Consider the following 57,026-nt stretch of genomic DNA (forward strand, 5'->3'; position numbering starts at 1 on the left):
CAAGGGCAAGTGCAGAGTACATGAACAAACAGAAGGGCAAACCAACTGTCCGGAGGAAACGCATGTTTGGCTCCTATGGCCTGGCGCACCTTGCAGTAGAGGCGCGGCAACAGCACTGGCGGTCGGCTTTTTTTGATAACGAGCTTGATAAAAATCATGCTCCCATAAAAAAATGAAATTGCAAAGTTGTTTATTTGCACTCTGACATTCCCATAGGAAATAAAATATGATTGCGGCGCGCCTGCAACAGGCCTGCCATGGCGCCCGCTATTCCCTCTCATGCGCCAGGTTTTTACTTGTGCGCGCCCAAGATGGCCGATAATGACGTTTTACCGTATTGAAGATGACCGTGCCGCATCCCGCCTCTCCCCCACTTGCTGACCAGATCGAAGACTTGCTGCCGCAAACGCAATGCACCAAATGCGGCTACAACGGTTGCCGCCCGTATGCGGAAGCGATTGCCGCCGGCAGCGCCGACATCAACCAGTGCCCACCAGGCGGCGCACAGGGCATCGTGCGCCTGGCTGGCTTGCTGGGCAAAAAAGTCATTCCGCTCAATCCCGTCAACGGCCTCGAACGTCCGCGATCTGTCGCCTATATCGACGAATCGCTGTGTATCGGCTGTACCCTGTGCATCCAGGCCTGCCCCGTTGACGCCATCGTCGGCGCGGCCAAGCAAATGCATACAGTGGTCAGCGATCTGTGCACGGGCTGCGACCTGTGCGTGGCGCCCTGCCCCGTCGACTGCATCGTCATGTACCCGGTCAGCGGCGACGCCACGGGCTGGGACGCCTGGAGCCAGATGGACGCGGACGACGCGCGCGCGCGCCACGATTTCCGCACGCAGCGCCTGCGCCGCGAAACCGAGGAAAACGAAGCGCGCCTGGCCGCCAAGGCCGTCGCCAAGATGCGCGAAGTAACGCAGGAAGTGCCCGTCACACAAGACGAACAGGCGGAAAAGGAACGCAAGCGCGCCATCATCGCCGCCGCCATGGAGCGCGCGCGCGCCAAGGCCGCCGCCACCAGCACGGATACTGCCCAGCCAGCCCCACCCGCCCCGAAAAAAGACGCATGAACGCCGCCAAACGCCTGGAAATCTTTACGCGCTTTCGCGCCGCCAACCCTTCCCCGAAAACGGAACTCGAATACACGACGCCGTTCGAGCTGCTGATCGCCGTGCTGCTGTCGGCGCAGGCGACGGACGTGTCCGTCAACAAGGCGACCCGCTTGCTGTATCCGGTCGCCAATACGCCGGCCAAGATGCTGGCGCTGGGCGTGGACGAGCTGGCCAGCTACATCCGCACCATCGGCCTGTTCCGCACCAAGGCGAAGAACGTCATCGCCACCTGCCAGATCCTGCTCGATCAGCACGGCGGCGAAGTACCGCGCGACCGCGCCTCGCTGGAAGCCTTGCCCGGCGTAGGCCGCAAAACGGCGAATGTGGTCATGAACACGGCGTTTGGCGAACCGACCATGGCAGTCGACACGCACATCTTCCGCGTCTCGAACCGCACCGGCATCGCGCCGGGCAAGAATGTCGATATCGTCGAGCAAAAACTGCTCAAATTCGTGCCCAAGGAATTCCTGCACGACGCGCACCACTGGCTCATCCTGCACGGCCGCTACACGTGCACGGCGCGCAAGCCGCAATGCTGGAACTGCATGATCGCCGACCTGTGCGATTACAAGGACAAGTCGCCGATGCCGGCCGTGGTGTAAAGCAACGGCCCGAGTGGGCCGATGTCGTTGTTGCGTAGGTCGGGTTAGCCCACAGGACGTAACCCGACACATTGTTGCTGCCTGGGGTGTTGTCGGATTACGGCCCTTCGGGCCTAATCCGACCTACAGCAAGACCATATTGTCGCGGTGAATCAGCTCATGGCCTTCCATGTAGCCAAGGATGGACTCGATCTCGGTGGACGGCTTGCGCATGATGCGGCGCGCTTCGCCGCTCGTGTAGTTGGACAGGCCGCGCGCCACGGGCACGCCGTCGGCATCGACGCAGGTGATGACGGCGCCGCGGCCAAACTCACCGTTCACGCCCGTCACGCCGATCGGCAGCAGGGACTTGCCTTCCTGGCGCAGCTTTTGCACGGCGCCCGCGTCCAGCACGACGGCGCCGGCCGTATGCAGATGATCGGCCATCCACTGCTTGCGCGCCGTCAATTGCCCTGTTTGCGCCAGTAACTGCGTGCCGATCGCCTCGCCCTGGGCCAGGCGGCTGAGCACGTCGCTGTCGCGGCCCCAGGCGATGATGGTGTGGGCGCCGGACTTGGCGGCGCGCTTGGCGGCGAGGATTTTCGTCAGCATGCCGCCACGTCCCAGGCTGCTGCCGGCGCCGCCGGCCATCGCTTCCAGGGCCGGATCGCCGGCGATGCCTTGCGTAATCAGGTAAGCGTTCGGGTCCTTGCGCGGGTCGGCCGAGAACAGGCCGTGCTGGTCCGTCAGGATGACCAGCGCATCGGCCTCGATCAGGTTGGCCACCAGAGCGCCCAGGGTGTCGTTGTCGCCGAACTTGATTTCGTCCGTAACGACGGTGTCGTTTTCATTAATGATCGGCACCACGCCCAGGCGCAGCAAGGTCGTCAGGGTCGAGCGGGCATTCAGGTAGCGTTCGCGGTCGGCCAGGTCGGCGTGCGTCAGCAGCACTTGCGCCGTGCCGAGGCTATGGGCGCGGAAACTGCTTTCATAGATTTGCGCCAGGCCCATCTGACCGACGGCGGCGCACGCCTGCAATTCGTGGATATCGGTGGGGCGCCGCTCGAAACCGAGGCGCAGCATGCCTTCGGCGATGGCACCGGAGCTGACGAGCACGACTTCCTTGCCCAGGGCGCGCAAGCCGGAAATCTGCGCGGCCCAGCGCGCGATGGCGGCATGGTCGAGTCCGCGGCCATCGTTGGTGACCAGCGAGGAGCCGACTTTGATGATGATGCGGGTAGCTTTTTGAATCACGGAATCCATGGGGCGGCGCTCTTCACTTAATAGACGTCAGCGCGCAGGACGCAGCAGCAGCAAGGCCAGCCCCGCCGTCAGCTCGATTGCGCACATGAACAACACAAAACCCTGGGGCATGCCGAAGCTGATGGCCGCGAACAACCGGCCGGCGGGCTGCGCCAGGACCAACATTGCAGTGATATCGCCGAGGACAGGCGGTTCGCCCTGCCTTGCCGCGAACAGCGCCAGCAGCGCGGTAGCGCCCCAGACACCGACATGAGTAGCGTAGAACTGGCTGTAGCCATTGACGCCATTGAGGAAGATGCCCATGCTGGCCGCCATTGTATCGGCGAACAGCAGACAGGCGACCGCGCTCAGCCCGTAAGCATACGCGATCAGATGCAATACACGGCGCTGCCACGCTTGCTTGCGCGCTGGCGCGGCGGCGGCCGTCTGTACCGACATCAGGACAAGGCGCTTAGTCGAGGATCTTGAAACGCGGATCATCCGGGTCGATCGACGAGATACCGCGTGCTTCTTCGGTCATCTGCGTCTCTTCGGCACGGCTTTCGCTGTGTTTCTTCTCTTCCAGATGCTGGTAAATCGCATTCACCAGTTCCGGGCAACCCTGATGGTTCAGCGCGGAGATCTCGAAGACGGGACCTTTCCAGGCGAAACGCTTGAGGAAGTCCTTGACGATCTTCTTGCGCTCTTCTTCCGGCACCATGTCGAGCTTGTTCAACACCAGCCAGCGCGGCTTGTCGACCAGCGACTCGTCATACTTCTTCAATTCCTTGACCAGCGCCTTGGCTTCCTTGACAGGATCGACGTTGGTTTCAAACGGCGCCAGGTCGACGATGTGCAACAGCAGACCCGTGCGCTGCAAGTGGCGCAGGAATTGATGGCCCAGGCCCGCGCCTTCGGAAGCGCCTTCGATCAAGCCGGGAATGTCGGCGATCACAAAGCTCTTCTCGTGCGACACGCGCACCACGCCCAAGTTCGGGTGCAGGGTAGTAAATGGGTAATCGGCAATTTTCGGACGCGCGTTCGAGACGGCCGAAATGAAGGTCGACTTGCCGGCGTTCGGCATGCCCAGCAGGCCAACGTCGGCCAGGACTTTCAGTTCCAGGCGCAGTTCGCGGCGTTCGCCTTCCTTGCCCTCGCCTTTTTGGCGCGGTGCGCGGTTGGTCGAGGACTTGAAGTGGATATTGCCCCAGCCGCCTTCGCCGCCCTTGGCCAGCATTTCGGTCTGGCCGTGTTCGGTCAGATCGGCCAGGATTTCGCCGCTCGCGTTGTCGATGATCAAGGTGCCGACCGGCATGCGCAGGTGGATATCATCGGCGCCCTTGCCATAGCAATCTGCGCCACGGCCAGGCTCGCCATTGCGAGCCTTGTGCATTTTGGAGAAGCGGAAATCGACGAGCGTGTTGATATTGCGGTCGGCGACTGCCCAGATGGTACCGCCCTTGCCGCCATCGCCGCCATCGGGACCGCCGAAAGGCCGGAATTTTTCACGGCAGAAAGAGGCGCAGCCGTTGCCGCCATCGCCCGCGATGACTTCGATTTTTGCTTCGTCGATAAACTTCATAATTTTGCCGCCATAAAACTAAAAAGGCTCTACCTTGGGCAGAGCCTTTCGATTGAAGGCTTGCGCCTTACATCATGCGATCATTGCGGAGCGAACTGGCGCCCCGCGCTGAATTACGCTGGTACTGCTGCGTTAGGTACAACGGTCACGAATTGCTTCGAGCCAGCACCTTTGACAACGAACTTCACTTTGCCCGCGATCAGCGCGAACAAGGTGTGGTCTTTGCCCATGCCTACGCCTTCGCCAGCGCGCACCGGGGTGCCGCGTTGACGAATGATGATGCCGCCAGCATTGATAGCTTGGCCGCCGTAGACTTTAACGCCCAGACGTTTTGATTCTGAATCACGGCCGTTTCGCGTTGTGCCGCCGCCTTTTTTATGTGCCATTTAAGACTCCTTGATAGCTGATTAATTCAAACAGCGGCGATTAGCCGTTGATCGAAACGATTTGGATTTCGGTAAAATTCTGGCGATGGCCTTGATGCTTTTGGTAGTGCTTACGACGACGCATCTTGAAAATTTTGACCTTATCATGGCGACCATGCGCCACAACCGTAACCAGTACCGTTGCACCTTCGACCAATGGAGCACCAAACTTGATGCTATCGCCCGCGCCTACTGCGAGAACTTGATCGATGGTGATTTCGGAACCAATGTCTGCCGGTATCTGTTCTACTTTAAGTTTTTCGCCAGCGACAACTTTGTATTGTTTGCCACCGGTTTTTATGACCGCGTACATGATTTGAAACCTCATCAAATGTTGAAAGAATTTGTCCCACTGCCATGAAAAGCAAGCCGTGCACAACAGGGGGAACCAGCGATTATACACGGACTGAGAAATTGCGTCAAAAACTATTCACAAAGGCCGGTGATCGTGGTATGTCGACAACCTGACCATCATGTCAGGCTCGCGCCAGGCGGACAGGAAAACGCGCGCCAGTGCCAACAAGATCAATCAATTGCTCTACAGCCATAGGCAAACGTCACGCACGCGCAAGCCTTGTCGTATAATCGCGGCACCCACAATCTAATGCAGGTTCGCCTTGTCTGACGCTAACAAACACGTTAACCAAAACACCATCGTGCAAACGATTGCCGCCGATATGGACGCAGTCAATACGGTGATCCGCCAAAAGTTGCACTCCGATGTAATTCTGATCAACCAGATCGCTGAATACATCATCAGCGCAGGCGGCAAACGCATCCGTCCCGTGCTGATCTTGCTGGTGGCCAATGCCCACGCCTATCGCGGCACGGCGCACCATGAACTGGCCGCCGTGGTCGAATTCATCCACACCGCCACCCTGCTGCACGATGACGTCGTCGACGAATCGTCGATGCGCCGCGGACGCCAGACGGCCAATGCCCTGTTCGGCAATGCCGCTTCGGTGCTGGTGGGCGACTTCCTGCACTCGCGCTCGTTCCAGCTGATGGTCTCGCTGAATAATATGCGCGTCATGCAAATCCTCTCCGACGCCACCAACGTGATCGCCGAAGGCGAAGTGCTGCAGTTGCTGAACATGCACGATCCGGACGTGACGCAAGACAGCTACCTGAACGTCATCCGCTCGAAGACGGCCAAGCTGTTCGAAGCGTCGGCGCAACTGGGTGCCCTGATCGCCGGCGCCAGCGAAGACGATATCGAAGCGGCTGCCGAATACGGCCGCTCGCTGGGCACGGCTTTCCAGCTGATCGACGACGTGCTCGACTATGCAGGCGACGCCACCGAAATCGGCAAGAACGTGGGCGACGACTTGCGCGAAGGCAAACCGACCATGCCGCTGATCTGGCTGATGGAAAACGGTACGCCAGAACAACGCGAACTGGTGCGCAGCTGCATCGAGCAAGGCGACGAACAGCATTTCGACGCCATCCTCGCCGCCATCACCAGCAGCGGCGCCCTCGACTACACGCGCAAGCAGGCGGAAATCGCCGGCCAGCGCGCCGCCGATGCCATCGCCGGCTGGCCGGACAGCGCCTACAAGCAATCCATGCTGCAACTGTGCTCGTTTGCCGTGGACCGCAATCACTGATCGCGTTTCACGACAAGTAATGAAAAACGGCGCCACTGGCGCCGTTTTCTTTATGCCTTGCTCTCGTGCTCCATCGCCGCGCCCGCCAATGCCTGCACGATGGCTGGCGCCGCTTCCAGCCGCTCGCTGTAGCGGCTGCCCAGGTAATCGCGGCGGTCGCGCACCAGCAAGGTGAATTTATACAGTTCCTCCATGACGTCGACCAGGCGCTCGTAGTACGGCGACGGCTTCATGCGGCCGTCATCGTCGAATTCCTGGTATGCCTTGGCGACGGACGACTGGTTCGGGATCGTCACCATGCGCATCCAGCGTCCCAGCACGCGCAAGCCGTTGACGGCATTGAACGATTGCGAACCACCCGACACTTGCATCACGGCCAGGGTGCGGCCCTGTGTCGGCCGCACGCTGCCCGTTTCCAGCGGCAACCAGTCGATCTGCGATTTGAACACGCCCGTGACGGCGCCATGGCGTTCGGGGCTGCACCACACCTGCCCTTCCGACCAAAGCGACAGCGCGCGCAATTCCTGCACTTTCGGATGTTCGGGCGACACGCTGTCGACCATGGGCAAGCCGTGCGGATCGAACACGCGCGTGTCGGCGCCGAAGTGGCGCAGGATACGCTCCGCTTCCAGGGTCAGCAGCTTGCTGTACGAGCGCTCGCGCAAGGAACCGTACAGCAGCAGGATGCGCGGCGCATGCGTGGACACCTGCGCCGGCGCCAATTTATCCAGGCTGGGCAAGTCCAGGTGCGCGGCGCTGATGTTCGGTAAATCCTCCATGTCAGACCACCGGCTTGCCGTCGGCGCCCACCACGGCCTGGCCGTCTTCCTTGACGAATGCCCCTTGCTGCGGCAGCGGCAGGATGTCCAGCACTTTTTCCGATGGCCGGCACAGGCGCACGCCCAGTTCCGTGACGACGATGGGGCGGTTGATCAAAATAGGATGGGCTTGCATGGCATCGAGCAGGGCCGCATCGCTCAGTTCAGGATTGGCCAGGCCCAGCTCGTCGTACAGGGCGCCCTTGTCGCGCATCACGGCGCGCACGGTCAGGCCGGCACGGGCGATCAGGTCGACCAGTTCCTCGCGCGAAGGCGGATGCTTGACGTAGTCGATGATGATGGGCTCGACGCCCGTGTTGCGGATCAAGGCCAGGGTATTGCGCGAGGTGCCGCAGGCAGTGTTGTGATAGATCGTGATCGTCATGTCGTGATGTCCTTCAGCAATTAGGTTCACTGACGCAGCAAGGCGCGCCAGCGCAGCAGTTCTCGGTCAAGAAGGCCAGCAAGCCGTTCATGCCCGCATAGTTGGCCGCGTAGATGATGGAGCGGCCCGCCTTGCTCGCCGTCACCAGATTGGCATGCGCCAGCTCCTTCAGGTGAAACGACAGCGACGAGGGCGCTATCGCCAGCGCTTCGGCGATTTTCGTCGCCGCCATGCCTTGCGGCCCCGCTTGCACCAGCAGGCGGAATACGGCCAGCCGCGATTCCTGTGCCAGCGCAGCCAGAGCCACGATGGCGGCAGCATTCGTCAGCGATGTCGCTTCGCTCGCTATTGTCTCTGTATTTTCCATATTTCAATGATAGTCGAATTATTGAATCATTTCAAGCGACACGCCTTGGCTACGTATCTTACGTAACCTGGCGCACCGACTGTCGTGATCGATCGGTCTACCTTGATGAAAAAATCACTGTGATCGGCATCCCCATGACACGCTCGACACCCCTGAAAATCCTCGGCTGGAGCCTGGCCGCCCTGCTGGCCCTGATCGTCATCGCGGCCATCTTCGTGCTGACCTTCGACTGGAACCGCGCCCGCCCCTACATCAACGAAAAAGTGTCGGAAAGCACGGGCCGCAGCTTCGTCATCGGCGGCGACCTGCAAGTCACATGGCAGCGAGGGTTGACGACGGAGCCAGGCTGGCGCCGCTACGTGCCACGCCCCCACATCAGTGCCCAGGACGTGCGCATAAGCAACCCGGACTGGGCGACGGCAGGCCCGCAACTGGCCAGCGCGCGCCGCATCGACGTGGCCATCCATCCGCTGCCCCTGTTGCAGCACAGGCTGGTGCTGACGGACCTGGCGCTCGACTCTCCCAATATTGCCCTGCAGCGGCGCGCCGATGGCAGCAACAGCTGGACCTTGAAGGACAACGGCCCGTCGGCATGGGACGTGGAAATCCAGCGCATGGCCTTCGGCGACGGCGCCATCCGCTACCTCGACGAGGGCATCGCGCTCGACGTGCGCGCCAAGGTCAGCTCGACGGCGCCCGACGCCATGCCCGGTGACGCGCCAGGCAGCGCGCCCGTGCAGAGATACGGCATCGCCTTCACCCTGGGCGGCACCTACCGCAAGGCGCCCGTGACGGGCGGCGGCAAGGCGGGCGCCGTGCTGTCATTGACCGACAACAACACCGTGTATCCCGTGCAGGCGCATGCCGTGCTGGGCAAGAACAAGGCCAGCATCGACGGCACCTTGAAGGACCCGCGCTCGCTGTCCGGCATCGACCTGCAGCTGAGCCTGGCCGGCGCCAGCATGGCCGACCTGTATCCGCTGACGGGCGTGCTGCTGCCGGAAACGCCGGACTACGCCACCAGGGGCCGCCTGCTGGGCAAGAAGGACGGCGCCAGCTGGACCTGGACCTATCAAAACTTCAAGGGCACGGTGGGTAGGAGCGACCTGGCCGGCACCCTGCAGTACTTGCCGCGCCAGCCGCGTCCCTTGCTGCGCGGCGAAGTGACGTCGCAGCAGCTGCGCCTGGAAGACCTGGGCCCCAGCATCGGCGCCGACAGCAATGCGCAGAAACAGGCGCGCGGCAAGGCGCCCGTGCAACCCGAGAATAAAACCTTGCCCGTGGAACAGTTCAACACGGCCAAATGGAATGCGCTCGACGCCGACGTGAAGTTTACGGGCAAGAAACTGGTGCGCACGCATGACATTCCATTCAACGACGTCGTTGCCAACATTCACCTGAAAGACAAGGTGCTGAGTTTGACGCCGCTCAACTTCGGCATGGCCGGTGGCGACATCACCTCGAACATCACGCTCGATGGCCGTCAAAAGACCATCGCCGCGCAAGCCAAGGTGGCGGCGCGCCATCTCAAAATTCGCGAACTGTTTCCCAAGCTGCAATCGATGCAAGCGAGTTTCGGCGAAGTGTATGGCGACGCGGCGCTGACGGGCCATGGCAACTCCGTCTCGGCCATGCTGGCCAGCGCGAACGGCGAACTGGCGGCCACCGTCAGCGAAGGCTCCGTCAGCCAGTTCATGCTGGAACTGGCAGGGCTGAACCTGGCCAATGCCGTCTTCGTGAAAATCTTTGGTGACAAGCAAGTCCACCTGAACTGCCTGGCCAGCGACTTCGCCGTCACGAATGGCCAGGCAAACGTGCGCCGCTTCGTGCTCGACACGGACACGGCCGTCGTGAATGTCACGGGCAACGTCAACCTGGCAAACGAAACCCTGAACCTCGACGTGCGCCCCCGTACCAAGGGCGCCCGCATCATCACCCTGCGCACGCCGCTGTATGCGAAAGGCACGTTCAAGAATCCGGACGTAGGCCCGCAAAAAGGCCCGCTGGCCCTGAAAGCGGGCGCCGCCGTGGCCCTGGCCACCATCGTCACGCCGCTGGCCGCCCTGCTGCCGCTGGTCAACGTCGACAAAGCCCCCGACACGGACTGCGCCGCCGTCATGGCGCAAGCGAACGCCACCCGCAAGGCGCCGACGTCGCCGGCGACAAATGCACCGGCGAAAAAAGTCAGCGAAGCGGATATCAAAAAGGCCCAGCAGGAAAAGAAATAAGCTTTGACGCAGCCGCTTGAAACCCGCCCCGCCATCTGCTGTAATACCAGTATGCGGGGTGTGGCTCAGCCTGGTAGAGCGCTGCGTTCGGGACGCAGAGGCCGGAGGTTCGAATCCTCTCACCCCGACCAGTCCTTTATTCCTTGCTGCGCCTGCATCAACTGCTGCCACCTTGACCCACGCGTTGGCGTGTTGCCGGGAAGTATGATATTAATTGAACAATTGATTAATTGAACACTTCCATCGCGCAAGGGTACGGTCTTATGTCTTTCCTGATAGTTCTGGCTGCACTGGCCTTCCTCATGCTGGCCGCCTACCGCGGCTACAGCGTGATCCTGTTTGCCCCCGTCGCCGCGCTCGGTGCCGTGCTGCTGACCGATGCGTCTGCCGTACCGGCCGTGTTCAGCGGCATCTTCATGGAAAAGATGGTGGGCTTCATCAAACTGTATTTCCCCGTCTTTTTGCTCGGCGCCGTGTTCGGTAAACTCATCGAGCTATCCGGCTTTTCCCAGTCCATCGTCGTGGCCGCCATCCGCTACATCGGCAGTGCGCGCGCGAATGCCGTCATCGTCGCAGTCTGTGCGGCCCTGACCTATGGCGGCGTGTCGCTGTTCGTGGTGGTGTTCGCCGTCTATCCGTTCGCGGCCGAGCTGTATCGCCAGAGCAATATCCCCAAACGGCTGATGCCGGGCGCCATTGCCCTGGGCGCGTTCTCGTTCACCATGGATACCCTGCCCGGCACGCCGCAAATCCAGAACATCATTCCCACCACCTTCTTCAACACGACCGGCTGGGCCGCGCCATGGCTGGGCACCATCGGTGCCGTGCTGACGGTGATCATGGGGCTGGCTTTCCTGGAATGGCGCCGCCGTTCCGTCATGGCGACGGGCGAAGGCTATGGAGTGGAAGCGGAACAGGCCAGGACCGGCGGTGGCGACCTGCCCCATCCGCTGCTGTCGGTGGCGCCCTTGGTGCTGGTGGGCGTGGCCAACTTTGCGCTGACCAAGCTGATTCCCCACTGGTATGGCGACAGCTATGTGCTCACCGCCGAGGCCCTGCCCGGCTTGCATGCGCCCGTGTCGACGTCGATAGGCGCCGTGACCGGTATCTGGGCCGTGGAAGGTGCCTTGTTGCTGGGCATCTTGCTCGTGTGCATTACCGCCTTCGGGCGCATTCGCGCCGCCTTTGCCGAAGGCACCAAGGCGGCCGTGGGCGGCGCGCTGCTGGCGGCCATGAATACGGCGTCCGAATATGGCTTCGGCGGCGTCATCGCGGCCCTGCCCGGTTTCCTTGCCGTCAGCAACACCTTGCGCAGCGTGCCCGATCCCCTCGTCAACGCAGCCGTGTCCGTAACGACCCTGGCCGGCATCACGGGCTCGGCATCGGGCGGCATGAGCATCGCGCTGGCGGCCATGTCGGACAGTTTCATCCAGGCGGCGCAGCAGGCGCACATTCCGCTCGAAGTCATGCACCGCGTGGTGGCCATGGCCAGCGGCGGCATGGATACCTTGCCGCACAATGGCGCCGTGATCACCCTGCTGGCCGTCACGGGCCTCACGCACCGCCAGTCCTACCGCGACATTTTCGGCATCACCGTCATCAAGACGGTGGCCGTGTTCCTCGTCATTGCCATCTATTACCTGACGGGGCTGGTCTGAGGGTTGGGGCAAGCTACAGCCGCGGCGACGATGCCGGCTTGGCCACCGCTTGCGCCGGCTTGAACAGGTGGCTGATGCCCATGGTCAGCAGCGGGCCGGCCAGCGCCAGGTAGGAACTGTCGACACCGTACGGATTGCCCGCCAGGAACCAGCCGATGGTGGCGATCACGGAGACGATCACGCCAACGAAGGCGCCGCGCGGCGTGCCGAACTTCGGCGCATAGAAGGCCATCAGCACCAGCACGGCCAGGGTGGCGCGCAAGGCCTTGCCGAGGAAGGCGATCATCAGCAGCTTTTCCGCATACAGCGCCAGCACCAGCGGCAGCAAGCCGGCCACGACGATGGCGATGCGCAGGAACATCAGCGATTTCGCGTCGTTCTTCGCCTTGTTGTACCAGGGATCATAAAAATCCTTCATGGCCAGGGTGGCCGATGCCAGGGTGGTGGCGGAAATGCCGCCGAACAGGGCGCCGGCCAGGCCGACGATCATGATGCTGGCGGAAAACGCCGGCATGTGGGCGATCAGGGTCGGAAACGCGTCGATCGACTTCATGCCCGGATACAGCACGGCGCTGCACATGCCGATCAGGGCCGCCATCAGGCCGAACGGGATCATCAGCGACGACACGTAATAGCAGGCGCGCTTGGCCACGGCCGGGTTGTCCGTGCTGACGAGGGCCTGGATCACGTATTGCGTGGCGAAGATGGAACCGATGCCGCCGATCATCCAGGCGATGATCTGGCCCCAGCCGATCTCGACCCAGTTGAACATCTTGGCCGGCAGCTGCGCCTGCAGCGCGCCGATGCCGCCCGTCGCTTCCAGCGCATACGCCAGCGCCAGGATCACGCCCAGGTACTTGACGATGGAGTGGGCGAAATTGGTGTACACCACCGAGCGCATGCCGCCCAGGCTGACATACATCACGGTGATGGCCCCCACCAGCAAAATGGCCACGGTTTTATTGATGTGCAGCACGGCCGCCAGCACGGCACCGCCGCTCGCGTACAGGGCCACGGCAACGATGCTCAGCGCGACGATGGTGAGGATCGATGCCGCATAGCGCACGGGTTCGCCATACGTTTGCGCCAGGATGCCGGAAATCGTCGACTGCCCGCTTTCCTTGTATTTTTTGACCAGCACGATGGCCAGCAGCAAGAAGCCCAGCGACAGCGCCACCAGATTCCAGGCGGCGGAAATGCCCAGTTCATAGCCCTTCTGGGCCGTGCCGATGCTGACGGAACTGCCGATGAATTCCGACAGCAGCAGCGCGCCGATCAGGAAGGCGGGATAGTTGCGCCCGCCCGCCGTCATGCCCTCGGCGCTGTTGGCATGCTTGCGCACGCTATACGTAATGTACGACATGAGGGCAAAATAGCCCACCGTGACCGCAGCGATAATGATCAATCTGTTTTCCATCCGTCTACTCCAAGTCTGCTTTTCTTATTATTATTTTTCAAGAAAGCTTCCCCTGCCGCATGCCGGACCAGCCGGTCGCGGTGCTCAGGGGAAAACCACATTCCTGCCGTACCGATACGCTACAGCAAGCCTCACACTAAAAAATTCCGCAACTGCTCTGTAAACAAGTCCGCCGCCTCGATGTTCGAGATATGCGAGGCAGGCAGGCTTGCCAGGCGGGCGCCCGCAATCTGCTGCTGCAGCCAGCGCCCGTCGTCGATGGTGGTGACGGGATCGTGCTTGCCCGCGATGACCAGGGTCGGCACGGCGATCGTGCCGACGCCGGCGTGCAAGTCCGCCCGGGCCAGCATGTCGCAGCAGGCCGCGTAGCCGCCGGCATCCTGGCCGCGCAAGATGCCGGCCAGGCGCGCCACCGTGCCTGCTTCGCGTTCGATAAACTGCGGCGTGAACCAGCGCGCGGCAGCGCTCCCGGCCACCGCGGCCATGCCGTCGCGGCGCACTTGCTCCGCCCGCAACTGCCACGGCGCGGCGCCGCCGATGCGCGCCGCCGTATTCGCCAGCACGAGCCGCGTCAGGCGCTGCGGCTGGTGTATGCCCAGCCACTGACCCGTCAAGCCGCCCATGGAAATGCCGCAGAAGGCGGCGCGGGCGATATCGAGGTGGTCGAGCAGCGCCACCACGTCCAGGCCCAGCCGCTCGATGCCGAACGGCGCGCCGCCGCTGGCCGACTGGCCATGGCCGCGCGTGTCGTAGCGCACGACAAAAAAGTCGCCGGCCAGAGCGGCCGCTTGCGCATCCCACATCGACAGGTCGGTGCCGAGGGAATTCGACAGGACCAGGCAAGGCTTGCTGCGCTCGCCATCCGTGCGGAAATGCATGCGGCTAGCGTCCACGCGGAACGTATGCATGACAGTGTCGTTGCCTATCATTGCATCTCTCCTCAGGCATCGCCGTCGCGCACCGACGAGGGATGGCGGCACAGCGGCATCACGTCGATCTGCATGTAGGGGAATAGCGGCAGCGAGGTCAGCAAATCATGCAGCTCGTCGATGCTATCGACGTCGAAGACGCTGACGTTGGAGTACTGCCCGGCGATGCGCCACAGGTGGCGCCACTTGCCCTCGTGCTGCAGGCGCTGGGCCAGTGCCTTTTCCGTTTGCTTGAGCTGCGCCGCCTGTTCGGCCGGCATGCTCAATGGCAGGTTCACGTTCATGCGTACATGGAATAACATGATTTCTCCTTATTGACGCTGCATGGAATGCAGCTTGTCCATATCGATCTCGACGCCCAGGCCCGGGCCCGTCGGCACCTGCAGCATGAAGTCGCGGTACACGAGCGGCTCGCGCAAGACTTCCTGCGTCAGCAGCAGTGGGCCGAACAGCTCCGTGCCCCAGGCCAGTTCGGCAAACGTGGCGCAGACGTGGGCCGTGGCGGCCGTGCCGACGCCGCCTTCGAGCATGGTGCCGCCGTACAGGCCCACGCCGGCCAGGCGCGCCACGGTGGCCACTTCCAGCGCGGGCAGCAAGCCGCCCGACTGCGTGATTTTTACGGCATACACGTCGGCCGCGTCGGCCTGGGCCAGCGCCAGCGCATCGGCGGGACCGTGCAAGGCTTCGTCGGCCATGATGGCCACGTCGAAGCGCTGCTTCAGGCGCGCCAGCGCGGCGCGGTTGCCCGCCTTCACGGGTTGCTCGATCAGGTCGATGCCGCCCGCTTCCAGCGCAGCGATGCCGCGCACGGCATCCGTCTCGCTCCAGGCCTGGTTGACATCGACGCGCACGCTGGCCCGTTCGCCCAGCGCCCGCTTGATCTCCAGCACGTGGGCCACGTCATCCATCACGTCACGCAGGCCGATCTTCAGCTTGAAGATGCGGTGGCGGCGCAAGTCCAGCATTTTTTCCCCTTCGGCGATATCGCGCGCGGTGTCGCCGCTGGCCAGCACCCAGGCTACGGGCAGCGCATCGCGCACCCGGCCGCCCAGCAATTCCGACAGCGGCACGTTCAGGCGGCGCGCCTGCGCGTCCAGCAGCGCCGTCTCGATCGCGCACTTGGCGAAGCGGTTGCCCTGGATGACCTTGCGCACCTTGGCCATCGCCTTGGCGACCTCGCTCGCTTCCATGCCCACCAGCAGCGGCGCGATATAGGTATCGATATTCGTCTTGATGCTTTCCGGGCTTTCGCCGCCATAGCCCAAGCCGCCGATGGTGGTCGCTTCGCCCCAGCCGGTGATGCCGTCGGCGCAACGCAGCCGCACCAGCACCAGCGTCTGCGTATGCATGGTCGCGACGGACATCCGGTGCGGGCGGATGGTTGGCACATCGACCAGGTAGGTCTCGATATTTTGAATCATATTTATTCCGTATAATTCTGTGGAGTGGTGACACGATATGCCCCGAATCTCCCCACGTCCAACACCGAGTTGGTATCAAACCTATACCTGAAAGGTATGAAGATGGAATTACGGCACTTGCGCTACTTCGTTGCGGTCGCGGAGGAAAGGAACTTCACGCGGGCCGCCGCGCGCCTGCACATCGCGCAGCCGCCGCTGAGCCGGCAGATGCAGCAGCTGGAAGAAATCCTGGGCGTGACGCTGATCGAAAAGGGCTCGCGTCCCTTGCGGCTGACGGAGGCGGGCGAGTTTTTCCTCGCCCATGCGCGGCCCCTGCTCGACCAGGTGCGCGACCTGCAGGCGATGACGCAGCGCGTGGGCAAACTGGAACGCACCCTGTCGATCGGCTTTGTCGCCTCGACCCTGTATGGGGAATTGCCCGACATCGTGCACCGTTTTTGCGAGCGCCATCCCGAGGTCGACGTGAGCCTGCATGAAATGACGACGGTGCAGCAACTCAAGGCCCTGAAGGAAGGCCGCATCGACGTGGGTTTCGGGCGCCTGAAAAGCGAAGACCCCAGCATCCGCCGCATCCTGCTGCGCGAAGAGCGGCTGGTGGTGGCCCTGCCGCCCGGCCACCGACTGGCCATGGGGGAAGGCGGATTGCGCCTGACTGACCTGATCCACGAAACCCTGCTCGTATATCCGAAAGCACCCCGCCCCAGCTTTGCCGACCAGGTGCTGGGCATGTTCAGCGAAGGCAATGTCACGCCCGGCCCCGTCACGGAAGTGCGCGAGCTGCAGATTTCCATGGGACTGGTGGCGGCCGGCCAGGGCATTTCCATCGTGCCGGAAAGCGTGCAAGCCATGCATCACCGGAACGTCGTGTACCGCAAGCTGGACGACAAGCATGCGTTCTCGCCCATTTTATTCAGCATGCGGCATATGGACCGCTCGCCGGAACTGGACAGCCTCCTCGCCGCCGTGTACTCGATCTACGATGAACACGGCATCGCGCACGTCAAGGAAAGCCTGTAGCAGCTAGAGGGCGGCGTCGACCAGCAATTCGGGACGCAGCGCGCGGATGCGCAGCTCCGTAAAATAGCCGCCCGCCTCGTTGTAGCGCAGATAGTGGCGGCCGCAGTCCAGGCAGCGGGCCACCTGGCTCAGATTCGCGGGATAGTAGCGCGGCGCGATGGGCGCGTCCGCGCTGTCGTAGTGCGTGCCGCGCGGATGGTATTCGGCAAACGTCGGCTCCTCGTACGGATCTTCACGCAGGGTGCCGATTTCTTCGAAGCGGTCCAGCTGCAGCGAAGTGGGAAGACGCTGCCATGCGTCCAGCGGGACGGTGCAGCAACTGCATTTTCTTGTCACCAGCGCCGACGTGGCGGCCAGTGCGGACAGGGCGGGAAAGTCGATGAATAACATGCGTCAACCAGTACAAGGGGGCGGCCCATGGCAACGAGCCTGGCCGCGCCCCTTATTCTAGCGCAGACGCATCCTGCCGATACGCGCGCCACATTTCGCCAGGAGCAGTTCCAGCAGCATCAGCATGCCGCCAGAAACGAACAGCAGCGGCATCAGCGCGCACATGGCGGCCACCACCAGCCAGGCCAGCGCGGAAGGCGAGGTCCAGGCGCCTGGCAGCAGCCGGGGCAAGCCCAGCGAACCTGGCAGGCGCCGCTTGAAAAACATCACCCAGCCCGATACCAGCGAGAACAGCACGCTGGCGCCGAACAGGAGTAACAGCGCCTGATTCCACCAGCCGAATTCGCCCCGATGGAACGGGATGCCGATGGCGGTGGCCTTGCCGAACGCCGTCTGCGCCTCCCACCCCGCGTAATACAGGGGCTTGCCGCTGTAGGCATCGAATTGCAGGTCGAAGCGCAAGGTGGGCTGACTGCGGTCGGCCATGGTGGCGCGCCACACATCGTCCTGGCTGGCCGGCGCCGTCAGCTGCACGGCGATGGCGGGCGCGTGGCTGCGCGCCACCTGCCAGGCGCCCTGCCAGTCGAGCGGAGCACCTTCCTCGCGCGAATGCAGACCACGCGGCACGGGCGGCGGAGCCTGGCCGCTGACGTCGCGCAGCGCGCGGATGCGCCCGCCCGCCTGCTGACTCCACGTCAGCCCCGTCGTCAGGATCACCACGCTGACGACGCCGAGTACCACGCCGAGAAAAGCATGCCACTGGCGCCAGCCGTTGCGCCCCCGCGCGCCCCGCTTCGGCAAGCCCGATTGCGCGCCGCGCGGCCACCACAGCACCACGCCAGTCACCAGCATGACCATCAGCCAGCTGGCGGCCAGCTCGATCATCCAGCGCCAGCCATCATTTTGCAGCAGCCGCGAATGCAGCTTTTTCGCCCAGTTGCCGAAGCGCTCACTGCTGGCCAGGCTGCCCAGTACGCGCGCGTCATACGGATTCACGTAGAAGATGATGGCTTGCGCGGGCAGGCCGAACTTCGGCCTGGCTGGCGTGGCCGGCGCGGCATGTGCGCCATGGCCTGCATGTTCATCCTGCGCGCCGCCGGGCGGCGCGAACGCCACCTGCACCGCGTCGTCCTGTTGAAACGGCGGCACCACGTGCTGCACCGTCCAGCCACGTGGCGCCGTCCGCTCCGCGGCCGCCACGGCGGCGTCCAGCGGCAGCAAGGACGCTTGCGGCGCCACGTGATCGAGGTGCTGGTACAGCCTTGCCTCGATCTGCGGCGTAAACACATACAAAATGCCCGTCAGGGTGGCCACCAGCGCAAACGGCGAGGCGATCAGCGCAGCCCAGAAGTGGATGCGCCAGTACAGGCTTTTACGGCGAGCGATGAGAAAGGTGTGATCGTCCATGGCCATCCTCACAGTGCGTTGAAGGTATAACCCAGGCCCAGCATCACGCTGCGCGGCGCACCGGGCGTGTACTGATTCTGGCTGTTCGGCGCATAGCTGCCCACGCCGGCGTAACTGCTGCTGGCCGAATCGGCATAGCGTTTATCGGCCACATTGCGCACCTGCGCCCACGCTTCCAGGCCCCGCGCAAGCTGGTAGCTGGCGCGCAGGTTCAGCAGCGCGTGGCCCTGGTACTCCACCGTGTTGGCGTTGTTCATCCAGTAGCGGCCCTGGTGCACGGCTTCGAGTGCGATACGCGCGCCGGCCACGGGCTGGTAGCCGATCTCGATCGAGGTGATGTCGCGCGGCGCCTGCGGCATGGTGCGGCCGCTGTAATCGAGGGTACTGGAGAGCTGGTAGCGCAGGTAGCGGTGGCGCGCGATGGCCGTGGCGAAGCGCGCGTCGAACGGGCCGCTGTCGTAATTCAGGCCCAACTCCAGGCCCTCGCTGCGCGTGCGTCCCGCATTGCGGTTTTCGCTGTTGCCCGGCGAGAGCGTATAGCTGACGATGGTGTCGCGCCCGTCGAGGCGGTACAGGGCCGTGTCGAGTTTCAATCGTCCCTGCAGGAAGGCCCAGCGCAAGCCCAGTTCATAGTTGTTGTAGACGGACGGCTGCAGGTCGGCGATGCCCGTCTTGCCATACAGCTGGCTCACCTCGGGTGGCGTAAAACCCTGGCTGACGTTCGCATACGCGCTGCCCGCATGGCCGATGGCGTAGGTGGCGCCCAGCTTCGGGCTGACGTGCGAAAAGCGGCGCGACTCGTCGGGCGCGCCATAATTGACGCTGCCGCCCGGTGCCAGCCTGTTGTGGTAGTCGTAGCGGATGGCGTCCGAGCGTCCGCCCAGCACCACGCGCGTGCCCGCCAGCGGAGAAAATTCCCATTGCGCGAAGACGGCCGTGTTCAGAATGTCCGTCCGGTAGTCGCGCACGCCCTGCGGATTGGACGCATTGGACAGCGTGTAGCGCAGGTAGCGGCCCGTGGCGGCATCGCGCACGATGGACAGGTTATCGCTGACAAAGGGATTGTCGCTCTTGTCCACGTAGACGCCGGCAATCAGGCGCGAACGCAGCCACGCGAATTCCTGCTGGTGCTTCACGTCCAGCCCCAGCGAATCGACGTGGTTGTTGTTGATGACGCCCTTGCACAGCATGCCTGCGCAGCTGCCGATCGAGTACGCGGGAATCTGCCCATGGTCATTTTTGCGCGTAAACACGGTGACGGTGCTGGTGCCATGGGCCGTCGTCGCGCCCTCCCACGCCAGATTCATGCGCGTGGTCTTGTCCTTGCGGTAGGTGAACGTGTTCAGGCTCTTGCCGCGATGGCTGCGGTAATCGTTCTCGAACAGGCTGCCCGTCATGGCCGCATCGAGATCCGTGTGGACGAGGGTGGCGCGCAGCTGCGAGGTGGGGCTGAGCGCATAGTCGGCGCGCAGCGAAAACGAATCCTTGTCGCCATAGCTGTACTCTTGCCAGTTGTCGCGCGAACGGCGCGAGCTGTAATGGGAAAAGCGCAGTCCCAGCGGGCCCCAGGTATCGCTGGCGGACGTGTCGTAGCGGGTGAAGCCGGCCACGCTGTCGCGTCGCACGCCCACCTTGGCCGTGGGCGTGGCGCTGGCGCCGGCCGTGAGGAAATTGACGGCGCCGCCGACGGCATTGCTGCCATACAGCGACGACGCGGCGCCCTTCACCACTTCCACGCCGCTGGCCCCCGCCATGTTCATCTCGTTGAGCGAGTTGTGATTGAAGACGCCCAGCGGACGGATGGGGATGCCGTCTTCCAGGTACTGGTAGACGGCATTCGTGCCGATGGGCTGGCGGATGCTCATGCTGTGCTGCTCGTTGCCCAGGTCATTCCAGTACACGCCGGCGATGCGGTTGAGGATATCGCCCATGGTCTTGGGTTTGTCGCGTTCCAGCGTTTTGGCATTGACGACGCCGATGGCCTGTGGCGTCTCGGACAGCCACGCCTGCGCGCGCGAGCCGGAAACGACGACGGTGTCGATGGCTTGGTCGGCGTGGCCAAGTTGCTGCGCCTGTGCGCACGGATATGCCAGGGCGATGGCGACGGCCAGCACCAATGATTTCTTGTTCATGTGATTCTCGTATAAGTGTGCGGATGCTGCGCGTCACACCGCAAGGTGGACAGCGCCAGCATTGAAAAAGCAAAGCAACTTAGGCGAGATTTGGCGGCGCGCGCGACTGCGCGGTGGACCAGATGAATAGTGGGGATGGGGACTGGTAGTACAGGGCCGGGAAAATCGCCGTGCCGATGGCGACGGGCAGCGGCAGCATGGGGCTGGCCGGCGGCAGGCCGACGGAACCCGCATGCGTGGAACAGAAGGCGCAATGCTCCATCTGCATGGCCTTGCCGCCGGATTTTTCATCGGCGGCGCCATCATCGGCCTGGACAAGCTGGACAAAACGGATGCCGGCCACCGAGCAGATTTCCGCCCAGCCGGAGCCCGCTTCCTGCTTGGCGTTGGCGACGGCCTGGGAAATCGATGGCGCGAGCGCCGCCAGCAGGATCGCAAAGCAGGCGATCCAGGCGGCAAAGCGGCGCGTGAACAAGGTCATTCCCATGGCCGCATTTTACCAGCGGCCGCCGGGACTGGGTAGCGCAAAGCGGCTCAGGCGGCCGGGCAGGCGGCGTTGCCGCTGTCAAAAGTGCGCACCACGCTCGCCGTATCGGCGGCGATGCGGGCGACGGCGCGCCGGTGCCCCAGCACCAGTTCATCGTAGCCGGCGCCCACCTTTTCATTGGCGATCGTGCGGCAGGTGACCACCTTGTTGCTGGCCAGCTGGCGCACGCTCCACACGGCGTCGATCAGCGCATACTGGCCCATCACGGACTCGAAACGCTGCACATTGGTGCTGATGCGGTACACGGGCAGGTTATCGGGATGCGGCGTGCGGAACACGTCGATGGCGCCCAGGTCGTTCGTCACGGCCGTCGACAGGGCCTGGCCGATCTCGCCGGCCAGCGGCCCCGCCCAGCGCTGCTGCTCCAGCAATTCGATGCGTCCCGATGGCGCCGTCACGACAAACTGGTTGCGGCTCACCTGCTGCGGCACGCTGACGGCCAGCACCTCGACATAGTATTTCACGGGCTTGGCCGGCTGCGCGTCGGCGCCGCCGCTGAGCGTATAGAAATGCTCGGGCTGGGGCGTGGAGCAGGCACCCAGCAGGATGGCTGTCATCAAAAGCGCAAAAATTGGCTGCTTCATTTTTTCTCATCTCCTTTTTTACCGCGGATCAGGGACTCGGGATGACGTTCCAGGTAATCCGACAGCGCGTTCAGCGATTGCAGGGTTTGCGTCAGCTGCTGCAATGCCTGGCGCACGTCCGACTGCAGCGGCGAATCCTGTTGCAGCACCTGTTCGGCCGTGCCAAAGGTCTGTTTCGCCGCCGTCAGGGTATCGCGCATTTCCGGCACCACCTGGCCATCGAGCTGCTTGAACAGGGTATTGGCCTGCTTGATGGTGGCATTCAGGTTATTGCCGATTTCCGCATACGGCACCTGATCGAGCTTGCGGGCGATGCTGGCGATCTGCGTCTGCAGTTCGTCGAGGGTATTCGGCACGGTCGGCACTTCCAGCGGATACTTGTTCAGCTCCAGCGCCACCTTCGGCGCTTTCGGGAAGAAGTCCAGCGCGATGTACAGCTGGCTGGTCAGCAGGTTACCCGTGCGCAGCTGGGCGCGCAAGCCACGGCTGACCATGCGTTCGAGCAGCTGGTGGCCGGCCGAGCCTTCCGCATCGTCGACGGCCGTCTTGAAGCGCATGCCCAGGCGGGCCGGGTACAGGTTGACGGTGACAGGCATGCGGAAGTTCTTCTTCACCGGGTCGAACTCGATGCCCACCGAACGCACCTCGCCCAGCACGATGCCGCGGAAGTCCACCGTGGCGCCGGGCTGCAAGCCGCGCAGGGACTGGTCGAAATAGAATACGGTGGTAATGGCTTCACCATCGGGCTCGCGCATGGCGCTGGCCTCGTCGGCCGCCAGGCGGTAATTGGTGCCGGCCGGCGCCGGTTCTTCGGGCTTGCGGCCATTTTCCGCCTCGAAGGCGATGCCGCCCACCAGCATGGCGGCCAGCGACTGCGTATTCAGCTTGAAGCCGTTGGAATCGAGGCGCACGTCGACGCCGCTGGCATGCCACCAGCGCGCATTCTTGCCGACGAACTGGTCATACGGCGCGTTCACGAAGACCGACATGGTGATGCCGTTGCCATCCTTGTCCAGCGCGAAGCTGACCACCTTGCCCACGCGCAGGCGGTGGAAGAACAGGGGCGAGCCCACGTCGACGGAACCGAGACTGTCCGCATGCAGGGTATACAGCTTGCCCTTCTGGTCGCCGGCCACGGCGGGCGGATTTTCCATGCCGGCGAAGTTCTCCTTTTTGGCTTCCGACTTGCCCGTGTCGACGCCGATGTAGGCGCCCGACAGCAAGGTACCCAGCCCCGTCACGCCGCTGGCGCCGATCTGCGGACGCACCACCCAGAAGCGCGAATCGGCGGTGGCGAAGCGGCGCGCCTCCTTGCTCATGTCGATCGTCACCAGCACCTTGCTCAAGTCCTCGCCCAGGGTGATGGCGCGCACCTGGCCGATATCGACATCCTTGTACTTGACCTTGGTCTTGCCCGGCTCCAGGCCTTCGGCGCTATTGAAGCTGACCGTCACCGTGGGTCCCTGGTCAAGGATGGACTTGGCGGCCAGGCCGGCGCCGATCAGCGCGGCCAGCAACGGAATGAGCCAGACCAGCGACGGCAGCCAGCGGCTGCCCTGTTCCACATCGGGTTCCGGCAATGGACGGCCACCTGTTTCGGCAAGGCCGCCCGCTTCGTTGTCAGACATGCTGTTCTCCAATCACTGTATTGTTTCCGGTATTTGCCACCACCACGGGTTCTTCCTCGCCAGGCACCTGCCCATCGACGGGGTCCCAGATCAGGCGCGGGTCGAACTGCATCGCCGCCAGCATGGTCAGCACCACCACGGCGCCAAAGGCCAGCGCGCCGGGACCGGCCGTGATCACGGCCAGCGACTTGAAGCGCACCAGTGCCACCGTCAAGGTAACGACAAAGATGTCGAGCATGGACCAGCGGCCGATGAATTCGACCATGCGGTACAAGATGGTGCGCTGGCGCGGCCGCCAGCGCGAACGCCGCTGCGCGGTGAAGGCCAGCAGCGCCAGCACGCCCAGCTTGAGCATGGGCACGACCACACTGGCGATGAAAATGATGATGGCCAGGCCCTTCGAGCCGCTGGTCCAGAACAGCACCACGCCGCTCATGATGGTGTCGTTTTGTGCGCCAAACAGGGAATACGTCACCATCACAGGCAGCAGATTGGCAGGAATGTAGAGAATCATGGCGGCGATCAGCAAGGCCCAGGTGCGGTTGATGCTGTCCGGCTTGCGCACGTGCAGGGCAGTGCCGCAGCGCACGCAGGCCAGGTGCCTGCCCTTGCCCAGCGGCGGCGCCACCAGGCCGCAGGCGTGGCAGGGCAGCACCTTCTCGCCCGGCGCGAAGGCCTTGTAGCGGATGCCGGGCAGCGCTTGCCGGGTCAGGTCGTCGCCCAGGTTCCACAGGGCCTTCGGGTCGAACGAGACGACGATGGCCAGCATCAGGGTCAGCGCGCCAAACGCGAACAAGCCCGGTTGCGGCAGCACCGTGGCCAGGCTGGTCATCTTGACGACGGTGATCAGGATGCCGATCATCAGCACCTCCGTCATGCCCCATTCGCGCGCCGTCTGCACGGCGCGCAGCACGCGGTTGAAGCCCGGCACCTTGACGCCGCCGCGCAGGCCCAGCGCCACATACAGCAGCGAACCGAGTTCGATGGCGGGAAAGAGTATGGTAAACAAAAAGACCATCGTCGCCACGATGTGCATCTGCTCGGACCACAGCACGCGGATGGAACCGAGCAAGGTGGCGCTGGAAGTGAGGCCATTGACGTCGAGTTCGACGATGGGGAAAAACTGCGCGATCAGGAAGACCAGGGCGGCGCCCAAGGTCAGCGCCACCACCTTGGTCAATTCGGCCGAGGCACCCCGCGCGTGGGCGCCCCGATACAGCACCGAGCGGCAGCGGATGCAGCGCGCCTTTTCGCGGGGACGCAGCGGACGTTTGCGGTACAGCACGCCGCAGTCATGACAGCTAATCAGGTCGTATCGGTGCACAGTGTGAAGTTTGCCGGCGCAGCAAAGCGCGACTATCCCATGTCAATGCCAGCCATCATGACAGAGTTGGCATTTTCCTGCACTACGGCATTATTCTTTTGCACGCCCCGCAACAGCGCCTCCACGGCGCGGCCGATTTGCAGCACTGTATCGTCCGCGCCGGCCAGGCCGCAGATGCCCAGCCCCACGGGCAGGTCGCCATCGGCATGGCACGGCAGCGACAGCGCGCAGCCGTCGAGGAAATTGATCACGCTGGCGTTGCGCAGCACCAGGCCATTCGTGGCAAAGAAGGTGGCGTCGTCCGCCTCCAGCGTTGCGACGTGCGGCGCGAGAACCGCCACGCTGGGCATCAGCCAGGCGTCGAACGGCGCCAGGCGCTGCCGGGCGATGGCGATCAGGCGCGCGCGCGCATCGAGCAGGTCGATGTAGTCGGCCGCGCCCAGTTGCTGGCCGCGGCGGATGCGCGCCGCCACGCGCTGGTCATACTGCGCCCCCTTTTCACCCAACAGTGCGCGATGCCAGTGCCACGCTTCCGCCGCCACCAGGCCACCGCCGCCATTGATCGTCGGCAGTTCCAGCAATTCGGGGAAACCGAACTGCTCTACCTGCGCGCCGGCTTGCCGCAGCTTGTCCAGCGCGGCGTCGAAAGCCTGTTGCACCTGCGGCTCGACATCAGCGCCTACGTAATCGGTGGTAAAGCCGAAGCGCAAGCCTTTCAGTGCCGGCGCCTGCGCGCCGATGTCATGGCCCGACAGCGCTGCATACAATATGGCGCAGCAATCGACGCTGTGGGCGATGGGCCCGGCCGAATCGAGGGAACGCGACAAAGGCAGCGTGCCCGCCAGCGACACGGAAGCGGCCGTCGGCTTGAAGCCCGTCAGGCCGCAAAAGGCGGACGGGATGCGGATCGAACCGCCCGTGTCCGTGCCCAGCGCGCCGGCCGCCATCGCCAACGCCACCGTCACGGCGCCGCCCGAAGTGGAGCCGCCCGCCACGCGCGCGCGGTCGTGCGGGTTGCGCGGCGTGCCGTAGTGGGGATTCAAGCCCAGGCCGGAAAACGCGAATTCGCTCATGTTGGTGTGGCCCAGCAGGATGGCGCCGGCCGCGCGCAGGCGCGCCACGGCCCCAGCATCGGCTGCGGCGGGTGGCGCGTCGGCCAGCGCCAGCGAGGCGGCGCTGCTGACCTGGCCCCTGACGTCGAACAAGTCCTTGATCGAGATGGGCACACCGGCCAGCGGCGAGGCAACGATACCGGCCGCGCGCGCCGCATCGCTGGCCCGCGCTTCCATCAGCGCCTGTTCGCCATCGAGGCTGACATAGGCATGGCCGCCCTGCGCCCGGTGCGCCTCGGCGCGCGCCAGCATCTGCCCTGTCAGCGCCACGCTGGTGATGCGGCCGGCGGCCAGGTCGGCCGCCAGTTCCCTTATCGTCCTCTTGCCAGTCACACCCATGCTGCCTCCACGATTCTCCAGGCATGCATCTTACCGGATGCGCCAGGAGTAGCCACCGCCCTGTCAAGCGGCCAGGAAGTCCAGCAGGGTCAAGGCGACGATCTTGCTGGCCTTGCGCAAATCATCGAGCGCCAGGCGTTCGTCGGCCTTCTTCGCATTCGATTCGGGCACCGTGCGCGGGCCGGCGCCATACAGCACGGCGGGGATGCCCCGTTCGCCATACAGGCGCGCATCCGCATACAGGGGCGTGCCGACGGCGGGAATCGTCTCACCGAGGATGGCTTGCGCATTTTTCTGCAGGCTGCCAACCAGTTGCTCGGAGCCGGGCAAGGGTCGCAGCGCGTGCGACAGCAGCAGGCGGCGGATCTCGATGCGAATGCCAGGCTCGCCGCGCACGGCGTCCTCGATCAGCGCGCGCACCTGCGCTTCCACCGCCACCGGGTCTTCTTCCGGGATCATGCGCCGGTCCATCTTCATGACCACCTTGCCCGGCACCACATTGGTATTCGTGCCGCCGTCGATGCGGCCTACCAGCATGGTGGGCGAATCGATGCCGGCCACCCTGGATTTGATCTTCTTCAGCTCCGGCAGCTGGCCGTAGATGGCATTGAGGATCTTGTTGGCCGCCTGCAGCGCGTCGTGCCCCGTCTCCGGCATGGCGCCGTGGCCCGACTTGCCGTGCACGGTGATTTCCAGCTGCAGGCAGGCGTTATGCGCCGTGACGATGCCGTAGCTGAAACCGGCGGCGATGACGAAATCGGGCTTCGTCAGCTGCTGCTCCAGCAGCCAGCCGGGCCCCAGCAAGCCGCCGAATTCCTCGTCGTAGGTAAAGTGCAGCTCAAGCTGGCCCTTCAAGGGAATACCCAGCGCTTCCAGGGCGCGCGCGGCAAAGACATAGGTGGCGAAATCGCCTTTCGAGACGGCCGTCGCGCGGCCATACATATAGCCGCCGTCGATCTGGCCGCCATACGGCGGATACGACCAGTTGTCGCCGGGCGGCACCACGTCGCCATGCGCATTCAGGGCCACCGTCGGCCCGCCCGCGGCATACGGACGGCGCACGATCAGGTTGGTGATGCTCTGCATGCCATAGGCCTCGACCTGGTCCGCTGGCACCGCGTGCTTTTCGGCGTTCCAGCCATACGCCTGCAGCAGCTGCGCCACCAGTTCCGCATGCGGCGCGTTGTTGCCGGGCGGCGTATCCGTCGGCTGCCGCACCACCTGCTGTAAAAAGGCGACTTCTTCGTCGAAGTGTTCGTCGATCCAGGCCGTGATTTTTTCTGCGTGCGTCGTCATTTTGCTCCTTGCATGGTCTGTTGCAGCCAGGCGCCCAATTCGCTGCGCTCGGCCTCCGTCATATTGGTCAGGTTCCCGATCGGCATGGCCTTCAATTCGATAGCCTGCTTGTAGATTTGCGCCGCGTGCTGGCGGATTTGCGTTTCATTATCGAGCATCATACCGGCCGGCGCCGTGGCGAAACCGGCTTGCGTGGGCTGGGCCGAATGGCAGGTGGCGCAGCGCTGGGCGATGATGGCATGCGCGCGCTTGAACTGCGCGGCAGGGTCCACCGCAGGCGCGGCCGCCACGGGCGCTTTCGGCGCGATGGCGATAGCTACGGCCAGCAGCAGGGCCACGCCGATGGCCGGATAGCGCCACTCGACACGGCCCTTGTGGCGCAGGTTGAAGAAGTGGCGGATGAAGACGCCGGCCGCCATGATCAGCGCCAGCACCAGCCAGGCGTGATCGTTGCGGTAGGTCATCGCGTAGTGGTTGCTGATCATGATGAACAGCACGGGCAAGGTAAAATAATTGTTGTGCACGCTGCGCTGCTTGGCCTTCAGGCCGTGCCTGGGATCGGGCAGCTTGCCGGCGGCCATGGCCTCGACCATCTTGCGCTGGCCGGGAATGATCAGCATCAGCACATTGGCCACCATGATGGTGCCGATCATGGCGCCCACGTGGATGTAGGCGGCGCGCCCGCTGAGCAAATGCGTGAGCACATACGCGGCGCCGACGATCAGCGCGAACACGGTCGCGCCGAACCACAGTTCATATTGCGCCAGCTTCGAGCGGCACAGCAGGTCGTACACGGTCCAGCCGATGACGAGGGTGGCGATGCCGATGCCGATGGCCTGCCCGCTGGAGAGATCGGCCACGGCCTTGTCGATCATCATGGCCTGCGCATTGAAGTAATAGGCAATCGTCAGCAGCGCAAAGCCGGACAGCCAGGTCGAATACGCCTCCCACTTGAACCAATGCAGTTCCTTCGGCAGTTCTGCGGGCGCCACCAGGTATTTTTGCGGGTTGTAGAAACCGCCGCCATGCACGGCCCACAATTGCCCCGACACGCCCTTCTTCGCCAGCTCGGAGCCGGGCGCGGGCGGGCGGATCGAGTTGTCGAGCCAGACAAAATAAAAGGAAGCACCGATCCAGGCGATGCCCGTGATGACGTGCAGCCAGCGGACGATCAGGTTCAGCCACTCCAGGCCATACGGGATCAGGTAGGCAAATACTTCCATAAATTTCCTCTAGTCAGACCGAACCAATATTCGTGCCAATCTACACAAGATAAACGGATTTACCGCCCACCACATGAAAAATATCGTATATTTGACATATTCAAATCGATATACAACAGAGGCGCCGCCACATGTCCAGCCTGCCGCAACACCTCGATCTGCACCTGATCCGCATCCTCTACCTGCTGCTGGTGGAAAAGAATGTCTCGCGCGTGGCGCTGAAACTCAATCAGCCGCAACCCTCGATTTCCGCCTCCCTGCGCAAGCTGCGCGAACTGACGGGCGACCCGCTGCTGGTGCGCGGCGCGCGCGGCATGGTGCCGACCCAGCATGGCGAAAGCCTGCTCAATCCGGCCAAGCGCATCCTCGACCAGACGGAAAGCCTGTTCGTCAAGAAGACGCCGTTCGTGGCGCAGGAAGAAGCGCGCACCTTCCATATCGCCGCGCCCGACTACCTGGACAGCCAGTTCCTGCCCAACGTGGTGGCCCTGCTGCGCCGCGGTTCGCCGAAAAGCCGCGTCGTGCTGCACAGCCTGGGACCGGGCATCGACCATATCCGCCAGCTTTCCGATGGGGGACTGGACCTGGTCATCGCCAACTGGGACGAGCCGCCCGCGCACCTGCACATTTCGAAGCTGTTCGAAGACCCCATCATCTGCGCCATGCATGCGGAAAACGCCTATGCGCGGCGCACGGCCAGCGATGCCATGACCCTCGATGACTATCTGAGCCTGCCCCACGTGGCGCCGTCACCCATGATGCCCGGTTATCACGGCGTGATCGATTCCTTCCTCGAACGGCAAAACCTGCAGCGCAACGTGGTGGTGGAATCGGCGTATTTCGGCCTGATCCCCTACATGCTGACGCAGACGGACCTGGTGCTCACCACGGGCCGGCAATTCATGCGCTTCTATGAAAAGACGCTGCCGCTGAAAACGTATACCGTGCCATTGAAGTTCCCACCGATGCGCTTTTACCAGTTGTGGCACCAGCGCGTGCACCAGGCGCCCGAGCACAAATGGCTGCGCGACCAGGTCAGCGCGGCCGCCAAGGCGCTGGTGCAGCGATAGCCGCTATCAGCGCGCGCATATAATGGACGCAGGAACGGGGCGCTATCATCACCGCTTGCATGATCGGAAAACCATGACCACCCTTTCAGACCTGAACGCCGGCAGCCAGGCCGATTTTATCGCCCACCTGCATGGCATCTACGAACACTCGCCCTGGATCGCCCAGCGGGCGGCGGCGGCCATGCCGTTCGCCAGCCTGACGGCGCTCAAGACGGAGCTGCAGCGCGTGCTGGCGCATGCCTCGCCAGAAGAGCAACTGGGACTGATACGCGCCCACCCCGAACTGGCCGGCAAGGCCGCCATCGCCGGGCAGCTGACGGCGGAATCGACGCGCGAGCAAGCCAAGTCCGGCCTGAACCTGTGCAGTCCTGACGAATTCGCCACCCTGCAGCGCCTCAACAGTGAGTACAACGCCAAGTTCGGCTTTCCCTTCATCCTGGCCGTCAAGGGCCCGACGGGCGAAGGCTTGACGCGCCAGGACATCATCGCCACGTTTGCGCGGCGCCTGAAAAACCGGCGCGCAGATGAACTGGCCGAGTCGCTGCGGCAGATCAAGCGCATCGCCGAGCTGCGCCTGAACGACCTGTTCGACGTGCGCCTCGATTTCGGCCCGGCCATCATGCAGCAGGCGGAAACGCTGGCCGGCTGGAGCGACAGCGATTACAACCTGACCTGTGCCTACCTGACTCCGGCGCACCGAAAAACGGCCGCGCAGCTGGCCGACTGGATGCGGGAAGCCGGCATGCAGGTGCACATCGACGCCGTCGGCAATGTCGTCGGCCATTATCTGTCCGACGCGCCAGGCGCAAAGACGCTGATGACGGGATCGCATTACGACACGGTGCGCAACGGCGGCAAATACGATGGCCGCCTGGGTATCGTGCTGCCGATCGCCGTCGTGCGCCATCTGCATGAACGGGGTGAAAAGCTGCCCTTCCACCTCGAGATCGTCGGCTTCGCCGAGGAGGAAGGCGTGCGCTTCAAGAGCACGTTTTTGGGCAGCACGGCCATCACGGGCAAGTTCGACGTATCGCTGCTGGAACAGGTTGACGCGGACGGCGTGAGCATGCGCGATGCGTTGGCCGCCGCCGGCCATGAAGCGGCAGCCATCGGCGCCATCGCGCGCGATCCCGCCGACTTGCTCGGCTATGTGGAAGTGCATATCGAACAGGGGCCCGTGCTGCTGGAGCGCGACCTGCCGCTGGGGATCGTCACGGCGATCGCCGGCAGCTCGCGCTATCTGGTCAATCTTGGCGGCGTGGCCAGCCATGCGGGCACCACGCCCATGAACATGCGCAAGGATGCGGCCAGCGCCGCGGCCGAAATCATCCTGCTGGTGGAGCAGCGCTGCAACCAGGGCGAAGCGCTGGTAGGCACCGTGGGACAGCTGCACGTGCCCAATGGCTCCGTCAACGTGATCGCCGGCGCCTGCACCCTGTCGCTCGATATCCGCGCCGCCAGCGACGCTGTGCGCCAGGCGGCGGTCGACGATATCCTCGATGGCATCGCCGCCATCTGCGCGCGGCGCCAGATCGACTACCAACTGGAGCTGCTGCTGTCGGCGCGTGCGGCACCATGCGCGCCATGGCTGATGGCGCAGCTGGCGCAGGCCGTGGAATCCGTGGGCATCGAACCGTTTGCGCTGCTGTCGGGCGCCGGCCACGACGCCATGGCCATGGCCGCCATCACCGACGTGGCCATGCTGTTTACCCGCTGCGGCAATGGCGGCATCAGCCACAATCCGCTGGAAACCATGACGGCGGACGACGCCGACATCGCGGCACGCGCGCTGCTGGCGTTTTTGCGCGGCTTCCAGCCCAAGCCCTGAGCTTACACGGCCACGGCCCGCTCCAGCATCGCGTGCAGCAGCACGTTGCAGCCTGCTTCCAGGTGCTCGGGCTTGGCGTCCTCGATTTCATTGTGGCTGATGCCGTCCTTGCATGGCACGAAGATCATGCCGGCCGGCGCCAGACGGGCCGCGTAGATGGCGTCGTGACCGGCGCCTGACACCACGTCCATCACGGAGTAGCCCAGCTTTGCCGTGGCGTTGCGCACGGCGCCCACGCAATCGGGGTGGAACGGGCATGGCGGGTAATAGGAAACCCGTTCAAGAGATATATCCAGTCCCGTGCCGGTGCGCGTGGCGTCGATAAAGGCCGTGATTTCACCATGCATGGTGTCGAGCAGTTCATCGTTCACGTTGCGCAGGTCGATGCTGAATTTGACTTCACCTGGGATCACGTTGCGGCTGTTCGGGAAGACCTGCACCATGCCCACCGTGCCGCGGCCATACGGCGGATAGCGGTTGGCGATGGCCACCACCTCCTGCATGATGCTGGTGGCCACCTGCAGCGCATCCTTGCGCAAGCCCATGGGCGTAGGGCCCGCATGCGCTTCCATGCCCGTCACCACGCAGTCGTACCAGGACAGCCCCATCACGGCCGGCACCACGCCGATCACCTTGTCCGCGTCTTCCAGCACGGGCCCCTGTTCGATATGCGTTTCAAAGTAGGCGCCGATCGGATGGTCGCCCGGCACCTGGTCTCCACGATAGCCGATGCGCGCCAGCTCCTCGCCCACCGTTTTCCCTTCCGTGTCTTTCGCGGCGTAGGCGGTTTCGAGCGAAAAGGCGCCGCAAAACACGCCGGAACCCATCATCACGGGAACGAAGCGCGAGCCTTCCTCGTTGGTCCAGAAGGCCACTTCGATGGGCGCCCGCGTCTTGATCTGTAAATCGTTCAGGGTGCGCACCACTTCCAGGCCGGCCAGCACGCCGTAATTGCCATCGAACTTGCCGCCCGTGGGCTGCGTATCGATATGGCTGCCCGTCATCACGGGCGGCAGGGTGTTGTCCGTGCCGTCGCGGCGCATGAAGACATTACCGATCTGGTCGATCGTGATGCGCATGCCTGCCTCCGTGCCCCAGCGCACCACCAGGTCGCGCCCCTGCTTGTCCAGGTCCGTCAGGGCCAGGCGCTTGACGCCGCCCTTCACTGTCGCGCCGATCTGCGCCAGTTCCATCAGGGCCGCCCACAATCGTTCGCCATTGATACGCAATGCATCCATCGTCAACTCCTTATGCGGTGGTGGCGGAAAACGCGGGCCGTTCGACATAGCGCCCCGCCCCTTCGACGGCCATCAATTCACCTTTGTGGAACACCACCTTGCCGGCGGCAATCGTGGTACTGGGGATGCCGCGCACGGTGCGCCCTTCGAAGACATTGAAGCCTCCTTTGGCAAACTGCGTGGCGGCGGAAATGGTGCGCGTGCCCTGCGGGTCCCACAGCACGATGTCGGCATCGCTGCCTGCGGCGATGACGCCCTTGCGCGGATACATATTGAAGATCTGCGCCGCATTGGTGGAACTGACCTTGACGAATTCGGACGGCGTCAGCATGCCCGAATTGACGCCCGCATCCCACACCACGGCCATGCGTTCCTCGACGCCGCCGCAGCCGTTCGGAATGCGCGTGAAGTCGTCCTTGCCGGCCGCCTTCTGCTCGGCGCAAAAGGTGCAGTGGTCGGTGGCCGTCGTGTGCAGGTTGCCGCTTTGCAGACCGTGCCACAGGGCCGCCTGATGGTGCTTGCCGCGAAACGGCGGGCTCATGACGTGGCCAGCCACATAATCGAAATCATCGCTCTGGTAGACGCTGTCGTCGATCACCAGGTGGCCCGCCAGCGCTTCGCCATACACGCGCTGGCCGTTCGCGCGCGCCCGCGTGATGGCATCGAGCGACTCGGCGCACGAGACGTGCACGATGTACACGGGGGTATTGAGTACGTTGGCAATCGCAATGGCGCGATTGGCAGCCTCCGCTTCCACGGCCGGCGGGCGTGACAGCGGGTGCGCCTGCGGTCCGGCAATCCCCTTTTTCAGCAAGGCTTGCTGCAATTGAAAAACCAGTTCGCCATTTTCCGCATGCACGGTGGGCAATGCCCCCAGCTCCAGCGAACGGGAAAAGCTTTTCACCAGGGTTTCATCGTCGGCCATGATGGCGTTCTTGTAGGCCATGAAATGCTTGAAGCTGTTCACGCCATGCTCGCGCACCAGCACTCCCATCTCTTCATGTACCTGCTCGCTCCACCAGGTGATCGCCACGTGGAAGGTGTAGTCGCCGGCCGCCTTGGCCGACCATGCGCGCCACTGGTGATACGCCTCGATCAAGGATTGCTTCGGCGCGGGAATGACGAAGTCCATGATGGTGGTGGTGCCGCCCGCCAGTCCCGCCGCCGTGCCGGTGAAAAAATCGTCGGACGTCACGGTGCCCATGAAGGGTAAATTCATGTGCGTGTGCGTATCGATCCCGCCCGGCATCACGTACAGGCCGCCCGCGTCGATCACCGTGGCGCCAGCGGGGGCCAACAGGTTCTCGCCGACGGCGGCGATCGTGTCGCCTTCGATCAGCACATCGGCGCGAAATGCGCGGTCAGCGTTGACGACGGTACCGCCACGTATCAGTGTAGTCATCTTGTCTCCTTGGTGATTACGACTGCGGCGCCTGCTGCACGTGCGCCACGGCCTTGCCCTTCATCATGGCGCCGTAAACGACGGCGGCAATGGCCACGCCCACGAACCAGGCGTAGGTATAGATGGTCTTGAAGCCTTCGGCCACGCCGGGAAACGCCGTGGGAAAGGCCGCGTTCAAGAAGCCCGGGATGTTCGGCAGCACGGCGATGACAAAGGCGATCAGCGCAGCTACGTTCCAGCCATTGCCATACGAGTAGATGCCGTCGTCGCGGTACAGCTGCCTGACGTCGAGCTGCGTCTTGCGCACGAAGTAATAGTCGACGATGAGGATGCCGGCGATGGGGCCCAGCAGGGCCGAGTAGCCGATCAGCCACGTGAAGATGTAGCCCTGCGTCGACTCGAGCACCTTCCACGGCATCATGACGATGGCGATAAAGGCCGTGATGTAGCCGCCCATCTTGTACGAAATCTGCTTCGGCGCCAGCGCGGAAAAATCGTACGCCGGGCCCACCAGGTTGGCCGCCAGGTTGACGCTGACCGTATCGATCAAGAGGATGATCAGCGCGATCAGCACGGCGGCGCCCGTCATGCGGCTGGCCAGGTCGACCGGGTCCCAGATGGCCTTGCCGTACATGACCACGGAGCCGGCAGTGACGATCACGGCCAGCATGGCCAGCAATCCCATCGGCACGGGCAGGCCGATCGACTGGCCGATCACCTGGTCGCGCTGCGTCTTGGCGAAGCGCGTGAAGTCGGGAATGTTCAATGCCAGGGTGGCCCAGAAACCCACCATGGCCGTCAGCGATGGCCAGAAGACGCTCCAGAACTGGCCCGCCTTTTTGCCGCCGGGGATGAATTGCGATGGCTGGTCCAGCAGGCTGCCCACGCCGCCTGCCTTGCTGTGCACCCAATACAGCAGCACGAAGCAGATGAGGATTTTCAAGGGCGCCGTATAGGTTTCGAGTTTGCGGATCGAGTCCATGCCGTGCAGGATGTAATAGAACTGGATGGCCCAGAAAGCCAGGAAGCACAGCAACTGGCTGCCGTTGATGCCCAGACCCGCGATCTTCTCGCCGCCCAGCTCATGGCCCACCAGCACGCCCATCAGGGTGTAGATCATCTGCCCGCCGAACCAGGTCTGGATGCCGTACCAGCCGCAGGCGACGATGGCGCGCATCAGCGCCGGCAGGCGCGCGCCCATGGTGCCGAACGAGGCGCGCGCCAGCACGGCATACGGGATGCCGTACTTGGTGCCCGCATGGCCGATCAGCAGCATCGGCAGGAGCACGATGGCGTTGGCGAGAAAGACCGTGAGCACGGCCTGATAACCGGACATGCCGCTGTCGATCAGGCTGGCCGACAGGGTGTAGGCGGGAATGCACATGACCATGCCGACCCACAGCGCGGCGAAGTGATACCAGCGCCAGGTGCGCTGCGCCGCCGTGGTGGGCGCCAGGTCTTCATTCCAGAGTTGCGTGTTGCCTGAATAGTCGTGGTTCACAGGTATGCTCCATCGGTTGGGAGGGGATCGGTTTTATAGAAACGGCTCGACTTTTAAGTCAATCTAGCTTACCGCAAAGGCCAGCCGCTGTTTACAAAATAAACACACGCAAGATACATGCCTTGATGCGTGCCCTATGCCGTCTCCGCCAATGCCCGAGGATTGCGCGGATCCTGCGTCCAGTTCATGTACGGCTTGCCCGTGGACTGCGGCACCATCGTGATGCAGCCCTGCACCGGACAGGTGATTTCGCACAGGTTGCAGCCCACGCATTCCTCCTTGATCACCTCATACGTGCGCGTGCCGGCGGCGTCGATCAGTTGCGCAATCGACTGGTGCGAGGTGTCTTCGCAGGCCACGTAGCACTTGCCGCATTTGATGCAGTCGTCCTGGTTGATCTGCGCGATCACCTGGTAATTCATGTCCAGGTATTTCCAGTCCGTCGTGTTGGCCACGGCCTTTCCGGAAAAGTCGCTGATGCGCTCATAGCCCTTCTCGTCCATCCAGCGCGACAGGCCATCCTTCATCTCGTCGACGATGCGAAAACCGTGCAGCATGGCGGCCGTGCACACCTGTACGCAGCCTGCGCCCAGGGCGATGAATTCGGCCGCGTCGCGCCAGTTGCCGATGCCGCCGATGCCGGAAATGGGCAAGCCGCGCGTCTGCGGATCGCGGGCGATTTCCGCCACCATGTTCAGCGCGATCGGTTTGACGGCAGAGCCGCAATAGCCGCCGTGCGTGCTGGCGCCGCCCACGATGGGCAGGGCCACCATGCGGTCCAGGTCCAGCGAAGTGATCGAGTTGATGGTGTTGATCAGCGAGACGGCGTCCGCGCCGCCGGCCTTGGCCGCGCGCGCCGGCATGCGCACGTCCGTGATGTTGGGCGTGAGCTTGACGATGACGGGCAGTTTGCTGTGTTTCTTGCACCAGGCGGTGACCATCTGCACGTACTCGGGCACCTGGCCCACGGCCGCGCCCATGCCCCGTTCCGGCATGCCGTGTGGGCAGCCGAAATTGAGCTCGATGCCGTCCGCCCCCGTCGCCTCGACCTTCGGCAGAATGTCGGCCCAGTAGTGCTCTTCGCACGGCAGCATCAGGGAGACGATCATGGCGCGGTCGGGCCAGTCTTTTTTCACCTGCGTGATTTCGCGCAGGTTGATCTCCAGCGAGCGGTCGGTAATGAGTTCAATGTTATTGAAGCCCACCACTTCGCGGTTCTTGCCGTACAGGGCGGAATAGCGCGACGAGACGTTCACGGCGGCCGGGTCTTCGCCCAGGGTTTTCCACACGACGCCGCCCCACCCCGCCTCGAAGGCGCGCACCACGTTGTAGGCCTTGTCGGTCGGCGGTGCGGACGCCAGCCAGAAGGGATTCGGCGCCTTGATGCCGCAAAATTCGATGCTGAGATCAGCCATTATGCAGCCTCCACTTTATTCAACAAATCGGAATGGATGGCCAGTGCGGCCAGCTTGCCATGCTGGACGGCTTGCACCGTCAAGTCCTGCCCCGGCGCCACGCAGTCGCCGCCCGCGTAGATCCCCGGCAGGACCGTGCGAAAGCCTGCATCGACGGCGATCTTGTCGCCTTCGCGTTTCAGCAGTGACGCCATCGGGTCGTGCAGCACGTCGGTGTCCAGGCTCTGGCCGATGGCCTTGAAGATGGCGTCGGCCGCCACGTCGAACGTTTCGCCCGTCCCCGCCAAACGCGTGCCCTGCATGCGCGTCTTCTCGAAACGCATGCCCGCCACCTTGCCCTCGCTATCGAGCAGCACCTGCTGCGGCTGGGCCCACGTCAGCATGCGCACCTGGTTCGCCTTGGCGATCTCCTGTTCATGGTGGGTGGCCGTCATGGCGTCGAAGCCGCGCCGGTACACGAGGGTGACTTCCTCGGCGCCCAGGCGTTGGATCTGCACGGCCATGTCGATGGCCGTATTGCCGGCGCCAATCACGATGGCCCGTTTCGGCACGGGCAGTGCGGCCAGGTCGTCCGCCTGGCGCAGCGCGCTGATATAGTCGACGGCGGCCAGCAAGCCCGGCGCCTCCTCGCCCGTCAGGCCCAGCTTGCGGCTGGCGCCAAGGCCCAGGCCGAGGAACACGGCGTCGTACTGCGCGTGCAGGTCGCGCAGCTGCAGATTCTCGCCCAGCGCCTGGCGACATCGGATTTCAATGCCGCCGATATCGAGCAGGAAGTCGATTTCCTTTTGTGCGAAGTCGTCCGTCAGCTTGTACTTGGCGATGCCGTATTCATTCAGGCCGCCTGCTTTGCCTTCCTTTTCAAAGATCACCACGTCGTGGCCCAACATGGCCAGGCGGTGCGCGCACGACAGGCCCGCCGGTCCCGCGCCGACGATGGCTATCGTCTTGCCGGTGGGGGCCGCCCGCTTGAACGGGTGCTGTGCAAAATGCATGTGGTCGACGGCGTAGCGCTGCAAGAGGCCTATCTTGACGGGCTGGCCTTCGGCGTCGTGGTTGCGCACGCAGACGTCTTCGCACAGGATTTCCGTCGGGCAGACGCGGGCGCAACTGCCGCCCAGGATGTTCTGCTTCAGGATGCCGGCGGCGGCGCCGTTGATGTTCTTGTCGTGGATGTTGCGGATGAAGCTGGCCACGTCGATTTCCGACGGACAGATACGGCTGCACGGCGCATCGTAGCAATACAGGCAGCGGGCGCTTTCGATGGCCGCCTGGCGCGCCGTCAGGGGCGGCGCCAGGTCCGTGAAATGGCCCGCCAATTCGGCGTTGGGCAGGGCGGGATGCGGCAAATAGTTGAGGGACTCGATCATCGCGTTTTCCTTCTTTGAGCCTGCGGTGGATTTTTAGTTTTAAACCGTCACTTCATCTGGGGAAAAGCAAATTCCACGCCTGCGCTTGCAGTGTTCGGCCAGCGCTGCATCACGGCCTTGTGGCGCGTGTAGAAACGCACGCCTTCGGGACCATACGCGTGGTGATCGCCGAACATGCTGCGCTTCCAGCCGCCAAAGCTGTTGAAGGCCATCGGCACGGGCAAGGGGATGTTGACGCCCACCATGCCGACCTGGATCTGGCGCACGAATTCGCGCGCCACGCCGCCGTCGCGCGTGTAGATGGCCACGCCGTTGCCATACTCGTTGGCGTTGATCAGCTCCACCGCATGCACCACGTCAGGACACCGGAGCACGCACAGCACGGGACCGAAAATCTCTTCCTTGTAGATGCTCATGTCGCGCGTGACGTGGTCAAATAAAGTGCCGCCGACAAAAAAGCCGTTCTCGCGGCCCGCCACCACGTGGTTGCGGCCATCGACCACTAAAGTCGCGCCCTGCTCCACGCCCGAGGCGATGAGTTTTTCGATGCGCTGCTTGGCGGCCAGCGACACGACCGGTCCCATTTCCGCACCATCGGCCATGCCGTCGCGCACTTTCAGTGCGGCCGTGCGCGTTGCCAGTGCGTCGATCAACTTGTCGCCCGCGTCGCCCACGGCCACCACCACGGAGATGGCCATGCAGCGCTCTCCCGCCGAACCGTAGGCCGCGCCGATCAGCGCGTCGACCGTCATGTCCATGTCCGCGTCGGGCATCACCACCATGTGGTTCTTCGCGCCACCCAGCGCCTGCACGCGCTTGCCGCTGGCGCTGCCGCGCGCATAGATGTATTCGGCGATCGGCGTCGAACCGACGAAGCTGATCGCCTGCACCACGGGATGGTCGAGCAGGGCATCAACTGTGACTTTATCGCCCTGCACCACGTTGAAGACGCCGTCTGGCAAGCCTGCATCCTTGAGCAATTTCGCGTGCAGCAGGGAGGCCGACGGATCGCGTTCGGACGGTTTCAGGACGAAGGTATTGCCGCAGGCGATAGCGACGGGGAACATCCACATCGGCACCATCACGGGAAAATTGAATGGCGTGATGCCGGCCACCACACCGAGCGCCTGGCGCATGGACCAGGCATCGATGCCGCGCGAAATCTGGTCCGTGAATTCGCCCTTTAACAATTGCGGGATACCGACGGCAAATTCCACCATCTCGATGCCGCGCGCCACTTCACCCTGGGCATCGGCAAAGGTCTTGCCATGCTCGCGCGTGAGCATGGCGGCAAATTCGTCCGTGTGCTGCTGGCATAGCTGCAGGTAGCGAAACAGCACGCGCGCGCGCGTCAGCGGTGGCGTGGCCGACCAGGAAGGAAAGGCGGCGGCGGCCGCCTGCACGGCAGAGTCCACGTCTTCCACGGTGCCCAGCGCGACACGGGCGACGGGTACGCCCAACGCGGGGTTGTAGACGTCGCCGTAGCGGCCACTCTGGGTGTCGACTTTGGCGCCGTTGATGTAGTGGGTGATGGTGTCGAGCTGTGTGTTAATGTGGTTCACGTTATTTCCTCTCTTTACCCCAAGGGCAAATTCTGGGGTCAGACCCGGCGGGTCTGACCCGGGGCTTAATCAAGGTTCTTCAGCACCTTGGCCAGCTTGCCGAACAGCTCGTCGACATGCTGCTTTTCCAGCACCAGCGGCGGCGACAAGGCGATGATGTCGCCTGTCGTGCGTATCAGCACGCCGTCCGCGAATGCCTGCTTGAAGGCGTTGAAGGCGCGCGCGCCCGGTTTGCCGGCGATGGGATCGAGTTCGATGCCGGCGATCAGGCCGATGCTGCGCAGGTCGATCACATGCGGCAAGCCTTTCAGGGAATGCACGGCGTCGCTCCAATATGCCTGCATGTTTTTCGCGTGGCCCAGGATGTCCTGTTCCTCGAACACTTGCAGGGTCGCCAGCGAGGCGGCGCAGGCCAGCGGGTGGCCGGAATAGGTATAACCGTGGAACAGTTCGATGCCGGCCGGCGCGTCCATGAAGGCGTCGTGGATATACTTTTTGCTGAAGACGGCACCCATCGGCACCATGCCGTTGGTCAGGCCCTTGGCCGTCGTCATCAGGTCCGGCTCGACATCGAAATAATCGGCGGCGAACGGCGTCGTCATGCGGCCGAACCCCGTGATCACTTCATCGAAGATCAGCAGGATGCCGTGCTTGGTGCACAGTTCGCGCAAGCGTTTCAGATAGCCTTTCGGCGGGATCAGCACGCCCGTGGAACCTGCCACCGGTTCGACGATGACGGCCGCAATCGTCGAGGCGTCATGCAGGGCGACGATGCGTTCGAGTTCATCGGCCAGGTGGGTGCCGTATTCAGGCTCGCCCACCGTATAGGCGTTCTTGTCCAGGTTATGCGTGTGCGGCAGGTGGTCCACGCCGGGCAGCAGTGGGCCGAATGTCTTGCGGTTGCCGCCTATGCCGCCCACGGAAATGCCGCCGAAGCCCACGCCGTGATAACCGCGTTCGCGGCCGATCAGGCGCGTGCGTGCGCCCTCGCCGCGCGCCCGGTGGTAGGCCAGCGCAATCTTCAGCGCCGTGTCGACGGCTTCGGAACCGGAGTTGGTGTAGAAGACGTGGCCAAATTTATGCCCCGTGTAGTCCATCAGTTTTTCCGCCAGGTCGAAGGCGGCCGGATGGCCCATCTGGAAGGTGGGCGCGAAGTCCAGCTGGCCCACCATCTCGCGGATGGCGCCGACGATTTTCGGCTGCGCATGGCCGCACGGCACGCACCACAGGCCGGCCGTGCCATCGAGGATGGCGTTGCCATCGACGTCCTTGTAATACATGCCTTCGGCCGACACCAGCAAGCGCGGGTTGGCTTTGAAATCGCGGTTATTCGTAAACGGCATCCAGAATGCCGACATCGATTCCGGCCTTGTTTCGTTCATGACCTTCTCCTTGGGATGGGCTGGCGCGGGGCCAGGATCGTTTTTGACGAAGCGTAAAATAATTTACCAGTTGGCAAAAAGCTGATGTAATAATAGACAGGCCATCCCCAATGGCACAGATACACAAACGGCAAAGTCCCCCAACCGTACAGGTCGAAAAACCAATACAGTTTTGTGCAAGGCCGCATAAGGAGCCACCGTGAAGCACAGTGACAGCACAGACGATGCCCCCGAGCAAGCCAGTGGCTGGCCCGTGCTGGACATCGACCGCCAGAAGAAGGGCGGCCTGGTCGAGCAGATCGTCATCGCCATCAGCGTCATGGTGGGCAGCCGTGCCTTGCGCATCGGCACGCGGATGCCGTCCGTGCGCCAGTTCGCCCGCTGCAACGGCGTGTCGACCTTTACCGTCGTCGAATCGTATGACCGCCTGGTCAACCTCGGTCTGCTGTCGTCGCGCCGCGGTTCCGGCTATTTCGTTGCGCGCCACGATATCGCCGCCTCGACGCAGGCGGCCCTCATTGCCAACACCCTTGCGAGCCCCACCGCCATCGACGCCCTCACGCCGGATCTGTATTCGGGCGTGTCCGATGCCCTGCCCGTGGGCGCGGGCTGGCTGCCGCCCGAAATGTATGGCGAAGCGACCGTGCTCGATGCCGTGCGCCAGGCCATGCGCATTCCCGCCAGCCGGCTGCGCGGCTATGGCCACCCGCTGGGCTTTCCCTCGCTGCGCCAGCACCTGGCAAGCAGCCTTTCGGAAGAGCTGTTCCAGGTGGAGCCGGACCAGCTCTTGCTGACGCATGGCGCCACGCACGCTTTTGACTTGATCCTGCGCAGCCTGACCAAGCCGGGCGATACGGTGCTGGTGGAAGACCCCGGCTACAGCAATCTGCAGTCGCTGATCCGCCACCACGGCTGCATCCCCGTCGGCATAGCGCGCGGCGAGGCGGGCCTCGACCTCGATGCGCTGGCCGTTGAAGCCGCGCGCACGCAGCCGAAGCTGATGTTCGTCAACACGGTGCTGCAAAATCCGCTCGGCACCTCGCTCAGCCAGGCGCAAACGCACCGCCTGCTGGCGCTGGCCGAGCAATTCGATTTCTGGCTGGTGGAAGACGATATCTACCGCGAACTGGCGGCGCGCGGCGAAGCATCGCTGGCGGCCATGGACGGCCTGCGCCGCGTGATCCGCGTGGGCAGCTTTTCCAAGACCCTGTCGCCCGTGCTGCGCGTGGGGTCGATTTGCGCCTCGCCGCCGCTGGTGGCCGAACTGGTGCGCGTGAAAATGCTGGCGGGACTGACGACGTCGGAAATCAACGAGCGCGCCGTCTACCACGCCATCTCCGCGCGGCCCTACAAGCGCATGGTCGAGCGCCTGGTGGCGCAGCTCGATGCAGCCCGCGAGCGCAGCATCGACTGCCTGGCGCAGGCGGGCATGGCTCCCGTGGCCCGGCCCCGCGGCGGCATGTTCGTCAGCGCCGGCTGGCCTGACCTGCAGACGCCGGAATGGAATGGCAAGATCATCGCCGACATGGCCTTGAAGGCGGGCATCCTGCTGTCGCCGAACGAATTTTTCATGCTGCGCGCGCCCGAGACGGTGTGGTTCCGCTTCAACGTGGCCTACACCGATACCCCCGTGCTGCAAGCGTTCCTGCAATCGATACGCCCACGCTAAAGAATCCGCCATGGCCAGCGACAAATCCCCTGCCCTTCCCGTGAAAAATGCTGGCGGCCGGCGCCTGCAAAACCGCGACCGCCTGGAAGCGGACATTCTGGAACAGGCCGTGCGCGCCTTCGCGGAAAGCGGCTATGAGGGCGCATCGATCGCCAGCATCGCCGAACGGGCCGGCCTGTCGAAGCAAAACCTGATGTATTACTTCCCGTCCAAGCAGCTGCTGTACCAGCGCGTACTCGACGACGTGCTCGACGACTGGCTGGCGCGCATGGAATCACTGGCCAATGAACACGACGAGCCGCGCGACGTGCTGCGTGCGTACATCGGCGCCAAGCTGCGCTTTTCGCGCGAACAGCCATGGGCCTCGCGCGTGTATGCGCTGGAAGTGATCAATGGCGCTCCCCTGTACGGCGCGCAGATACGCGACCGGGTCGTGCCCCTGCTGCGCAAGGATATCGCCGTCTTCGAAGCCTGGATCGCCGCCGGCAGGATCGCGCCCGTCAACGCCACGCACCTGATGTTCGCCATCTGGGCCATGACGCAATCGTATGCGGATTTTTCGGCGCAGATGGCGCTGGTGCTGGAACGCAAGCAACTCACGCGCAAGGATTACGAGGATGCCGAAATCCTCATCGCGCACATGGTGCAGGCGGCGGTGTCCATGCCAACAACAGCCGAAAAAAAACCGCCTTGAAAGGCGGTTTCCTGAACAGCGCGAACGCTTACGCTGCCGTCTTGCCCTTGCGGCGGCGCGCCATGAAGCCAACCAGGCCCAGGCCGGCCAGCAGCATCGCATAGGTTTCCGGTTCCGGCACGGCCGAGACATAACCGGCCACGTTGGTGGCGTTGAAATAATGGTTGGCGTTGACCTGGATGTTCGAGGCCCAGTTACCCACCACCACGTTGCCGTTGATCTGGCCATTGCCACCGGCCAGGGTCGCCAGCGGCGCCAGAATGCTGCCGTACAGGCCCACGCCGTTCAAGGTGATGGTTTGCGCTTCATAGAAGTTGTACAGCACATTGTATTTGCTGAAATCGCCGTAGCCGCCGGACAGGTTCACATTCGTGCCACTGATATTGAGGATCAGCGTGTCGTTCGTGTGCAGGTTGCTGAACTTGAAGTTGCTCACCGAGCCCAGCGCCGCGGAAGTCAGGTCGAACACTTGCACGCTGCCCGAGCCGCCCTTCAGGGTCATGCCGCCGTAAGCCATGGAACTGCTGCCCGTCGACGCCACTTTCGCCAGCGAGGTCGAGGTGTTTTTCAACTGGGCCGAGGTGGCGGCAAACGATACGGGCGACGCCGTGGTCTTGGTCGCCGTCTTCAGGCCCACGCTGCTCGTCGTCGTGCTGCCGCCCACAAAGTAGTTGCCGTTCTTGATCGAGCCGGAGCTGTAGTTCAGGTTGCCGCCAACGACCAGCGCATAGCCGGTATTGCCGTGCGTGACGTAAGCGTCCTTGTTCTTGTCATTGATCGAATAGCTCGACGCCGACAGGTTACCGGCGACCAGCACGCCGCCTTCGACATCGCTGCCGGACGCGCTGAAATTGCTCAGGGAATACAAATTGGCGCCACCGATACCCAGATCGACAACACCGGCTTGCGCGGTACCGGCGGCAAACACGGTCGACAGAACGAGAAGGAGTGGCAATTTAGGCATGCTTGGCATTTTATTTCCAAAAAGAAAATTAACTTGACGCCAGAATATCATATCTATCTGATTTGAGATGTCGTAAATCAACAAATTTTGTAATAATTATGAAAACATAGTTGCACAATGAGAATTATTCCCCCGTCGCTGCCCGGAGCACGCCCAGGCCATCCGGATGACGCCTTGAACAGACGGGAGAACAGCCGTCTGTTCTGCACTTTCAATATTGCTTAGAAGCGCAGACAACTTGGTGATACGATCGCGGCAGCGCCAGACCAGGCCAGCCCACAGAGTACGAAATCATAAGGATGAAGCACGCATGAAACGATTGTCCCTAGGCGCACTGATGCTGGCATATGCCTGCGGCGCGCACGCCGATGTTGTGAACATGATCGATAACCAGCCGCTGAGCGAAACCTGGCTCAACGCGGGCTTTTATTCGTATCACTTTCAGCGCGACAAGAATCTGAACGACAGTAATCCGGGCCTGGGCGCCGAATACCGCTTTTCCACCGTTGCGTCGGTCACGGCCGGACGCTTCTACAATAGCGACCGTGCCTATTCGAACTACCTGGGCGTGTACTACCAGCCCATCAAGGTGGGCCCGCTGCGCATCGGCGCCGTCGTTGGCGGCTTCAGCGGCTATCCGAAGATGCGCGATGGCGGCTGGTTCCCGGCCCTGGTCCCCACCATCAGCTATGAATACCAGCGCGTGGGCGTGAATATCGCCATCGTGCCGTCCTACAAGGACCGCCTGTATGGCGCCCTCAGCTTCCAGCTGAAACTCAAGGTGTTTGAGTAGCCGTTTGTCCCTGCCTGTCGCCGTTCGGTCCGCCAATCCTGCCATTCGTCGCATACGCAATGCCCGGCAGCAAGGCTTTGCCTATAGTGGAGTCATCGCCAGCATGCATACGGCAGCGGCACCCACACGACAGGAGAACGGCATGAAAGACATCAATGCGGCACCGGGCAGCACTTCCTTCAGCGCTTTCTGGAACGAGCTGTGCGCTTACACGCGCCAGGGCATGGCCGCCCTGCGCGCCATGCCCTGGCCCATGCTGCTGGCGTGCTGCCTGGGCCTGGCGTTCCTGATCACCATCTTGCCGCTGGCCATCATGCTGTTTGCCCTCGTCATGCTGCTGAAATGGGCCAGCAACAGCGACGATACCGGCGCGGACGAAAAAACGCCGGGCTCGCAGCAGTCGCCGCAATAAAAATTTGCATCGTGGCAAGAGTGCAATGATTGTTCTATGGCACTATGAAGGGGCGCGGCACTGACGGGCATCAAAGCCCTCCCGATGGACGGGTTTGAGACGGAACGCTACGCAAGATTGACAATCGAAGTTACTCCCCCTCAGCCATAGGAGTTTTCTGATGACCACGACTGCAAAAGCGACCACCGCGACGACCATTCCCTGCCTGCGCTACCGCGACGCGCCCGCCGCCATCGAATGGCTGTGCAAGGCGCTCGGCTTTGAAAAACAATTGATTGTGCCTGACGGCAACGGTGGCGTCGCCCATGCGCAACTGAGCTTTGGCAATGGCATGGTCATGGTGGCACCGGCGCTCGACAGCGACTATGACCGCCTGATGAAACTGCCCGGCGACGTCGGCGGCGCCAACACGCAAAACTGCTACCTGGTCGTCAGCGACGCTGATGCCGTCTACCGCAGCGCGCGCGAAGCCGGCGCCGAAATCGTGCTCGACATCAAGGATGAAGATTACGGCGGACGGGGCTTCACTTGCCGCGACCCGGAAGGCCATATCTGGAGCCTGGGCACCTACGATCCATGGTAAAACGGAGAACAATGATTATCAGTACCCTCACCGCCGCCAGCCTTGCGCTGATCGGCGGTTTCCTGTCCGCTCCCGTCCTCGTCGACGAGCACCTCAACCGTGTCCATCCTCCGTCCGGCAAGGCGCCATCGGCAGCCACTCTGGCCCTGCACCAGCGCCTGTGGATCGCGGACCTGCACGCCGACAGCCTGCTGTGGCAACGCAATCTGAACCGCGACAGCCAGCGCGGGCATGTCGACTTTCCCCGCCTGCAGCGGGCCAACGTGGCGCTGCAAGCCTTTTCCGTCGTCACCAAGACGCCGCGCAAGATGAATATCGAGCGCAATGGCAGCGACACGGACAACATCACGGCACTGGTGGTGGCGCAAGGCTTGCCGCCCGCCACCTGGAACAGCCTGCTGGCGCGCGCCACCTGGCAGGCCGACGAGCTGCGCCAGCAAGCGGCCAACAGTCATGGCAAGGTCCGCGTGATCGGCAGCCGCGCCCAGCTGCGCAGCTTCATCGCCGCGCGCGAGAAAGACCCCGCCCTGCTGGCCGGCTGGCTGACACTGGAAGGCGCGCATGCGCTCGAAGGCAAGCTGGACAACCTCGATACCTTGTACCGGGCCGGCTACCGCATGGCCGCGCCCACGCATTTCTTCGATACGGAACTGTCCGGCTCCCAGCACGGCCTGAAGAAAGGCGGCCTGACGCCGCTGGGCAAGCAATGGCTGCGCGCCATGGAGCAGCGCAAGATGATCGTCGACCTGGCGCACGCCTCGCCAGCCACCATCGACGACGTGTTAACGTTGGCGAAACGCCCAGTGATGGTGTCGCACACAGGCGTGCGCGGCACCTGCGCCAATGGGCGCAACCTGAGCGACGCACAATTGAAACGCATCGCCGCCCAGGGTGGCCTGGTCGGCATCGGCTTCTGGAACACGGCCGTCTGCGGCAAGGACGTGGCGTCCATCGCGCGCGCCATCAAGTACACGGTAAAACTGATCGGCGCGGAACACGTGGCCTATGGTTCGGACTTCGACGGCGCCGTCACCACGGCCATCGACGCGGCCGGCTTGCCGCGCCTGACGCAGGCACTGCTCGACGCTGGCCTGTCAGAGGCGCAGATCCGCCGCGTGGCGGGTGAAAACGTGCGCGACTTTTTACTCAAAAATCTGCCCGACGACGATGCCTAGGCTAGCCTAGCGCCTGGACCAGGGCCCGGTCCGCCACCTGGCGTGGCCGGATGCGTATCAGCTTGCGGTACAGGGGCGGCATCGTCTCGCACAGCGCCAGCAAGTCGTCTTCCGGCATGCCGGGACGCGCGTACTGGAATTGCGCGGGATTATTCTCCGGCAGCGCCCCTTCCATCGTGGAGCCGTAGGCGCCCAGGGTCATGAAACTGGCGGCGCTGTCGTCCGGGCCGATGGCCAGCACGAAAGTGCCGTGCTTGGGGTGGCCCAGGTAGCTTTTGATTTCTTCCTGCAGCGCCGGCTCCGCATGCGCCATCAATTCAAAACGCAGCTGCGCGTACTGGCGCGTGCATTCCATGAATGGCGTGCGGATGGCCGACTGCGCCAGTTTTCCCGGCATGCACAGCAGCAGGTTGCCGAAAGAATCGAGCAAGGCGGCCGCGTCGCCCTGGCCGCCATCGCGCGCATCCTGCTCCATGGCCGCCTGCAGGAAGGGCGCCAGGCCCGCATCGGGCGCATGCGGGTCGCAGCGGTAAGTCAGGGCATCGGGATAGCGGCGGCGCAGGGCGCGCACCACGGCGTGCTCGGACGGCAAGGTGGCCGGATCGCGCAGGTACACGTCGTCGCCGGCGCTCAGCAGCTGCATCACCTGCGCCGAAGTCGCTTCGAACACGAGCGAGCACAGTGCCTGCGTCGCCTCGTGGATGCTTTTGCCGATGAAAAAGGATTTGGGCGCGGCGCCGGAAGGCAGGCGCGCATACTCGGTGGCGCCCCGCACGGCCGGATAGCAAAAGCTGCGGCCAGCCTGCGCCTGCAGCGGCGCCGGCAAGGCCGTGAACGTGGCGGCGCCATCGTAATTGATGCCCGCCTTGACGTCGGGCGCGGCCACCACCACGTTGAAACCGGCCGCCAGAATCGCCCCCGTGCACATGCAGCAGGGATCGAGCGAGGTGACGATGGTCAGTTCGCCCGGCGGCGGCAAGGGCGTGCCCTTGGCCCGCTCGGCGAAATACCAGTCCACCAGCTGGCGCTCGCCATGCGCGGTGGGGTCGAACACCAGGCCCTGGCGCACGACGTTGTTGTGCATCGATTGCAGCACGTTGCCGGTGCCGTCGAGCAGCACGCCGCCCACGCCGAAGGTGCCCTGCGTCTTGGCCGCCATGGCTTCGGCCGCGGCAATCGCCACGGCGGCCTGGATGTCGATCGTCTTGTTCAAGCGGATCCTGTTACTTCATGTCCAGGTCGGAATTGCCGAAGCCGTGCGGCAGCAGCCAGCCCGCCGTCACTTCCATGACATCGTTCTTCAGGTTCGTCAGGATCACCGGCAGGTCGGCGCCGCCCATCTCGAAGATCACCTGGCGGCAGGCGCCGCATGGCGAGATCGGTTCCGCCGTGTCGCCCGTGACGGCCAGTTTGGCGAAGTCGCCTGGTTTACAGCCATGCGCGATGGCGCTGAAAAACGCCGTGCGCTCGGCGCAGTTGCACAGGCCATAAGCGGCGTTTTCCACGTTACAGCCACGGAAGACGCGACCATCCTTGCACAGCAGCGCCGCGCCCACCTTGAACCGCGAGTAGGGCGCGTAGGCCAGTTCACGGCCGGCATTGGCTTCGGCGATCAGTTCTTGGTTGTTCATTTTTTCTGCAATACCTTTGAAATCATTAAGGCCGGGGTCAGACCCTCAACACCGCTGACACATAGCTCAACGCTATCGCAAACGGGGGTCTGACCCCAGTTTTCAACTACGGACGAATGGTACGGTAAATCACCGGATTGGCCGCCGGCGCCACCGCGCCGATGGCATACGCTTCCTGGATTTCCCTGACGGCTTGCTGCGCCGCCGCTTCCGTGCGCGCATGCACCATGGCCAGCGGCTGGCCGACAGTCACTTGCTCGCCCAGGCCCACGAGATCCGTCAGGCCGACGGCGAAATCGATGCTGTCCGTCGGACGGCGGCGGCCACCGCCCAAAGCCACCACGGCCAGGCCGATGGCGCGGCAATCGCGCACGTTGGCAAAGCCGGCGGACAACGCCGGTGCCGGCACGACGAACGGCGCTTTGTCCAGGTGCTTGTCCGGGTTCTCGACCAGGTCAGCCGGGCCGCCCAGGGCGGAGACCATGCGCGAGAAGCGCTCGGCCGCTTCGCCCGAATCGAGGGCCGCCATCAATTTCACGCGCGCTTCCTCTTCGGTGGCAGCCAGGCCGCCCAGTACCAGCATCTCGGCGCACAGCGCCAGGGTGACTTCATGCAGGCGCGCGGGACGCGAACGGCCCGTCAGGTAATCCATGGCGCCGCGCACTTCCAGCGCATTGCCCGCGTACGGCGCCAGCGACTCGTTCATGTCCGTCAAGATCGCCGACGTCTGCATGCCCGCGCCATTGCCGACGGCGACGATGCTCCCGGCCAGCTCCACCGATTTATCGTAGGTCGGCATGAAGGCGCCCGTGCCCACTTTGACGTCCATCACCAGCGCGTCCAGGCCGGCCGACAGTTTCTTCGACAGGATGGAGCCCGTGATCATGGCCACGGATTCCACCGTGGCGGTGACGTCGCGGATGCTGTAGAAACGCTTGTCGGCCGGCGCCAGCTGCGCCGTCTGGCCGATGATGGCCACGCCGATCTCCTGCACCACCTTGCGGAACAATGCATTGTCCGGCACCGTGCAATAGCCGGGAATGGCGTCGAACTTGTCCAGCGTGCCGCCCGTGTGACCCAGGCCGCGGCCCGAGATCATCGGCACGTAGCCGCCGCACGCGGCGACCATGGGTCCCAGCAGCAGGGAGACGACGTCGCCCACGCCGCCCGTCGAATGCTTGTCGACGACAGGGCCCGGCAGGTTCAGCGCACGCCAGTCCAGCACCTGGCCGGAATCGCGCATGGCCAGGGTGAACGCCACGCGCTCGTCCATGTTCATGTCGTTGAAATAGACGGCCATGCCCAGCGCCGCGATCTGGCCTTCGCTGACGCTGCCGTCAGTGATGCCGCGCACGAAAAACTGGATTTCCTCGGCGCTCAGCACGCCCTTGTCGCGCTTCTTGCGAATGATTTCCTGGGTTAACAACATCGAATAACTCCAATCATGAGATCCGGGGTCAGTCCCTGCGGATCTGACCCCAGCTTTGCAACGCTAGTTACTTATCAGACGCCGTAAGGAATCCACACGTTTTTCACTTGCGACGCATGCGCCAGCACGGCGCGGCCACCGCTTTGGGCGGCGCTATACCAGTCGCGGCCTTTGGCGCCGCCGACCCAGGTGCGCTTCAGCGTGCCGGCCGACAGGCGCTCGACTTCCGCGCAGCCTTCGCCGGAACCGTCATGGCGCCAGACGGCGTCGATGTCGGCATGCGTGGCCAGCGTGCGCGCCAGTTCATCGGCGTTGCCGCTGATGATGTTGACGACGCCGCCTGGCAAGTCGGATGTGTCAAACACCTGGTACAGGTCCAGCGCGGAGAGCGGATGCGCTTCCGACGGCACCACCACCACGCGGTTGCCCAGCGCGATGGCCGGCGCCACCAGCGAAATGAAGCCGAGCAAAGGCGCTTCGTTCGGGCAGACGATGCCGATCACGCCGACCGCTTCATTGAGCGCCACGGTGATGCCCTTGGTGGGCGGCTGATGCGCCAGGCCGTCGTACTTGTCGGCCCAGGCGGCGTAGTAGAACAGGCGTTCGATCGATGCCTGCACTTCCTTCTCGGGATTTTTGTTGCCCGTCATGGCGGCGATGCGGGCGGCGAATTCGTCGGCGCGCGCAGCCAGGTTTTCGGCGATGTAGTACAGCACTTGCGCGCGGTTGTGCGCCGTGGCGCCGGTCCAGCCGGACGCTTTATGGGCCGCTTCGACGGCGTTGCGGATATCCTTGCGGCTGCCCACGCCCACTTCGGCCAGCAGGGCGCCATTCGCGCCGAACACCGGTGCGCTGTAGGCGCTGTCAGGGCGCGCCTGCTTGCCGCCGATGTACATCTTGGCCGTGCGGTCGATGGCGAACGGATCGGCTGCCGCCGGCTTCACATTGGCCTTGGCTTTCGCTTCCACCACCGGCAGGGCCGGGCGCGCATCTTCGGCCAGGGCCGTCATGTATTCCAGCATGCCTTCGCGGCCGCCTTCGCGGCCGAAACCCGATTCGCGGTAGCCGCCGAAGCCGCACGCGGCGTCGAACTGGTTGGCGCTGTTGATCCACACCACGCCAGCCTTGATGGCGGGAGCGATATCGAGGGCCAGGCTGATCGACTCGGTCCACACGCTGGCGGCCAGGCCGTACACCGTGTTGTTCGCCAGCTGCACCGCTTCGGGCGGCGTGCGGAAGCTCATCGCGACGAGCACGGGGCCGAAGATTTCAGCCTGTGCCACGGCGGCCGAGGTCGACGCGCCCGTGATCAGGGTAGGCGGGAACCACGAACCGTCGGCCGGCAATTCGCACGCCGGCTGCCATACGTCGCAGCCTTCGGCGCGGGCCGAATCGACCAGCGCGGCGATGCGCTGGCGCTGTACGGGGTCGACCAGCGCGCCCACGTCCATCGACTTGTCCAGCGGCGAGCCGAGGCGCAGGTTCTCCATGCGCGCGCGCACCTTGTTCAGGAAGCGTTCCTGGATCGATTCCTGCACCAGCAGGCGCGAACCGGCGCAGCATACTTGTCCCTGGTTGAACCAGATCGAATCGACCAGGCCTTCCACGGCGCCGTCCAGGTCCGCGTCTTCGAAGACGATGAACGGCGACTTGCCGCCCAATTCCAGCGACAGCTTCTTGCCGCTGCCGGCCGTCGCCTCGCGGATCAAACGGCCCACTTCCGTCGAACCCGTAAACGCGATCTTGTCGACGTCGGGGTGGTTGACGATGGCCGAGCCCACGCGGCCATCGCCCGTGACGATGTTGACCACGCCGGCCGGCACGCCCGCCTGCACGCACAGTTCGGCGAACAGCATGGCTGTCAGCGACGTAAATTCGGCCGGCTTGAAGACGACCGTGTTACCGGCTGCCAGGGCCGGGGCGATTTTCCACGACAGCATCAGCAGGGGGAAATTCCACGGCACGATCTGGCCCACCACGCCCACGGCGCGGTAGTCGGCGAATTCTTCCGACTGCAGCTGCGCCCAGCCGGCGTGATGGTAGAAATGGCGCGCGGCCAGCGGCAGGTCGATATCGCGCGTTTCGCGGATGGTCTTGCCGTTGTCCAGGGTTTCGAGCACGGCGAACAGGCGCGCATGCTTTTGCAGCAAACGGGCCAGCGCGTACATGATTTTCGCGCGGCCGTGGCCACCCATGCCCTGCCATACGGGCAGCGCGCGGCGCGCCGCTGCCACGGCGCGTTCGACGTCCGCATCGCTCGCTTGCGTCAGTTCGGCCAGCTGCGTGCCGTCGGCAGGATTGGTCGAGGCGAACAGCTCGGCCGGCTCGCTCCAGGCATTGTCGATGAACAGACCGAATGTGCGCTGGTGGCCGTCGAGCCACGCCTGCGCTTCTTTTTGACTTTCGGGAGCAGGGCCGTAGTCCATAGTAGTGAGAATCTCGTTAATTGTTGGCATGACGATTGTTCTTTAAGGTTGTGCGTGACGATGATTGGCCGAGTAGCTGCCGGTGACGTAGTGTTCGAGCTGGCGCTCGATGTCGGTCAGCAGGCTGGAAGCGCCGATGCGGAACAGGTGCGGCTGCAGCCATTCGTTGCCCAGCTCTTCCTTCATCAGGGTCAGGTATTGCAGCGCGCTCTTGGCCGAGCTGACGCCGCCGGCCGGCTTGAAGCCCACCTGGAAGCCCGTCTGCTCGTGGTATTCGCGGATCGTGCGCACCATCGTCAGGGCCACGGGAATGGTGGCGTTCACGCCCTCCTTGCCGGTGGAGGTCTTGATGAAATCGGCGCCGGCCATCATGCAGACCCACGACGCCTTGGCCACGTTTTCCATGGTCAGCAAGTCGCCCGTGGCGAGAATCGCCTTCACGTGCGCTTCGCCGCACGCCTTGCGATAGGCCAGCATTTCGTCGTACAGCACCTGCCAGTTGCCGTTCAGGACGTGCTGACGCGTGATGACGATATCGATTTCCGAGGCGCCGGCGGCGACCGACAGTTCGATCTCGCGCAGCTTCGTTTCCATGCTCGTCAGGCCGGCCGGGAACCCCGTCGACACGGCAGCGATGGGCAGGCGGCCCTGGATGACCTTCACGGCCGGCTGGATCATCTCGTGGTACACGCACACGGCGCCGGTGCTCAATTGCGTCAGGCCCAGCGCCTCCATCAGGTCGGCGCGCAGCGGGCGCATGGCCTTCATGCACAGGCGCTCCACGCGGCCCGGCGTATCGTCGCCGCCCAGGGTGGTCAGGTCGATCATCTGGATGGCTTTCACCAGCCAGGCGGCCTGGTATTCCTTTTTCACCGTACGGCGGTTCGCCAGGCTGGCCGCGCGGCGGTCCGTCGCGGCGCGGTTGACGCGAATCTGGTTGATCCAGCCCAGGTCGAGGCCGACGGCCTCGTTACGCTTGAATTCGGGGTGCATGAGTGTCATAACAAGCTGGTTCCATTAGCAAGTGGTGGTACGCCAAGGTGCTTAGCGAGGGTTTGGCCAATATCGGAGAACGTCTCGGAAATACCCAGTGCGCGCGGGGCGACGCCGGGGCCGAAGAAGATCATCGGAATGTGTTCGCGGGTGTGGTCGGAGCCGTGCCAGGTGGGGTCGCAGCCATGGTCTGCGGTGATCACGACCAGGTCGCCTTCCTTGAGCTTGGCCATGAATTCCGGCAGGCGCGCATCCATTTCGCGCAGCGCGTCGGCATAGCCTTCGACGTTGCGGCGGTGGCCGAAAGCCTGGTCGAAATCGACGAAGTTCACGAAGGTGAGCGACTTGTCCTGCACTTCATCGGCCGTTTTCAACAGCGCTTCGAACAGCGCCATGTTGTCGACGCCCTTCACGACCCTGGAAATACCCTGGGTAGCGAAAATGTCGCTGATCTTGCCCAGGCCGACGACTTCGCCGCCCGCATCCTTGACGTGGTCGAGCAGGGTCTTGCTTGGCGGCGCGACGGCGTAGTCGTGGCGGTTGGACGTGCGCGTGTAGTTGCCATGGCTGCCCGTGAACGGGCGGGCGATGACGCGGCCGATGTTGTACGGTTCGACCAGTTTGAAGGCCATTTCGCACACTTCATACAGGCGTTCGAGGCCGAACGATTCTTCGTGCGCGGCGATCTGCATCACCGAGTCGCCCGAGGTATAGATGATCAGCTTGCCGGTGGCGATGTGCTCGTCGCCATGCTTGTTGATGATGTCCGTGCCCGAGGCATGGCAGTCGCCGAGGAAGCCCGGCACGCCGGCCATGGCTTTCAGTTTGTCGGTCAGGTCGGCGGGGAACGATGGCGTGGTGCGGGGAAAATATCCCCAGTCGAATTCGACGGGCACGCCGGCGATTTCCCAGTGGCCGCTCTGCGTGTCCTTGCCGGTGGAGCGCTCGCGCGCCGCGCCGTAGGCGCCGGTAAAGCCGTCGCGCTGGTCGAAGCCCGTGGCCCATTCGCCGCTGGCCAGGTGCGCCGCGGCGCCCAGTCCCAGGCGTTCCATGTTCGGGAGTTTCAAGGCCCTGCCGCTTTTGGCGACAGTGCTGGCAATGTGGCCAAAGGTATTGGCACCTGCGTCGCCATACTTGGCGGCGTCTGGCGTCGCGCCAAGGCCGAAGGAATCAAGCAGGAGGATAAATGCGCGTGACATGATAAGGCTCGCTTTAGGGAATGATGCGGGGTGATGCGGACAGTGTAGGCCGGATTTTTCCGGCCTGCCGCGCGGCAGCGCCGGTGGCCGGCGCGCCGCTACTGCGTAAAAAAAGTGCTTAGGCTTGCGGCGTAGCCGATACGGTGGCCAGGAAAGCCAGGATCAGCTTGACCAGGTCTTTCGCGCCGATGGCCGCGTATTTCAGGGTTTGCTCGTGCGACAGGGCGAATGGCGACATGCCTTCGGCCAGGTTGGTGATGACGGACACGCCCACCACTTTCAGGTCGCAATGACGGGCCGAGACCACTTCCGGCACCACCGACATGCCGACCGTGTCGGCGCCCAGGCGGGCCATCATGCGGATTTCGGCGGCCGTCTCGAAGTTCGGGCCAGGGTAGGCGACGAACACGCCTTCGTGCAGGGTGATGCCGCTGGCGGCCGCCGTGTCCTTGACCAGATTGCGCAGATCCGCATCGTAGGCGTTGGCCATGCTGAAGAAGCGCGGGCCGAAGCGGTCGTCGTTCGGGCCGACCATCGGCGTGCCTGGCAGCAGGTTGATGTGGTCGCTGATGGCCACCAGACTGCCGGCGTCCACTTCAGGGCGCAGGGAACCGGCGGCGTTGGTGACGAACAGCATTTCGCAGCCCAGCAGCTTCAGGGTGCGGATGGCGCTCGTCATCACGCCCATGCCATAGCCTTCATAGAAGTGGCCACGGCCCTTCATGCAGACGACGGCGACGCCCGACAGGGTACCGACCACCAGTTCGCCGGCATGGCCGTGCACGGTGCTGATCGGAAAACCTGGCAATTCGTCAAAGCTGATGCTGACGGCGTCCGTCATCTGCTCGGCCAACACACCCAGGCCGGAGCCGAGGATCATCGCCACGCGCGGCTTGAAATTTTCAGGAGCGCGGGCACGGATGATTTCGGCGGCGTGGAAAGGGGTGTTGTTCGACATGGTTATCCTCTGATTGGCTAATGATGATGGTTGCTTCCTGCGCGGCAGTACAAAGCAAGATGCTGCGGCCCAGGTATCGGGTATGTATGGTGTTACAGGTATATCGGAATGCGTATTGCTATAGGAGGCTATCCCAGTAGATGAATACATCCCCTGCTGGCGCCCCTCAGAAGCGGGGACTGCGTTGATCGTCGTCGCGTGGCTCGCCACGCGTCCTCCTCACGCCTTGTCCGCACTCCTGATGAACTGCCAGCAGAAGACGCTCCCTACTGGGATAGCCTCCATTTGCCGCCACTATGCATCAAACGGAATATGTATGGCAAATACCATTTTTCTTGCCCATTTATACAATTCAAATATAAATGGCCGATATTATAGTCGAGACAAGCCCAGGTTCGCCATGCCCGAGAAATGCATGCATACAAGCTCCATACGAAGGTTTTTTATGCTCGCTTGCCACGAGCTTGACACTAACAAGACAAATGTTTACAGTTTCAGACAAATGTTTACACCTTCAGCGAAAACCTTGTGACCGATACCAATAAAAAAGACCAGCTGT

The 57,026-nt window shown here is 63.5% G+C and carries 53 protein-coding genes and 1 tRNA gene (1 of these 54 only partly in view); 17 read left to right on the plus strand and 37 right to left on the minus strand.

Going from position 1 to position 57,026, the window contains the following annotated elements:
- Positions 1–20 precede the first annotated feature (20 nt).
- The 3 genes from AC54AF_RS09825 to nth all read left to right on the plus strand — a co-directional run bounded on the left by AC54AF_RS09825 (position 21) and on the right by nth (position 1,719).
- Positions 21–176, plus strand: a complete 156-nt coding sequence (locus tag AC54AF_RS09825; RefSeq protein ID WP_496636394.1) for a hypothetical protein — start codon at positions 21–23, stop codon at positions 174–176.
- A 167-nt stretch (positions 177–343) separates the two neighbouring features.
- Entirely contained in the window at positions 344–1,075 is a 732-nt protein-coding gene (rsxB, locus tag AC54AF_RS09830) for an electron transport complex subunit RsxB (protein ID WP_496636395.1), read from the plus strand.
- Positions 1,072–1,719, plus strand: a complete 648-nt coding sequence (gene nth, locus AC54AF_RS09835) for an endonuclease III (RefSeq protein WP_131688842.1) — start codon at positions 1,072–1,074, stop codon at positions 1,717–1,719. The genes rsxB and nth overlap by 4 nt, the downstream gene beginning before the upstream one ends.
- A 123-nt stretch (positions 1,720–1,842) precedes the next feature.
- Here nth and proB read toward each other — a convergent pair whose 3' ends face one another.
- From proB to rplU, 5 genes are all read right to left on the minus strand, one after another.
- A complete protein-coding gene (gene proB, locus AC54AF_RS09840; RefSeq protein ID WP_131688663.1) occupies positions 1,843–2,961 on the minus strand; it encodes a glutamate 5-kinase in 1,119 nt (372 codons plus the stop codon).
- Between the two features lie 27 nt (positions 2,962–2,988).
- Positions 2,989–3,441 (minus strand): hypothetical protein, encoded by a 453-nt coding sequence (locus AC54AF_RS09845; RefSeq protein ID WP_496636396.1) that lies wholly within the window; start codon positions 3,439–3,441, stop codon positions 2,989–2,991.
- Complete coding sequence (gene obgE / locus AC54AF_RS09850; RefSeq protein ID WP_034754647.1) at positions 3,413–4,522, minus strand: GTPase ObgE; 1,110 nt, start codon at positions 4,520–4,522, stop codon at positions 3,413–3,415. The genes AC54AF_RS09845 and obgE overlap by 29 nt, the downstream gene beginning before the upstream one ends.
- A gap of 113 nt (positions 4,523–4,635) precedes the next feature.
- On the minus strand, positions 4,636–4,908 hold the full coding sequence (gene rpmA, locus AC54AF_RS09855) for a 50S ribosomal protein L27 (RefSeq protein WP_010395157.1): 273 nt from the start codon (positions 4,906–4,908) through the stop codon (positions 4,636–4,638).
- 40 nt (positions 4,909–4,948) lie between these two features.
- Positions 4,949–5,260, minus strand: coding sequence for a 50S ribosomal protein L21 (gene rplU, locus AC54AF_RS09860; RefSeq protein ID WP_034754730.1), 312 nt, complete (start codon positions 5,258–5,260; stop codon positions 4,949–4,951).
- A gap of 304 nt (positions 5,261–5,564) precedes the next feature.
- On the opposite strand from rplU, the gene ispB reads away from it, so the two are divergent.
- The gene (ispB, locus tag AC54AF_RS09865; RefSeq protein ID WP_131688661.1) at positions 5,565–6,554 is read left to right on the plus strand and encodes an octaprenyl diphosphate synthase; all 990 of its coding nucleotides are present in this window, start codon (positions 5,565–5,567) and stop codon (positions 6,552–6,554) included.
- Between the two features lie 50 nt (positions 6,555–6,604).
- Here ispB and arsH read toward each other — a convergent pair whose 3' ends face one another.
- Genes arsH through AC54AF_RS09880 form a run of 3 tightly spaced genes read right to left on the minus strand, consistent with a single transcriptional unit; the run spans position 6,605 to position 8,124 of the window.
- Positions 6,605–7,333: an arsenical resistance protein ArsH gene (gene arsH, locus AC54AF_RS09870; RefSeq protein ID WP_131688660.1), complete on the minus strand. Its 729-nt coding sequence runs from the start codon at positions 7,331–7,333 to the stop codon at positions 6,605–6,607.
- A gap of 1 nt (position 7,334) precedes the next feature.
- Entirely contained in the window at positions 7,335–7,757 is a 423-nt protein-coding gene (gene arsC / locus AC54AF_RS09875) for an arsenate reductase (glutaredoxin) (protein ID WP_131688659.1), read from the minus strand.
- Positions 7,758–7,770: 13 nt separating this feature from the next.
- Positions 7,771–8,124, minus strand: a complete 354-nt coding sequence (locus tag AC54AF_RS09880) for an ArsR/SmtB family transcription factor (protein WP_496636397.1) — start codon at positions 8,122–8,124, stop codon at positions 7,771–7,773.
- A gap of 134 nt (positions 8,125–8,258) precedes the next feature.
- Here AC54AF_RS09880 and AC54AF_RS09885 point away from each other — a divergent pair, with 134 nt between their 5' ends.
- The 3 genes from AC54AF_RS09885 (at position 8,259) to AC54AF_RS09895 (ending at position 12,010) form a co-directional block, all read left to right on the plus strand.
- The gene (locus AC54AF_RS09885; protein WP_496636398.1) at positions 8,259–10,352 is read left to right on the plus strand and encodes an AsmA family protein; all 2,094 of its coding nucleotides are present in this window, start codon (positions 8,259–8,261) and stop codon (positions 10,350–10,352) included.
- Positions 10,353–10,406: 54 nt separating this feature from the next.
- Positions 10,407–10,483 (plus strand) — tRNA-Pro (locus tag AC54AF_RS09890).
- A 132-nt stretch (positions 10,484–10,615) separates the two neighbouring features.
- Positions 10,616–12,010, plus strand: a complete 1,395-nt coding sequence (locus AC54AF_RS09895) for a GntP family permease (protein WP_496636399.1) — start codon at positions 10,616–10,618, stop codon at positions 12,008–12,010.
- Between the two features lie 13 nt (positions 12,011–12,023).
- On the opposite strand, the gene AC54AF_RS09900 is transcribed toward AC54AF_RS09895, so the two are convergent.
- From AC54AF_RS09900 to AC54AF_RS09915, 4 genes are all read right to left on the minus strand, one after another.
- A complete protein-coding gene (locus AC54AF_RS09900; protein WP_496636400.1) occupies positions 12,024–13,427 on the minus strand; it encodes a sodium:solute symporter family protein in 1,404 nt (467 codons plus the stop codon).
- Positions 13,428–13,558: 131 nt separating this feature from the next.
- On the minus strand, positions 13,559–14,356 hold the full coding sequence (pcaD, locus tag AC54AF_RS09905; RefSeq protein ID WP_496636401.1) for a 3-oxoadipate enol-lactonase: 798 nt from the start codon (positions 14,354–14,356) through the stop codon (positions 13,559–13,561).
- Positions 14,357–14,367: 11 nt separating this feature from the next.
- Positions 14,368–14,658, minus strand: a complete 291-nt coding sequence (gene catC / locus AC54AF_RS09910; protein WP_496636402.1) for a muconolactone Delta-isomerase — start codon at positions 14,656–14,658, stop codon at positions 14,368–14,370.
- Between the two features lie 9 nt (positions 14,659–14,667).
- Positions 14,668–15,777 (minus strand): muconate/chloromuconate family cycloisomerase, encoded by a 1,110-nt coding sequence (locus AC54AF_RS09915; RefSeq protein ID WP_496636403.1) that lies wholly within the window; start codon positions 15,775–15,777, stop codon positions 14,668–14,670.
- 102 nt (positions 15,778–15,879) lie between these two features.
- On the opposite strand from AC54AF_RS09915, the gene AC54AF_RS09920 reads away from it, so the two are divergent.
- Positions 15,880–16,794, plus strand: a complete 915-nt coding sequence (locus tag AC54AF_RS09920; RefSeq protein WP_496636404.1) for a LysR family transcriptional regulator — start codon at positions 15,880–15,882, stop codon at positions 16,792–16,794.
- A 3-nt stretch (positions 16,795–16,797) separates the two neighbouring features.
- Here the strand turns inward: AC54AF_RS09920 and AC54AF_RS09925 are convergent, their stop codons facing one another.
- From AC54AF_RS09925 to AC54AF_RS09970, 10 genes are all read right to left on the minus strand, one after another.
- Complete coding sequence (locus AC54AF_RS09925) at positions 16,798–17,184, minus strand: hypothetical protein (RefSeq protein WP_496636405.1); 387 nt, start codon at positions 17,182–17,184, stop codon at positions 16,798–16,800.
- Positions 17,185–17,241: 57 nt separating this feature from the next.
- Positions 17,242–18,591: a PepSY-associated TM helix domain-containing protein gene (locus tag AC54AF_RS09930; protein ID WP_496636406.1), complete on the minus strand. Its 1,350-nt coding sequence runs from the start codon at positions 18,589–18,591 to the stop codon at positions 17,242–17,244.
- 8 nt (positions 18,592–18,599) lie between these two features.
- Entirely contained in the window at positions 18,600–20,723 is a 2,124-nt protein-coding gene (locus AC54AF_RS09935; RefSeq protein ID WP_496636407.1) for a TonB-dependent receptor family protein, read from the minus strand.
- Between the two features lie 79 nt (positions 20,724–20,802).
- Entirely contained in the window at positions 20,803–21,210 is a 408-nt protein-coding gene (locus AC54AF_RS09940) for a DUF2946 domain-containing protein (RefSeq protein WP_496636408.1), read from the minus strand.
- Positions 21,211–21,257: 47 nt separating this feature from the next.
- The gene (locus AC54AF_RS09945; protein WP_496636409.1) at positions 21,258–21,854 is read right to left on the minus strand and encodes a PqiC family protein; all 597 of its coding nucleotides are present in this window, start codon (positions 21,852–21,854) and stop codon (positions 21,258–21,260) included.
- Complete coding sequence (locus tag AC54AF_RS09950; RefSeq protein ID WP_496636410.1) at positions 21,851–23,482, minus strand: PqiB family protein; 1,632 nt, start codon at positions 23,480–23,482, stop codon at positions 21,851–21,853. Before AC54AF_RS09950 ends, AC54AF_RS09945 begins: the two co-directional genes overlap by 4 nt.
- Positions 23,475–24,767 (minus strand): paraquat-inducible protein A, encoded by a 1,293-nt coding sequence (locus tag AC54AF_RS09955; RefSeq protein WP_496636411.1) that lies wholly within the window; start codon positions 24,765–24,767, stop codon positions 23,475–23,477. The genes AC54AF_RS09950 and AC54AF_RS09955 overlap by 8 nt, the downstream gene beginning before the upstream one ends.
- A gap of 71 nt (positions 24,768–24,838) precedes the next feature.
- Positions 24,839–26,257, minus strand: coding sequence for an amidase (locus AC54AF_RS09960; RefSeq protein WP_496636412.1), 1,419 nt, complete (start codon positions 26,255–26,257; stop codon positions 24,839–24,841).
- 63 nt (positions 26,258–26,320) lie between these two features.
- Positions 26,321–27,553, minus strand: a complete 1,233-nt coding sequence (locus AC54AF_RS09965; RefSeq protein ID WP_496636413.1) for a M20/M25/M40 family metallo-hydrolase — start codon at positions 27,551–27,553, stop codon at positions 26,321–26,323.
- Positions 27,550–28,776 (minus strand): urate hydroxylase PuuD, encoded by a 1,227-nt coding sequence (locus tag AC54AF_RS09970; RefSeq protein WP_496636414.1) that lies wholly within the window; start codon positions 28,774–28,776, stop codon positions 27,550–27,552. Before AC54AF_RS09970 ends, AC54AF_RS09965 begins: the two co-directional genes overlap by 4 nt.
- A gap of 131 nt (positions 28,777–28,907) precedes the next feature.
- Here AC54AF_RS09970 and AC54AF_RS09975 point away from each other — a divergent pair, with 131 nt between their 5' ends.
- Both AC54AF_RS09975 and AC54AF_RS09980 read left to right on the plus strand, forming a co-directional pair.
- On the plus strand, positions 28,908–29,846 hold the full coding sequence (locus AC54AF_RS09975) for a LysR substrate-binding domain-containing protein (protein ID WP_131688645.1): 939 nt from the start codon (positions 28,908–28,910) through the stop codon (positions 29,844–29,846).
- Positions 29,847–29,919: 73 nt separating this feature from the next.
- Positions 29,920–31,674, plus strand: coding sequence for an allantoate amidohydrolase (locus tag AC54AF_RS09980; protein WP_496636415.1), 1,755 nt, complete (start codon positions 29,920–29,922; stop codon positions 31,672–31,674).
- A gap of 2 nt (positions 31,675–31,676) precedes the next feature.
- On the opposite strand, the gene AC54AF_RS09985 is transcribed toward AC54AF_RS09980, so the two are convergent.
- From AC54AF_RS09985 to aptA, 7 genes are all read right to left on the minus strand, one after another.
- The gene (locus tag AC54AF_RS09985) at positions 31,677–32,912 is read right to left on the minus strand and encodes a Zn-dependent hydrolase (RefSeq protein ID WP_496636416.1); all 1,236 of its coding nucleotides are present in this window, start codon (positions 32,910–32,912) and stop codon (positions 31,677–31,679) included.
- A gap of 10 nt (positions 32,913–32,922) precedes the next feature.
- A complete protein-coding gene (gene hydA, locus AC54AF_RS09990) occupies positions 32,923–34,314 on the minus strand; it encodes a dihydropyrimidinase (RefSeq protein WP_496636417.1) in 1,392 nt (463 codons plus the stop codon).
- A 16-nt stretch (positions 34,315–34,330) separates the two neighbouring features.
- Positions 34,331–35,815, minus strand: coding sequence for an NCS1 family nucleobase:cation symporter-1 (locus tag AC54AF_RS09995; RefSeq protein ID WP_496636418.1), 1,485 nt, complete (start codon positions 35,813–35,815; stop codon positions 34,331–34,333).
- Positions 35,816–35,949: 134 nt separating this feature from the next.
- Entirely contained in the window at positions 35,950–37,230 is a 1,281-nt protein-coding gene (preA, locus tag AC54AF_RS10000) for an NAD-dependent dihydropyrimidine dehydrogenase subunit PreA (protein ID WP_496636419.1), read from the minus strand.
- Entirely contained in the window at positions 37,230–38,597 is a 1,368-nt protein-coding gene (locus tag AC54AF_RS10005) for an NAD(P)-dependent oxidoreductase (RefSeq protein ID WP_496636420.1), read from the minus strand. The genes preA and AC54AF_RS10005 overlap by 1 nt, the downstream gene beginning before the upstream one ends.
- A gap of 47 nt (positions 38,598–38,644) precedes the next feature.
- Positions 38,645–40,150 carry a CoA-acylating methylmalonate-semialdehyde dehydrogenase gene (locus AC54AF_RS10010; protein ID WP_496636449.1) on the minus strand — a complete coding sequence of 502 codons (1,506 nt, stop codon included), beginning with the start codon at positions 40,148–40,150 and terminating at the stop codon, positions 38,645–38,647.
- Between the two features lie 74 nt (positions 40,151–40,224).
- Positions 40,225–41,541 carry an omega-aminotransferase AptA gene (gene aptA, locus AC54AF_RS10015; protein ID WP_131688637.1) on the minus strand — a complete coding sequence of 439 codons (1,317 nt, stop codon included), beginning with the start codon at positions 41,539–41,541 and terminating at the stop codon, positions 40,225–40,227.
- Positions 41,542–41,740: 199 nt separating this feature from the next.
- Between aptA and AC54AF_RS10020 the strand changes: the two genes are divergently transcribed.
- Both AC54AF_RS10020 and AC54AF_RS10025 read left to right on the plus strand, forming a co-directional pair.
- Complete coding sequence (locus AC54AF_RS10020; protein WP_496636421.1) at positions 41,741–43,210, plus strand: aminotransferase-like domain-containing protein; 1,470 nt, start codon at positions 41,741–41,743, stop codon at positions 43,208–43,210.
- A gap of 10 nt (positions 43,211–43,220) precedes the next feature.
- Positions 43,221–43,904: a TetR family transcriptional regulator C-terminal domain-containing protein gene (locus tag AC54AF_RS10025; RefSeq protein WP_131688635.1), complete on the plus strand. Its 684-nt coding sequence runs from the start codon at positions 43,221–43,223 to the stop codon at positions 43,902–43,904.
- A gap of 28 nt (positions 43,905–43,932) precedes the next feature.
- On the opposite strand, the gene AC54AF_RS10030 is transcribed toward AC54AF_RS10025, so the two are convergent.
- Entirely contained in the window at positions 43,933–44,868 is a 936-nt protein-coding gene (locus AC54AF_RS10030; RefSeq protein ID WP_496636422.1) for a choice-of-anchor A family protein, read from the minus strand.
- Between the two features lie 310 nt (positions 44,869–45,178).
- Here AC54AF_RS10030 and AC54AF_RS10035 point away from each other — a divergent pair, with 310 nt between their 5' ends.
- From AC54AF_RS10035 to AC54AF_RS10050, 4 genes are all read left to right on the plus strand, one after another.
- Positions 45,179–45,661 carry a hypothetical protein gene (locus tag AC54AF_RS10035; protein ID WP_496636423.1) on the plus strand — a complete coding sequence of 161 codons (483 nt, stop codon included), beginning with the start codon at positions 45,179–45,181 and terminating at the stop codon, positions 45,659–45,661.
- 142 nt (positions 45,662–45,803) lie between these two features.
- A complete protein-coding gene (locus AC54AF_RS10040) occupies positions 45,804–46,073 on the plus strand; it encodes a hypothetical protein (RefSeq protein WP_496636424.1) in 270 nt (89 codons plus the stop codon).
- A gap of 160 nt (positions 46,074–46,233) precedes the next feature.
- The gene (locus AC54AF_RS10045; RefSeq protein ID WP_496636425.1) at positions 46,234–46,656 is read left to right on the plus strand and encodes a VOC family protein; all 423 of its coding nucleotides are present in this window, start codon (positions 46,234–46,236) and stop codon (positions 46,654–46,656) included.
- An 11-nt stretch (positions 46,657–46,667) separates the two neighbouring features.
- Positions 46,668–47,831, plus strand: coding sequence for a dipeptidase (locus AC54AF_RS10050; protein ID WP_496636426.1), 1,164 nt, complete (start codon positions 46,668–46,670; stop codon positions 47,829–47,831).
- A gap of 1 nt (position 47,832) precedes the next feature.
- Here AC54AF_RS10050 and AC54AF_RS10055 read toward each other — a convergent pair whose 3' ends face one another.
- The 7 genes from AC54AF_RS10055 to xapA all read right to left on the minus strand — a co-directional run bounded on the left by AC54AF_RS10055 (position 47,833) and on the right by xapA (position 56,467).
- The gene (locus tag AC54AF_RS10055) at positions 47,833–49,044 is read right to left on the minus strand and encodes a nucleoside deaminase (protein WP_496636427.1); all 1,212 of its coding nucleotides are present in this window, start codon (positions 49,042–49,044) and stop codon (positions 47,833–47,835) included.
- A gap of 10 nt (positions 49,045–49,054) precedes the next feature.
- The gene (locus AC54AF_RS10060; protein ID WP_034754695.1) at positions 49,055–49,462 is read right to left on the minus strand and encodes a cytidine deaminase; all 408 of its coding nucleotides are present in this window, start codon (positions 49,460–49,462) and stop codon (positions 49,055–49,057) included.
- Positions 49,463–49,568: 106 nt separating this feature from the next.
- The gene (gene deoA / locus AC54AF_RS10065; protein WP_496636428.1) at positions 49,569–50,891 is read right to left on the minus strand and encodes a thymidine phosphorylase; all 1,323 of its coding nucleotides are present in this window, start codon (positions 50,889–50,891) and stop codon (positions 49,569–49,571) included.
- 74 nt (positions 50,892–50,965) lie between these two features.
- Positions 50,966–53,347: an aldehyde dehydrogenase family protein gene (locus AC54AF_RS10070; protein WP_496636429.1), complete on the minus strand. Its 2,382-nt coding sequence runs from the start codon at positions 53,345–53,347 to the stop codon at positions 50,966–50,968.
- Between the two features lie 12 nt (positions 53,348–53,359).
- Positions 53,360–54,319, minus strand: a complete 960-nt coding sequence (gene deoC, locus AC54AF_RS10075) for a deoxyribose-phosphate aldolase (RefSeq protein WP_353658757.1) — start codon at positions 54,317–54,319, stop codon at positions 53,360–53,362.
- The gene (locus AC54AF_RS10080; protein WP_496636430.1) at positions 54,316–55,509 is read right to left on the minus strand and encodes a phosphopentomutase; all 1,194 of its coding nucleotides are present in this window, start codon (positions 55,507–55,509) and stop codon (positions 54,316–54,318) included. Before AC54AF_RS10080 ends, deoC begins: the two co-directional genes overlap by 4 nt.
- 118 nt (positions 55,510–55,627) lie before the next feature.
- Positions 55,628–56,467 carry a xanthosine phosphorylase gene (gene xapA, locus AC54AF_RS10085; RefSeq protein ID WP_496636431.1) on the minus strand — a complete coding sequence of 280 codons (840 nt, stop codon included), beginning with the start codon at positions 56,465–56,467 and terminating at the stop codon, positions 55,628–55,630.
- Positions 56,468–56,995: 528 nt separating this feature from the next.
- On the opposite strand from xapA, the gene AC54AF_RS10090 reads away from it, so the two are divergent.
- On the plus strand, positions 56,996–57,026 hold the 5' end (the start) of the coding sequence (locus tag AC54AF_RS10090) for a carbohydrate kinase family protein (protein ID WP_496636432.1). It continues 1,127 nt past the right edge of the window; the window shows 31 of its 1,158 coding nt (coding positions 1–31); its start codon is at positions 56,996–56,998; its stop codon lies off the right edge, out of view.

Source organism: Janthinobacterium sp. JF4 (genome assembly GCF_059617925.1).

Bases quoted from the DNA above. Each gene is read 5' to 3' on its own strand.
- AC54AF_RS10045 (WP_496636425.1), top strand. From the start codon at position 46,234: ATGACCACGACTGCAAAAGCGACCACCGCGACGACCATTCCCTGCCTG.
- deoA (WP_496636428.1), bottom strand. From the start codon at position 50,891: ATGTTGTTAACCCAGGAAATCATTCGCAAGAAGCGCGACAAGGGCGTG.
- AC54AF_RS10070 (WP_496636429.1), bottom strand. From the start codon at position 53,347: ATGCCAACAATTAACGAGATTCTCACTACTATGGACTACGGCCCTGCT.
- AC54AF_RS09885 (WP_496636398.1), top strand. From the start codon at position 8,259: ATGACACGCTCGACACCCCTGAAAATCCTCGGCTGGAGCCTGGCCGCC.
- AC54AF_RS09945 (WP_496636409.1), bottom strand. From the start codon at position 21,854: ATGAAGCAGCCAATTTTTGCGCTTTTGATGACAGCCATCCTGCTGGGT.
- AC54AF_RS10030 (WP_496636422.1), bottom strand. From the start codon at position 44,868: ATGCCTAAATTGCCACTCCTTCTCGTTCTGTCGACCGTGTTTGCCGCC.
- proB (WP_131688663.1), bottom strand. From the start codon at position 2,961: ATGGATTCCGTGATTCAAAAAGCTACCCGCATCATCATCAAAGTCGGC.
- catC (WP_496636402.1), bottom strand. From the start codon at position 14,658: ATGTTATTCCATGTACGCATGAACGTGAACCTGCCATTGAGCATGCCG.
- AC54AF_RS09880 (WP_496636397.1), bottom strand. From the start codon at position 8,124: ATGGAAAATACAGAGACAATAGCGAGCGAAGCGACATCGCTGACGAAT.
- rsxB (WP_496636395.1), top strand. From the start codon at position 344: ATGACCGTGCCGCATCCCGCCTCTCCCCCACTTGCTGACCAGATCGAA.
- AC54AF_RS09915 (WP_496636403.1), bottom strand. From the start codon at position 15,777: ATGATTCAAAATATCGAGACCTACCTGGTCGATGTGCCAACCATCCGC.
- nth (WP_131688842.1), top strand. From the start codon at position 1,072: ATGAACGCCGCCAAACGCCTGGAAATCTTTACGCGCTTTCGCGCCGCC.
- AC54AF_RS09845 (WP_496636396.1), bottom strand. From the start codon at position 3,441: ATGATCCGCGTTTCAAGATCCTCGACTAAGCGCCTTGTCCTGATGTCG.
- AC54AF_RS10080 (WP_496636430.1), bottom strand. From the start codon at position 55,509: ATGTCACGCGCATTTATCCTCCTGCTTGATTCCTTCGGCCTTGGCGCG.
- AC54AF_RS09930 (WP_496636406.1), bottom strand. From the start codon at position 18,591: ATGGACGATCACACCTTTCTCATCGCTCGCCGTAAAAGCCTGTACTGG.
- AC54AF_RS09940 (WP_496636408.1), bottom strand. From the start codon at position 21,210: ATGGGAATGACCTTGTTCACGCGCCGCTTTGCCGCCTGGATCGCCTGC.
- deoC (WP_353658757.1), bottom strand. From the start codon at position 54,319: ATGACACTCATGCACCCCGAATTCAAGCGTAACGAGGCCGTCGGCCTC.
- obgE (WP_034754647.1), bottom strand. From the start codon at position 4,522: ATGAAGTTTATCGACGAAGCAAAAATCGAAGTCATCGCGGGCGATGGC.
- arsC (WP_131688659.1), bottom strand. From the start codon at position 7,757: ATGACGATCACGATCTATCACAACACTGCCTGCGGCACCTCGCGCAAT.
- rplU (WP_034754730.1), bottom strand. From the start codon at position 5,260: ATGTACGCGGTCATAAAAACCGGTGGCAAACAATACAAAGTTGTCGCT.
- AC54AF_RS10050 (WP_496636426.1), top strand. From the start codon at position 46,668: ATGATTATCAGTACCCTCACCGCCGCCAGCCTTGCGCTGATCGGCGGT.
- aptA (WP_131688637.1), bottom strand. From the start codon at position 41,541: ATGAACGAAACAAGGCCGGAATCGATGTCGGCATTCTGGATGCCGTTT.
- AC54AF_RS09970 (WP_496636414.1), bottom strand. From the start codon at position 28,776: ATGGAAGTATTTGCCTACCTGATCCCGTATGGCCTGGAGTGGCTGAAC.
- AC54AF_RS09950 (WP_496636410.1), bottom strand. From the start codon at position 23,482: ATGTCTGACAACGAAGCGGGCGGCCTTGCCGAAACAGGTGGCCGTCCA.
- AC54AF_RS09935 (WP_496636407.1), bottom strand. From the start codon at position 20,723: ATGAACAAGAAATCATTGGTGCTGGCCGTCGCCATCGCCCTGGCATAT.
- AC54AF_RS10040 (WP_496636424.1), top strand. From the start codon at position 45,804: ATGAAAGACATCAATGCGGCACCGGGCAGCACTTCCTTCAGCGCTTTC.
- preA (WP_496636419.1), bottom strand. From the start codon at position 37,230: ATGGCTGATCTCAGCATCGAATTTTGCGGCATCAAGGCGCCGAATCCC.
- AC54AF_RS09980 (WP_496636415.1), top strand. From the start codon at position 29,920: ATGACCACCCTTTCAGACCTGAACGCCGGCAGCCAGGCCGATTTTATC.
- AC54AF_RS09960 (WP_496636412.1), bottom strand. From the start codon at position 26,257: ATGGGTGTGACTGGCAAGAGGACGATAAGGGAACTGGCGGCCGACCTG.
- AC54AF_RS09900 (WP_496636400.1), bottom strand. From the start codon at position 13,427: ATGGAAAACAGATTGATCATTATCGCTGCGGTCACGGTGGGCTATTTT.
- AC54AF_RS09920 (WP_496636404.1), top strand. From the start codon at position 15,880: ATGGAATTACGGCACTTGCGCTACTTCGTTGCGGTCGCGGAGGAAAGG.
- hydA (WP_496636417.1), bottom strand. From the start codon at position 34,314: ATGACTACACTGATACGTGGCGGTACCGTCGTCAACGCTGACCGCGCA.
- AC54AF_RS09925 (WP_496636405.1), bottom strand. From the start codon at position 17,184: ATGTTATTCATCGACTTTCCCGCCCTGTCCGCACTGGCCGCCACGTCG.
- AC54AF_RS10035 (WP_496636423.1), top strand. From the start codon at position 45,179: ATGAAACGATTGTCCCTAGGCGCACTGATGCTGGCATATGCCTGCGGC.
- arsH (WP_131688660.1), bottom strand. From the start codon at position 7,333: ATGGAGGATTTACCGAACATCAGCGCCGCGCACCTGGACTTGCCCAGC.
- AC54AF_RS09825 (WP_496636394.1), top strand. From the start codon at position 21: ATGAACAAACAGAAGGGCAAACCAACTGTCCGGAGGAAACGCATGTTT.
- AC54AF_RS09965 (WP_496636413.1), bottom strand. From the start codon at position 27,553: ATGACGACGCACGCAGAAAAAATCACGGCCTGGATCGACGAACACTTC.
- AC54AF_RS10005 (WP_496636420.1), bottom strand. From the start codon at position 38,597: ATGATCGAGTCCCTCAACTATTTGCCGCATCCCGCCCTGCCCAACGCC.
- AC54AF_RS10025 (WP_131688635.1), top strand. From the start codon at position 43,221: ATGGCCAGCGACAAATCCCCTGCCCTTCCCGTGAAAAATGCTGGCGGC.
- pcaD (WP_496636401.1), bottom strand. From the start codon at position 14,356: ATGATAGGCAACGACACTGTCATGCATACGTTCCGCGTGGACGCTAGC.
- AC54AF_RS09895 (WP_496636399.1), top strand. From the start codon at position 10,616: ATGTCTTTCCTGATAGTTCTGGCTGCACTGGCCTTCCTCATGCTGGCC.
- AC54AF_RS10060 (WP_034754695.1), bottom strand. From the start codon at position 49,462: ATGAACAACCAAGAACTGATCGCCGAAGCCAATGCCGGCCGTGAACTG.
- rpmA (WP_010395157.1), bottom strand. From the start codon at position 4,908: ATGGCACATAAAAAAGGCGGCGGCACAACGCGAAACGGCCGTGATTCA.
- AC54AF_RS09975 (WP_131688645.1), top strand. From the start codon at position 28,908: ATGTCCAGCCTGCCGCAACACCTCGATCTGCACCTGATCCGCATCCTC.
- xapA (WP_496636431.1), bottom strand. From the start codon at position 56,467: ATGTCGAACAACACCCCTTTCCACGCCGCCGAAATCATCCGTGCCCGC.
- AC54AF_RS09985 (WP_496636416.1), bottom strand. From the start codon at position 32,912: ATGGATGCATTGCGTATCAATGGCGAACGATTGTGGGCGGCCCTGATG.